Here is a 57,671-nt window from a genome sequence, read left to right as displayed (position 1 = left end):
TCTACAAATCGCCGGTGGCATGGGTCCATGGCATCATGAAATGGTGCGTATCGGCCACGTAGGCGCACTGATGCCCAATCAATTGTTTGAGGGACTCAGCACCCTAGCCCATCTTCTCCCCCGCGGTCTTGACGGGGTGCAGGCAGCTTGGAAAGTATGGCACGACAATCTGGCCATTCAAAAGGAGGCGTACCGATAATGACGAGGCCCCGCATCTTAATTACCGAAACCCTTGGTCAAGAAGGCATTGATCTCCTGCGCGAAGTAGCCGATGTCGATGCCTATGACCTGCTCCCCAAAGAACAGCTTCCCGAAATCATCGGCAACTATGATGCCGTGATTGTGCGCAGTGCACATCGCCTCCCCCGTGAGACCCTAATCGGTCATCCTCGGCTCAAAGTCGTCGCACGGGCAGGTTCGGGTGTCGACAACGTGGATCTAAAGACTTGCACTGAACTGGGCATTGCCGTCATCAATGCCCCAGGCGCTAACGCGGTAGCGGCCGCCGAACAGGCCTTCGCACACATGCTTGCCATCTTGCGCAACGTCCACCTCGGTGATGCTCATGTTCGCAGCGGGGAGTGGAGCCGAAAGAAATTTCTAGGAGGCGAGCTCCATGAAAGGCGTTTAGGCATTATCGGATTTGGAAAGGTTGGCCGTGAAGCCGCTCGCATTGCCAATGGTTTCCGCATGAAGGTGTATGCCTATGACCCCTTTGTCGCCGATGAGATTTTTCAAGCACACAATGTTACCCGTATGGAAACCCTCGAAGAGCTTCTGCCGGTCTCCGATATCCTGACCTTGCATACCCCGAAGTCAGGACCTCAAATCGGCCTTGACTTGTTGTCCACTCTTCCCGCTGGCGCTATTGTCATCAATGTGGCGCGCGGTGGAATGATTGATGAAGAAGCCTTAGCGACCTTAATGGACACCGGTCACCTGCTTGGCGTCGGGTTGGATGTGTTCAGCCAAGAGCCGCCGCCCGCCGATTTTCCTCTATTCCGTCATCCCCGGGCGGTGTTAACGCCCCACCTTGGAGGCAGCACGCATGAAGCCATGACTGGCGTGGCCGTGATGACAGCGCAAGGGGTTATCGCCGCCTTGCAAGGGTTAACCCCCCCCAATATCGTCAATGTGCCTGTGCCTCCCTTAACCCCCGATGAGTTCGGCATGCTTGATGAGGGAGCTCGCATTGTCGGCCGCATTTTTGCCCAAATGCATCGCACCTTGCATGCGCCTATTGTTTTGAGCTTAAAAGGCCCTATTCCCAAGAATGCGTTGCCATGGCTCAAGCAAACGGTTTTGGCCGCAATTTTAAACGAACAGCTAGCCGACCGTGTGAACGCTGTCAACGCACTCGTCAAAGCTGAAGAACAAGGTCTCAAACTGCTCGTCGAAGAACGCGACGCAAACGCATTGCCGACGTTGGCACTCCGGCTCGAGGGCCATCCTGAAACCACGACCGAAGTGTCTTTAGAAAATCACGTACCCCGTCTGCGGCGCATTAATGGGGTGGCTGTTGATCTGCCATGGCCAGACATTGCCCTAATGACGGTGCATGACGATGCGCCCGGCGTAGTCGGCAAAGTAGGCACCCTAGTCGGTCAGTACGGCATCAATATCGGTAATTTGCATTTGGGCCGGCAGGAGAATAATCACCAAGCCCTGATGATTTTATCGCTTGACCAGACGGTCCCCGATGACCTGGTCCGGGATTTAAATCAAATTACCGATATCCACCACGTATTTGTCTTCTAGGCGCGGTTTTTAACCGATAGGCAAGCATGCCCAGCCACCCAAAAGCGCCACGGATAGAGGGCAGCCTCCTCGGCATAATTCACATTGATGCGCGGACCCGTTGCCAGCTGATTGTCTGGCAACGGGTCCTGATCGTGATACAGGCGCAAAGCCGAATGAGCCAGATGCCATCCGTATTGTCTTTTGGTAATTCCCATAGCTTGGGCCAATTTACCAGGTCCGTTGGTGAGCTCACAAAGACCTTTCCGCGGCCAAGCCAATCTGCGGCGCTGCGCCATCAGCTCTAATCCCTCCAATGGCTCCAACGCCCGAATTAAAATCGCCTCAGGCGCGCCATGCGGCCCCGACACGACGTTTAAGCAATAGTGCATGCCATAAATGAAGTAGACATACGCATGCCCCGCGTCTTCGTACATAATGCGAGTGCGCTCGGTCATCCGTCCGCCATAGCTGTGCGCCGCTTTATCCCACGGCCCTTGATACATTTCGACTTCGACAATGCGTCCAGCCGTTAGGCCTTCGGGTGTGTCATGCACCAAAACCGTTCCTAATAACGCCTTCGCTAACACGTTTGTGGGCTGTAAAAAGAATGAGACATCCACTGGTCCTCGCCAAGGAAAGGGCATCATGCGCCTCCAACGTCCATTTCATCTTCAATTCATTGTAATGACTTGCCCAAAACCATGCCAAATATTGCAACGCCAATCACAAAAAATCGTCGTGCTGCCAGCACCGCCTTACCTGTTACAATCAAAATAAGGAGGCGTTTTTTCACATGCCCAAAATGGGAACAGCGATGTCACCGCTACACGGTGGGCATTGTCCCCCTTGGTTATTCCAGAAAATGACCCGGCTTAGTGCCGCGATCATCGAAGCTGTCGCCTACGAATTTGGTACGGCCGAAGCCTTGCGGCGCATGGCAGATCCCGTTTGGTTTCAAGCCTTTGGCAGCGTTATCGGGTTTGACTGGCACTCATCGGGCCTCACGACCGTCGGCCTTGGAGCGCTCAAGGAAGGGCTCGCCGCCAAACAACATGACCTGGGACTGTTTGTTGTTGGGGGAAAAGGTAAAGCGTCGCGCAACACGCCCCAGGAAATTGAGCAGATTGGGGATGCGTTAGGCCTCCCCACTACGATTCATCCATTAACCGATGTAAGCCGCATGGTGGCGAAAGTCGATAATGCGCTTGTGCAAGATGGATATCAACTCTATCATCATGTCATGCTATTTGATAAGACGGGCCAATGGACTGTCATCCAACAAGGCATGAACGCCGACAATCAAACGGCCCGCCGTTACCATTGGCTCAGTCAAACCGTCACGGCCTACACAGTGGAGCCGCATCATGGCATTGTGGGGCGAAGCCTGCCATACGTGCTGGACTTGACTGACCGCCATAACCAGGAGATACAAGGGCATTGCGTCGAATTGACGCAGCATCCCGAAGAGGTGTTATTGGCACTGCGCGAGTTGCGCCGGGAACAAGGACAGGCCGAATTGGTCATGCCTGCCCATCACGACATTCCGTCTGCGTCATACCTCAACAAAATTTTGTACCAAATTTATGACCACGCACCGCACAATTACGAAGATCTTCTCCGTATCCCTGGCGTCGGCGCCAGTACCATGCGCGCATTAGCCATGGTCTCCGAGGTCGTTTTCGGATCGCCCCTCACCTATCACGATCCCGTGCGCTACAGTTTTGCGCATGGCGGGAAAGACGGTATTCCCTTCCCCGTAGATCGCCATGACTATGAGACATCGCTGGCCGTACTCGAACAAGCCATTTCTCGCGCAAAAGTCGAGGATCGAACGAAAATGGACAGCTTGCGCCGTCTCGCCCGGCTAGACATTTTAAATACCCCTGAATCGTAAAATTCGCTGGCTTGTGCTATGATTCGCCGTGTATTATTCCCTAGCATCCGCCCGTCGAATGTGCTAGGCAAGGTTGTTATGTTAAAGGAGCGATAAATTTGCGCATTTTAGTGACTGGTGGCTCAGGTTTTATCGGGCACGCTCTAGTAGCCCGCCTTATGGCGATGGGGATGGACGTGGTCGTTGCGGATTTGGTCCCATCCCGACACCCTAACGTGCAACAAGTCGTAGGGGACCTTCTTGACCGCACTATTCTCGAACAAAGTTTAACCCCAGGGACGGACGCCGTGATCCATTTGGCTGGGTTTACCTCCGTGCTAAAGTCCATCCCCATTCCATATCAAGTCTATGAAACAAACCTAAAGATGACGGCCGACTTGCTAGAGCGTTCCCGTCAACTTGGCGTCAAGAATTTCGTATTTGCCTCGTCCAATGCCGTGGTTGGCAATGTAGGCTCTCGCCTCATCAATGAGGACATGCCTTTGCAGCCCCTAACACCCTATGGGGCCACCAAAGCTGCCTCGGAAATGCTCATCTCGGCTTACACGGCTTCCTACGGTATTTACGGGTGTGCCGTACGTTTGACCAATGTTTATGGGACCGGGATGATGCACAAAGACAGTATGATCCCACGCCTCATGCGCGCAGCGCTGGGACAAACCCCCGTGCATATCTATGGAGATGGTGAGCAAGTACGCGACTATATTTACTTAGGCGACGTGGTTGAGGTCTTTGTCAACGCCCTAACCAAGAATATTACAGGCCCGTTGACGACGGGCTTTGGCCGTTCCGTCAGCGTCAACACCTTGTGTGAACTGGCCTCTGAAGCCGTCGGACGACCTATTGAGGTCGACCACATTGCCGCGATGCCTGGCGAAATGCCCGCGGTAATCGTCAATACTGCTCGTCTCAAAAGCTTAGGCATGGCACCTCAAGTAGACTTACCTGAGGGCCTCAAAGCCGTGTGGGAAGACTTCCAAACCTTTTCGTAATCGAGACTATGCGTCATATCATCGTACGTGACATGTTGCGGCGGCGTGTAGCCCATAGCGTAAGAGCGCCTAGCACGACCACCGCAATGCCCACGCCAGAACCCCATAGCCCTATACGAACACTGCGGGGCCGATACCGAAAGATGACTTGGTATCGGCCTTTTGGTATCGCCACGGCCTGAATCACTCCTTCGGGCTCTACACGCTCTGTTTTATCGAGATGGGGCCCCGTGATGGTCGCCGTCCAACCGGGCTGATACGCTTCACTACGGATTAACGTCGTCGCCCGCGGCGCAGACACTACGACAGTATCTTGAGCTTGAAGCGTTTGGTGAACGATTTCCGCCTTGCCTGGCCCTGTAAGCCACACCATGCCCTGAGTCTTTGTATTGCGGAACACCCCAAACGCCCCAATGGTACCCACAAATCGCCACTTGGGAAATGCTATCATATTCTGTAGAGGCCCCGTAATCCGGTAGGCCTTGCCCTCGGACGTTACAATCATGGCCCCATCAATCGGTCGATGACCAGGACTATGAATCGCCAGTCCGGCCATAGGTGTCGCTTGCCATGACAACGTGACGGTTTGCCCTGAGAACCGTACCTGCGGTGTCAGCCACTTTTCTTTATCAGACCCAGATACCAAAAGTCCCACTCGCCAACGTCCTTTTGACGCTGTTAAGGGCTTTACCATGTCCAAGTGCAGCGCCGTCACGTCAAGCGTTTTCCCAAAAAACCATGGCTTCTCGGCGGTTGCCAAGGGCTTTGCAACGTGTGTACGGGGATGCCATGATAAAGGTACCCTCTGAATAAACGACGACGGAACCGTAAACAACGTACTAACATTCAACTGATTGATAAGGGGCAGATTCAGAACCGTAGGCGAAAACGTCGCTTGCAAATGCGCTCCGGTCGCATTGTTATAACGGCTGGATACGAGTGACCCATAGCCCTGAAAACTGGGCAGCCCCGTTAAAATATTGAGGTCAGGCTGCCCAATAGCATCAACCTGCCGGTAGTCATTCAGGTCCGGATTATACAGAGCATAACGGGTCCTTACCGGAACTTCAGCCCGGGCTTTGGCCACGAGATATCCGGTCCCCGTGGCGACAGACGGTTTGGGTACATTGAGCCAATATTGTCCTGCATCATACAATCCCAAATCCACAGCGGTAAACAGAGCCAAAATCCCAATCCGCCAACGCTCGGGCACGCGCGGCAACCCTATTATCACAGCCACCGCGGCGGCGCCCAGCAATACGCTCACGATCAAATACGGCACCATGAAGGAAAAAAGGCGAGACGTCGCCTCCCACAAGCCCCACGCAAAAACACTGGCGAGTACCACCCCAAAGACTTTGGCCAGGCGTTGGCGGTCCGCCGCAAAAGCGGACATGGACCCGAAAAATTGAAAACTGGCGTGGGACCGCTGCGATAGATGAATAAAAGCCTCCCCAGGCACCCACTGGGCTGCCCCCAGCAATAAAGCAATGGCGGCGGCCACACCATATCCGGCCATCGTCGCTCCCTTGTAAGCCGTGCTGGTAACAAAAAACGCGGCCAAAATGGCAGAAAAAATTGCGCCATAAGCCATGGGTTCGGGGCTGCCCGCCAAAATGACAGCCCCCGCAAACACCCCTAACGCTAACACCCAGGCCCATTTCATCCGAGGCGTCGAGGCGTGGGCTATTTGATATAAGGCCACGGCCACCCAGGTCAACCATCCGACCCCTTGCAAGGTTTCGAGATGCACCATTTGGGCGGCCATAAACCCCCCGAACGCAAAAGCCCATGCCCCTAACAAACTGGCCCACACACTGCGACCGAGTACGCGCAAAAACGTGTAAAAGCCGGTGCTGGCGACCGCGTAACTAATGCCAATGGTCAACGTCCATGCCCAAGGTCCAGACAATAGCGCAAAAAGCCACGTCAAAGGATACGCTGCGCCTGCATTAAACCCCGCTAAAAGCGGCGTGCCACTCCAAATATATGGATCCCACAAAGGCAAATGCCCTTCGCGGAGGATTTTACCCACCAAAGTCCGCAAGGGATAGTTTTGAATGAGGTTGTCCCCATGTAGCGTCAAAAGTCCCGGCTCAAGACCGACGGCCACCAACATAGGAAACCCTACCAAGAACGCCAAAGCCCAAATGTCTTTACGGTCCCACTGCTGGGACCGAATGGGGCTTGATATCATATGGCGCGAAGCCAGCTTTTGAAAATGACACGCGCATAATGGTAAGCATAGGTCAAATTATGACCTTTTTTGGTATGACCCGATGTCCGTGGATACATAGACGCTGGACGCTCAATGACTCGGTAATTTTTACGCATGGATAAAATGAGCAGTTCGGCCGCATGGTACTGATCTTCGCTTAACGACAAATCTTTAAGCACTTGCGCTTTAATGGCCCGAAATCCATTGGACGAGTCCGTAATCTTTTGCTTAATCAATATGCCGATGAGCCAGTTAAACCAATAAACTCCCAACACGCGAATCATATCATCTGTTACATAATTACCCATACGGCGTGAGCCTTGCACGTAATCGGCTTCGTCATTTAACACGGGTTCGACTAAGTCGCGCATTTCTTCGGGATCATACTGCCCGTCGGCATCGAGAGTCACGATATATTGCGCGCCATGTTCAATAGCCAGGTGATAGCCCACCCGCAACGCTGCACCCTGCCCCCGATTGACCCGTACATAAGACGCAAAATCATTTAACTTTGGCATTCCTGTGGATCATACCCACAGCAGGACGCAAGCGCGCTAGCATATAAATGCCGCCTAGACCTGAGACGTAAAGAAGATTTAGCACATGAAACGCTAGCGCTAAAACTATAGACTCTTTCAGCGGCGTTCCCACGAGCGTTAATGCTAACATCCACCACGCTTCGGTGGTGCCAAATCCCGCCACGCCCTGCAAAGGAAAGACCATGAACAAAGAAAAAAACATCATGGCAGCTCCAATATGGAAAAACCCTACAGAATACCCCAAACCATGGGCAATCACTTGATAAAACAACGTGCTCGATATCTTCATGCCGATCGTGATTAAAGACAAGACCACCATGTCAATCCACGATAAGCGCGTCATCACCGCTTGAGCGCGAAACGTCGCGGTGATGACTTTCCCCATCCAGTGCGGCAAATGACGCTGTTCCACTCGTTGGATCATGCGTTCCCCGTTAACCAACCGGATCAAAAGAATCACCGCAAGCATGGCGATGGCCCCTACAATAAGAGAGAACCGAACGGTTGTCCAACCATGTTGGGGCAACAGCCACAGGCTAAAGACGAAGGCGAGAATAACCGACCATCCCACGTCAAATAGCCGTCCACCCACCGCCAGCCCTAGGCTGGCGCTTCCTGGCACTCCATAGGGCTTCAAATAGAGCGGCAACAGAAGTTCCCCCACGCCCCCGGGAAACACGCTACACGTCATGGAATAAGCGGCGGTGGGCCCAAACCACTGGTACGGTCGCGCCGCCACCTCTTGGGCTGTGGCCTGCAAAGACCCTGCCATCCTGGAAAAACGCAACGTACGCAATTCGACAAACACGATCTGGCATCCAAGCGCCCACAGGAGCACCGGCCAGGACAGACGGTCCCATGCTGCCTCAATGGCATGCACAGGAATTTTGTGAAAGAACAGCACCACAGCCATTCCTGTCAACAAGAGCACAATCAGCGCCCCCAACCATTTGGAACGGCTGATCCGCACGCCTTGCTGCTTCCATGCCTGCATGCTGTTCCTCCTTTACCCTAATGTCCAATAAGGCTCAAATCCCTTGCCGATCGCACTATCCCTATCATATCTGATTCCTGCGAAAGCAAGCTGAAGCATAGCTGAACTTTCAATTTCCACAATCCAAAGGACATCGTTTGGAAGCGACAACCGAATTTTTTCTCCCAAAAACCCAAAATCAAGCCATAAATTCCCCGCTCATAGTGTACCCAACCATACATCCCAAGGTCCTCCACCCGCCTTGCTCACGTTGGCATACTGCAATCATGACGTATCCATTTACGCAAACATTTTTTAGGAAACAGGTTATAATACACTCATAGCGGCGGCACGCCCGTTGTATTCTTTCAGTTGGGAGGGATACCCAATGTGGCCATCAATTCCACAAGCATTAAATAGTCATGCCACGGTTCCCATTATAATTGTGGCAGTCGTTGTGGTCACTCTTGTCTTTGCTGTCTTCGGGAAATGGTTTCTGCGAATTACTGGATTAAGCCAGGACGAGCAACAGTAATTGCCGTCCTGGTTTCTCTTTCCCTTGGCATTGCTTCACGAACAGTGTATATTTTTCTGAACACCTCGGTGCAATAATGGGTGTTTCGACGATGTAGCAGTCGTCTTAATACTTGGTACTGCCTATGATAGGCCGTCCGTTACCTGCCTCGTTTTTACTCTATGCTCCTCCACAGTGTGGAGAGGTTATCAATAACAAAGAAGGTGATTTCGCTGCCTCCAAAAACATTATTCGAAAAAATCTGGGAAGATCACGTTGTCATGCAAGAGCCGGGTCAACCTGCATTACTCTATATTGACCTGCACTTAGTTCACGAAGTAACCTCACCACAGGCCTTTGAAGGTCTGCGAATGCATCACCGCACGGTAAGACGGCCTGACAAAACCTTTGCGGTCATGGACCACAATGTTCCCACCACGGACCGTTCCGTGCCGGTGGCTGATCCCATTGCACGTCGGCAGATGGACTTATTGGAACAAAACTGCGTGGAAGCTGGGATTCGACTATTTAATTTACACCACCCCGATCAAGGCATCGTGCATATTATTGGACCCGAGCAAGGGTTAACGCAACCAGGTATGACGATTGTGTGCGGCGACAGCCATACTGCCACGCACGGGGCCTTTGGCGCCTTAGCTTTTGGCATTGGAACGAGCGAAGTCGAGCATGTCTTAGCAACACAATGCTTGGTACAAGCGCGTCCAAAAACCATGGCCGTGCACTTTTCGGGAAAACGCCCCTTTGGGGTGACGCCGAAAGACATGATTATGGCTCTTATCGGGCAAATCGGCACGTCTGGCGCCACTGGCTACGTCATTGAATACACAGGTGACGCGGTCCATGAACTCAGCATGGAAGAGCGCATGACGTTATGCAATATGTCTATTGAAGCAGGCGCACGAGCCGGTATGGTTTCCCCCGATGCCACAACGATCAACTACTTAAAGGGTCGCCCCTATGCACCCCAAGGCGAAGCCTTTGATGCGGCCGCGGCCCGTTGGCTGAGCTACGCTACGGATCCCGGGGCTTCTTATGATCGTACGGTGACCGTGGAACTGGACAACCTCATTCCTTTGGTGACGTGGGGGACAAGTCCCGGCATGGTGCTCCGTATTGACGAAACCATTCCCGATCCCAACACGTTTGTCAATCCGACAGAGCGCGAATCCGCTCAGTATGCACTGGAATATATGGGTCTGACACCCGGCACGCCCATCACAGATGTTGCCATTGACCGCGTCTTTATTGGCTCGTGCACCAATGGCCGATTAGAGGACTTGCAACGGGCTGCCGAAGTGGTCAAAGGCCGACACGTTCATCCCCATGTACGCGCCATGGTCGTGCCTGGTTCAGGACAAGTCAAACGGCAAGCCGAACAGCTTGGACTTGATGTCATTTTCAAGGAAGCGGGATTCGAATGGCGAGAACCCGGTTGCAGTATGTGCCTGGGCATGAATCCAGACATTCTCGAACCCGGCGAACGCTGCGCCTCCACCTCTAACCGCAACTTTGAAGGACGCCAAGGCAAAGGCGGGCGAACTCATTTGGTCAGTCCCGAAATGGCCGCCGCCGCAGCGTTATTTGGCCACTTTGTGGATGTCCGCACGGTATCTAAAGAGGAGGCATCGCTATGACCCCATTACGCCAACATCGCGGTTTGGTCGCCCCCCTGCATCGGGCCAACGTTGATACGGATCAGATTATTCCCAAGCAATTTCTCAAACGGGTCGAACGCACAGGCTTTGGCGAATTTCTGTTTTTCGACTGGCGTTACCTAGAGGGCCAACCCAATCCGGATTTTGTGCTAAATCGTCCTCAATATGCAGGTGCTAGCATTTTGATTTCCGGTAGCAACTTTGGGTGCGGCTCGTCGCGGGAGCATGCTCCGTGGGCTCTAGCGGATTACGGTTTCCGCGTGATTATCGCGTCCTCCTTTGCGGACATTTTCTATAACAACTGTTTCAAAAACGGCATGTTGCCGCTCATTCTGGCCGAAGACGCGGTTACGCACTTAATGGCGCAAGCCGAAAAGGCGGAACCATTTTACCTTACGGTCGATGTCGAAAACCTAGAAATCCGGACGGATCAAGGAGAAACCTATGCATTTTCTCTTGATCCGTATCTCCAGCAAACCTTGGTCGAAGGATTAGATGATATCGGCCGCACGTTACAGCATGAAGACCTCATTGCTCAATACGAAGTACAACATGGCTAATAAAAGCAGGACCTCCCCCTAAAGGAGGTCCTGCTTCTTCCCTCGTAAAAAAGACCTTTACATGGCTTGCTCGTCTAGCGGTGCTGCAGGTATAACGTCCCGTCCCAGATACAACGCAAGCAAAATCGCCGCAGACCCCAAATAAAACGATCCTGTCATAGGCTCAGGCGTAATCCAAGCCGATAGCACCACGCCCAACACCGGCTGTATATAAAGAAATAACGCCATAATCGCCATAGGAATCCGAGATGCGGTCAACATCCATAGAAAATACGCCACTGCGGTGCCCAACACCGCCAAATACAAAGCCGCCCACAAAGGGGGTCCACTCCAGTGATGGGGCACCTGTGCTCCGGTGGCTAACCACAGCGGAACCGTTCCTAAGAATCCACCGGCAAACGTTGCTGCTGTGGCCTGTTGTGGCGAAAGCATACGACTCAGCGATGAAGAATACACGTTATAGATGGCAAAACACCCCAGAGCGGCCACCAGTAATCCATCACCCATCCCGTAGCCTTGAACTCCTGGGCGAGGAAAGCCGGCCACGGCCCACGCCCCCACAGCCGCCAAAGCCAACGCCCATTTGCGTGCCTTGGGTAGCCGTTCTTTCAAAAGCAGACTGGCCATTAATGCCGTCAACAAGGGTTCTAACGCGATCGAAATCGCGGCCATCGCGGGTGTAGACGCCCTTAATCCTTGCGTCTGCAGCACAAGCGGCAAAGAAAACCCAATGACCCCAAGCCCTAAGGTTCGCACAATCTTAGACGCGGTCCACGGGCGTCCTCTGAAAAGAAAAGGCGCAAACACCAAGGCCCCTGCCAAGAGTCGAAACATCGTAAGAAATGTGGCACTCGCCGCAGTTAAGGCCAGTCCTGTCGCTGGGTAGGTTCCCGCCCATATCAGATTCATCGCCAGCAACGATAATAAGTCTGGATACTGCTGCGTACGCAAGAGGTGAGCGCGCATTCCTCTTTCCCCCGGAATTCGACTTTAAGCCACGACGAGTCGAAGACCCGCAAAGGCCAACACTAGCAACACCATAATCTGAAACTTCTTAGCATCAATCCGGAAGTGCAAAATATTGCCCCCCACTAACCCTAAAGCTACGGCCGGCAGAAGCCAAGCGGAGGTCACAACGGTTTGGGCACTCAAGAGTCCTAAAGCAAAGTATAACGAGCCACGCACCACCGTGTCAGTCACTGCGATGAATTGAAAGGTTGCTCGAAATGCTCGCTTATCCATATGCCGCATTTGAAAATAAGCCACAATCGAGGGACCGCCTCCACCGTAGAGACTACCAATTACGCCTCCTAAAAATCCCAAGGGCGCCCCCCACTGCCGCGGGGCTTGCGGTAACCGTTCCGGGCGCGTGAGCGCCGCGTACAGCACATACAAAAGGATAAACACCCCGAGCAACAACGTCACACTCTGAGCCGATTCGGCTTTTAAAATCCACGCCCCTACGACTAGTCCAAGAATGGTAAAAGGCCACAACCAAGGGATTTCCTTCCACCGAATTTCCTTAAAATCGTAGGAACCAAGCGCCAACGACGCGACCCCATCCAATAGAAAAACGACCGGCACCACCTGTTTAATCGGCAGAAAAAAAATCAACAACGATACCGAAATCAGGCCGGAACCGAACCCTAACATGCCTCGAATGCCGAAGGCTGCCAGGACAATCAGAAAGGCCCACAGGTAAGGGTTGGCCGCAAAGTAACCAAAATGCATTAGAACCCTCCCATGTCTTTCAAACACGCTTAGTAAAGATGATGAAATTTTACGCGACCAGCGAATATCTGACAAGTTGACCGAGCACCCTAAAAGCTCTACCATAACCAAAAGTTTACTTTCGCATAGAAAACAGTCATTAGCCAGAATAGCATTGGACCAGTATAGTAAGAACCGAACAAGGGCGCTGTAGAGCACTGCGTCTTGGAAGATTTTTCGAGGCGAGGATATTTTCTGGGGTTCGGGTTATCCTCACAAAGGGTAAGAAGGAGATGGAAATCATGGCGGCTCGCGTGCACCATACATCATGGCAGGACTTTTATGGACCGAATGCTGGCTATATTATTGAGCTGTATGAAAATTATCTACGCAATCCAGAATCTGTTGACCAGGCGACGCGCAATCTTTTTGCGGAATGGGGTCCGCCACCTATGGATTTGGCTGAACCCGATGCCGTGGTGGAAGGGGTAGATGAGGAAACTCTCCACATCATCCGGCAAGGTACGGAATTAGCCCGTAATATTCGCGACCTGGGCCACTTGCAAGCGCACTTAAATCCGTTAGACACCTCCGTGGCCAGCTCTCCTTTGTTGCAGTTGGAAACCTATGGACTCACGGCGGAAAAACTGCAGCGCATTCCGGCACAAAGTCTGTGGCCTACATGTGGACCCGAACTGCGCACAGGATGGGATGTGATTCAATACTTATTTTCTCTTTATACAGGTACATTAGCCTATGAATTCAGCCATGTGCATAATCCAGAAGAACGACAATGGCTGGACAACTACGTGGACTCCAACCAAGTGCGCCCTCACCTTTCGGCCGTTGAAAAGCGCGCATTATTGCGGCGCCTCATCGCGGTAGACCAATTTGAGAAATTCTTACATCATACATTCCCCGGTCAAAAGCGATTTTCTATTGAAGGCACCGATGCGATGGTCCCGATGTTGGATCAACTAATTCACTTGTCCGCATCGACAACCGCCATTCGCAATGTTGTCATCGGCATGGCCCACCGGGGTCGTCTGAACGTTTTAGCCCATATTCTAGGCAAGCCCTATGCTGATATATTTGCAGAGTTTCATAGTGCGCCCAACAAAGACCTCGTCCCCTCCGCGGGATCATCAGGCATCAATTTTGGCTGGACCGGTGATGTGAAATACCATCTGGGTGCACGTAAGGTCATGCAAGAATCGAACATGGTGGAAATGCATCTAACGCTCGCAGACAATCCCAGCCATTTAGAGTTTGTTGACCCTGTGGTAGAAGGCATGGCCCGAGCGGTTCAAGATTCTCGCGAACAGCCAGGACTGCCCGTTCAAAACCCTGACAACGCGTTAGCCGTACTCATTCACGGTGACGCCTCTTTCCCCGGAGAAGGAGTCGTCTCAGAAACCTTAAACTTATCCCGGCTGGCCGCCTACAACACGGGGGGCACAGTGCACATTATCGCGAATAACGTCATGGGATTTACCACAGAACCCGATCAAGGACGCAGTACGTTATATGCCAGCGACCTTGCCAAAGGCTTTGAAATCCCCATTGTCCATGTCAATGCGGATGACGCTGAAGCGTGTCTCGGCGTGACAAAAATGGCGCACCTTTACCGACAGAAGTTTCATAAAGACTTTTTGATTGACCTCGTCGGGTATCGTCGATGGGGTCACAATGAGGGTGATGATCCCAGTGTGACGCAGCCATTGCTCTATGAAGCGGTTCAAGCGCATCCTGTGCCCGCGGAAGTCTATGCGCAACAACTTGAACGCGAAGGCGTTGTCACCCATCAAGCTGTTGAACAAATTATTGAAGCCATCCAAGAGGAATTTCGTTCGACATACCAAGCCCTGACACGGGGAGAAGCCGTGCTCACGAAACGAGGGGTAATGCCCGAAGATCCCATTAACCCAGAGCCAGCCCCGGTGTCTGAGGAATTGCTCAAATCGATCAATCAGGCCTTGTTGCAACGCCCGGCCGGGTTCCATGTCTACCCTAAATTGGACCGTATTTTAGCCAAACGCCAAGAAGCCTTTACCGCTCCACAAGGTGTCGATTGGGCCCTGGCGGAAACTTTGGCGATGGCTACAATCTTGGCCGAGGGGACGCCTATCCGCTTTACCGGGCAAGATTCTGAACGTGGCACCTTCAGTCAACGGCACTTAGTGCTACATGATGTAAAAACCGGGGAAAAGTATTGCCCTCTTGATCATTTGCCCCAAGCACAGGCATCGTTTCTCATTTCGAATAGCCCGTTGTCGGAAACCGCTGTGCTAGGGTTCGAATACGGCTACAGCACGCAAGCCTCTGAAACGATGGTATTTTGGGAAGCCCAGTACGGAGACTTCGCCAATGTCGCTCAAGTGCTCTTTGACCAATTTATCGGACCGGGACGTTCTAAGTGGTTGCAAACCTCGTCGTTGATTATGCTCTTACCCCATGGGTATGAAGGCATGGGGCCTGAACATTCCAGCGCCCGTCTTGAACGCTTTTTGCAACTCTCAGCGGACGAGAATTGGCGGGTAACGATTCCAACATCTGCGGCCCAGTATTTCCACTTGCTGCGCTCTCAAGCCGCTTGGATTGGTAAGCGTCCTCGTCCACTGGTCGTTATGGCACCTAAGAGTTTGCTGCGCAATCCTCAAGCAGCTTCAGCCGCTGCGGAACTGACGCACGGGTCGTTTAAAGCCTTATGGGCCATGCCGGTCGCCAATCCTGCAGAGATCACGCGCCTTGTGCTTAGCTCTGGTAAAATTGGGATTGAAGTACGGCAAGCGGCCCAAGAGGTGGAGGGAGGCACACCATGGTTAGCCATGGCCCGTTTAGAACAACTGTACCCCTTCCCGGCGGCCGAACTCTCGGATTTAGTGGCGTCCTTGCCAAATCTTAAAGAAATCTACTGGGTGCAAGAAGAGCCGCAAAACATGGGGGCATGGACCTATGTGGCCACGACCGCCGCACCGTCTTTGCATGGCCTGTCGTTGACCTATGTCGGTCGGCCAGCTCATTCTGCGCCAGCGGAAGGTTATGCGCAACGCCATGCTGCGGAGCAACACCGTATTATTCAAGAAGCGATAAGCCGTTAGGAGGAAGACTCATGACACAGATTACGGTGCCGGAAGTCGGAGAATCCGTCACAGAAGCCACAGTGGGCGAATGGTTAAAAAAACCGGGGGACATCATCAAAGCCGGTGATGCCGTCGTAGAACTTGAAACGGATAAAGTCAATCTAGAAATCACCGCTAATGAAGATGGTGTGCTCGCCGAAATTCTCAAACCCAGCGGTGATACCGTAGTTGTGGGCGACATCTTGGCTACGGTCGCCCCCGCAGGAAGCCAGCCTGCTGCACCAGCCCCGAAACCTGAGCCGACCCCAGAGGCTCCCGTAGCGTCCGCCCCAGCTCCTGCCTCTACCCCAGTCCGCGCCACGCCCGACGTGCGGCGCCTGGCCGATGAAAAGGGCATCGACATCAACGAGGTACCTACCAGTGGCAATAAGGGACGAGTCACCCATAGTGACGTCGAATCTTACGTTCAAGCCCAAACAATGCGGACAGCCCCCACGCCCGCTACGGAAAAGCCGTTTGTGGCGCCGACTCCGTCGACGGACACGGAATTAGTCGAAGACCGGCGCACCGAGCGCATCAAAATGTCACGGCGCCGCATCACGATTGCCAATCGATTAGTCAGTGCGCAACATACAGCGGCCATGCTGACGACGTTCAACGAAGTTGACATGAGCCGGATTTTGGATATTCGCCAAAGGCATCGCGATGCCTTTGAAAAGCGACATGGCATACGCCTTGGCTTCATGTCCTTTTTCACCAAAGCCTCCATCGGCGCGCTGAAGGCCTTTCCGCGTTTGAACGCGGAAATTGATGGCGAGGACATGCTTATCAAGCATTATTACGATATCGGCGTGGCCGTATCAACGGACAATGGGCTCGTGGTCCCCGTGGTCCGCAATGCTGATGAGCTCAACTTCGCCGCGCTAGAAAAAGAAATCGCCGCACTAGCCACGAAAGCTCGTGAAAACAAATTATCCATCGCCGACCTGCAAGGGGGAACGTTTACCATTACCAACGGCGGAACGTTTGGTTCGTTGTTGTCGACTCCCATTCTGAACGCACCCCAAGTCGCTATCCTCGGTATGCATAAAATTGAAGAGCGGCCGGTCGTCGTCAACAAAGAAATCGTCATTCGCCCCATGATGTACCTCGCCTTGTCCTATGACCACCGTATTGTAGATGGCAGCGAGGCCGTACGCTTCTTAGCCTTAATTAAGGAATTACTCGAGGATCCAGAGTCTTTGTTGCTTGAAGGTTAAATAATCCTTCATTACGAGGCCATCTATCCAGCCCGTGCCATGATTGGCACGGGCTTTTGTATCACTGCCGCATTTATTTGATTACGTCAACTATTTTGGAAGAAAGACAGCAATCGACACAATAGACGCCGCGTTTAGCGTATGATGTCGTGGGAAGATTCATGCCACCTATGTCCATGGAAGGAGATCGGAAAGATCTTGTCGTCGAACCCAGCACCGGTCCAGCACACGCCCTTACCCCGTTCTGTCGTCCGGCTCATTATTGCACAAACTTTTTCGATTTTTGGAGACGATTTTACTGAAGTCGCCATAGCGATTTTTGCTCTCGACGTCTCTCGTCATAATCCGGCGGCCCTTGGTCTGGTGTTATCCATGGTCTTTTGGCCAGGCGTTATCTGGAGCGGCGTCGTAGCCGGGTTTATCGACCGTTTGAACAAAAGGATGGTACTCATCGCTGGGGATCTTCTGCGGGCTATTTTAGTCTTGAGCATCCCTCTCATTCATTCTCTGTCATGGGCTACGGTCGCGATGTTTCTCATGTATTCGCTAGCCACGTTCTATCGTCCGGTCATCCGATCCGTGCAACCGTCCCTCGCCGGGAATCCTGACACCAACGACCGTGCCAATGCCCAAATGGAATTGTGGTCATCGACGGCTCAAGTTGTCTCATACATTGCCGCGGGATTTCTCATTTTAAAATTTGGCGTCACGTTTGGATTTGGAGTCGATGCGCTGACCTTTATGATTTCCGCCGTGGCGATTTACTCCATTCAGACCAGCCCCTCGTTTTGGGCTCCCACGACAAAAAATCAGCGTGGGACCTTTCTCCGGAGTATTGTTGAGGCCATCCAATATTACCGCAGTGCACCCACTTTGATGATTTTAACCGCCATCTCTATTGTCGCCATGATGGCGTTAGGCGGCGCAAATGTGCTCACAGCGCCTGCCATGCGATCCTTATGGCATCAGCCGACCGCCCATTACTCGTGGGCACTTGTCGCTATTGCGTTCGGCGCTATGCTCGGAAGCCGAGGCCTTCAGCGTTGGCTCCGCCCCGAGAATTACCGGCGCCTGATGCTTATCGGTTTTGCGGGAATGGCCCTGACCATGTTCGCCGTCTCTCATGTTCACGAGATTATCCTCGCCTTGTCGATTCTCTTTGTGAGTGGATTGTTGAATGTCTTTTTCAACGGTTCCATTATCACCTGGATTCAGCGCACCACACCTGAGGCCATGCGGCCGCGCGTCTTGACCCTACGGGGTCTCATTTTAGGCGTGGGAGGTGGCATCGGCGCCTTTGGCGCCGGACTAATTGCCAAAACCTTTGGGTTAGTTCCCGCCTTTACGGTCATAGGAGTTCTACTTCTTCTAGGAGTCATAGGCGCTTTACGGTTAAAATCCATTCCCCAGTAAAGGCGCCTGAGTCGTCTGGTTTCAATGCACAATACGTATAAAAGGGCCCGGCCGTTGGCCGGGCCCTTTTACGTCATATGTCAATGACTGCCCTTTGCAGATTATGCCGGTTCGGTCGTGTAATCCGCTTCTTTGGTTTCATCGCGGCCATTTGACACATGCATGGCATTGAAAATCAGTGTCAACACGAATGTGAGTACGATATTGACAATGATAGCCCAGATACCCGCATAGCCCAAGATAACGGAATGGCCAAGATGCAACGGATATAAGGAGGTTTTAAAGGATTCGGCTGCCGCCATGCCTGTGCCCACGACCATACCCGCCAGCCATCCCAGGAATAGCGCCCAGCGATGGAACCAACGCGTATACAATCCAAACATAATCGCTGGCACCGTCTGCAAAATCCAAATGCCTCCAAGAGTCTGAAAGTAAATCGCATACTGCAAGGGAATTACGACAATAAAGAACAACGCCCCAATAATCACGATTAGGCCCACAATCTTCGCAACTTGCGCTTCGCGGTTAGGCCCATTGGCAGCCGCAAAGTATTCCCGGTAAATATTACGGGTAAACAAGTTCGCAGCTGCAATCGCCATGATAGCGGCAGGGACTAGGGCTCCAATCGCAATCGCGCCAAATGCAAAGCCTGCAAACCATGTCGGGAGCGTCTTTAAGAACAACAACGGCACGACCAAACTCGTATCCGTCGTATGAATTCCCGCAGCAATGGCCATATACCCCAAAAGGGCAATGAACGTCAGCGCCAAGGAATAAAGTGGCAATAACGCGGCGTTACGCTGAATGGTACGACCGCTTTTGGCCCCTAATGTGCCTGTCACGGCGTGCGGGTAAAGCAACAGGGCAAAGGCCGAACCCAAAGCCAAGGTCGCAAACGCACTAAATAACTTCGGCGACAAAATCACGCTGCCTTTAGGTGGTAACGCTTGCGCCGCCACGTGGAAAATATGCCCATAACCCCCGAGTTGCATGGGAATGGCAATACAAGCGACAATGACCGTCACGTAAATCAGCAAGTCTTTAAGAATAGCGGTCAATGCTGGAGCCCGCAATCCACTGGTATATGTGTACGCCGCCAAAATAAGAAATGCCACAATCAACGGGAGGTCCTTCATGATGCCGTGCCCGGATAGGCCCATCGCCGCCAAAACAGCTTGAATACCGGTTAACTGCAGCGCAATGTATGGCATCGTGGCTAAAATCCCTGTAATCGCCACCGCCAACGCTAAGAGCGAACTATCAAAGCGTCCGCGTACAAAATCAGCCGCCGTCACGTAGTCGCGCTGTTTTGAAACACGCCACAAACGCGGCATGATAATGTACATAATCGGAAACACCACAATCGTGTAAGGCACAGCAAAAAAACCAAACGCTCCTGCTCCATACACTAAAGCTGGAACAGCAATAAAGGTATACGCCGTGTATAAATCTCCACCCAGTAAAAACCACGTCACGAACGTCCCAAAGCGACGTCCCGCTAATCCCCACTCTTCAATGAGGTCCAAGTCGCCACGGTGCCAGCGGCCCGCATAAAAGCCTAGGACGGTCACTAAAATGAACAAGATAAGAAAAACAATAAATGCCGACCAGTACATGGGACGCTCCTTTCTCTTATGTCTGTGCTATCGATTGTCAATGAAATAGACGATTCCGCTTAACAGCGAAACCAAGAAGATCCAAAGGATAAGATACCAATACATAAAAGGAAACCCCGCCAGTGTTGGCCGATAGGACGCAAAAAATGGCGGCCACAAGGTCGCAATAAACGGAATGACAAACAGCCAATACCACCCGGTTTTCGGACGTACTTGCATACCCTCACCCCCTTTCCTTTTATAACGGTGAGAGAATTGTGCCACTAAAGAGAATAAGCGTCAATGTGTGGAATTGCGACAACCGCAATTTTTTACTAAGGACAAGTTTTAGGCATATACTACAACACGTGAACCAACCAAAACGCCCCCATTCCCGCCACAATACTTAGGGCTAAGGAGCGAAATCTCCATGCGAAAATCACCGTCATCGCCATAGCAATCGGCACAGCCCCCATCAACGACCTCATGGGAAACGCCCATAATGCCGATAACAAAAGCGCCATCACCACCGCTGGAGCAAAAGCTCTGACAAATGCGTCTAACGACCGCAATACGGGAGATTGTTGGGCATGCGCACGAATCGCCCATAGCCACGGCACCACGCGCTCTGCCCATGTTCCCAAAGCCGCCAAGGTTACCACAACGGCCAATGTCATGATTCTTCTCCCTGCTTCCTCTCCCAAGAACCGTAGACGGTCACCACACTAGCCGCACTGCCCGCCGCTAAGGGAACAGCCAGACTGCCCATTTGACTTATGCGCATTCCCCCATAGAAAACACTTGTCAAAACGACGACGGCAATGGCCATACGGTCCCATTGACCAGGCAACGGTGTAATCCAATGCCATAAAATAGCAATAAATAAGGCGGGCAACACAAATGCCAAAGCCTCAGAAGCGGACGGAACCTGACGCAGTATCACTGTCCCAAACAACACGCCCGCCATCGTGCCTGTCAACCATGCACCATACGCCATCGCGGTGACTTGCCCATAATGCGCCAATGATGCCTGCTTATAACGCACCAAAGCGGCGAATACCTCATCGGTCAATCCCCATCCTGTCAACAGCGGAAAAATCTTACGCGCTAACGATTGCCTCATGGTCAATGCCGGACCATAGACCGCGTGGCGCATATTGATAAGCCAGACCGTCCCCACATCAAGCCATAGCGGGGCATGCCCTGCCCATAACCCTGCCAAAGCAAATTGACTCGTTCCTGCGTAAATGAATGCCGACATCGCCAGAATTCCCCACGTGGGTATACCAAAGTGACGAGCCGCCATGCCAAACGCCATGGACGCGGGCAGATACCCTAAAACAATGGCAAGCCCTTCCGGAAGGGCTTGCGATGTGCTTGGCCTTCGATCCAAAGTCTTCAATTAAGCACCTCCCCTGCGCGCAAACACCACAACATAAGATCCCGCTCCCCATTCTGTGTGGCTTATCATACCCTCAACGAGTCGATGCCGAATTAACTGAAATCCCGCATGCGATGCCATTTCTATAAGACGCGGCCCGTCAAGCCGCTTGGGTGTTGTAACCCACTGCTTCATAAACGTGCGAGATGTCAGCACATCGTTCCAACGCCAGGCCTGGACAAAGGCCTCTAACGCCTGCCGCATTAGATCATTATCGACAACTTTCTCCTTATCCCATTGACTGAGGCGCCTTGACGCGGCGTAAAGCACGGATTCGCGAACATAGCCGCGTCGTCCTTGGTAAGGATTAAGAACTGTCACGCGCACAATAAGGCGACCTTTGGGCGCCAACGCCTCTGCCAATACGTGAAAGGCGGCCTCTGTTGGCTCAAAATCCCTCACAAGAATCCACGGTACGTCTCGCACAGTATTCAAATCCGGATCCTGAACCGTGTTGACCCGCAGCCCAGGGCCCAAAATTTCTTGAGTTTCTTCTTCTAATATCGACTCTTTTTGATTGTCCACCCATCGTCCTAAAGGCAGCACATAGTAATGCAGCAGACCGTCTTCATGAGTCGACACCACAAATGTCTGACACCGCTCATTGCTCCGGTTATCGGCCCTTATCGCATCAAGTAGGTCCCCCTCGATATCCCCCTCATAGACGTCAGGAGCATTGTGACATCGGTGTCGCGCTTGTTCCCATTGCAGCCCCAAAGGCGACGCGGGATAGAACACAAACACGACTAAGGCACAGTCCTCGTACAGTGGACGATAAAAGTGCGGAACGTCTGCAGCAAACGATGTGCTTTGCCCTCGCTCTAACAGAAATCGGAAGTCTTCCGAACCCACTTCAGCTCGTCCGCTAAGCACCACCACCGTTTCTCGCACCCCTCGCGGATGCGGCGCAGCATCCCGCGCAATTCCCGATCGCATATCCATGTGGTAGACTTCCGTCAACGGCGGACCGTAAACGGCCAGCAAGGTCGTAATGGTCCCTTCTTCAACGACCGCTCTTATCCCCTTGACCGGCTCATCCTCAATTAACGCACTAAATGGCACTCCAAGGGCGTTCGCTAATGCCCACAAGGTTTCTAACGTGGGATTCGCTAATCGACGTTCTAACTGCGAAACCGTCGCTTTGGCCACTCCCGCTCGTTTGGCTAATTCCGCACTGCTCCATTGCCGCGCGTGTCGCAACCTTTCGAGATTGTTTGCCACACTATCTAAAAAATTTTTTGTCTCCATGCGTTCATTATATCATCCTTGGATTAATTTATTAATCGCTAGTCGATTTCTTTTGCTTATCTCGCTATAGTTATCGCCGACTATTTGCGTTCGTTGCCCTTTACGCGAATGAGAGCAGCGCCAAAAAGCTGACCAGCCCTAACAAAAAATTTACGTCGTTGCGGTCGCGAACCGCAGCTTTTACTTGCGTTCTCACGTTAAATGGTATTTACTGGTATTGTTGGGACAAAATGTAAGGAGGATATGATGGATACCTTAACGATTGCAGAAATTGCTTCTCGGCTAGATCTCCCAGAAAGCACCGTTCGCTATTACCGAGACCGATTTAGTGCGTACGTTCCGGTTGTCGGCAAGGGACGGGGACGGCGTTATCCCGACGAGGCGGTAGAGGTTTTCCGGACGATTGCGGATGGCCTGCGCAACGGACAAACCGCCACCATGGTTGACGAAACACTCTCGCGTCTTTTTCCTCGCAATGTCAGCACCGACACCGAATTGGCACAGCAGTCTCCCTCGGCGGCCCCTCAACAGGTGGCACAAGCGATGGTCCAAGTACTCTATCAACAGTCAGAAGAAATCCAAGCCATGCGGCTGTCCTTAGAGCAGATTAAGGCAGAGCTTGATCAACATCACGCACAAGATGTCCAAGCGCTAACCGAAGCCTTTGAGTCACTCAAGTCACACTTGGATACGCAAGACACGAAAAATATGCGACTCGCGCGGGAGCGCGATCAATTCATCATGTCGCAAATGCGGGATATGATGAAATCAAGACCAGAGCAACCTAAGTCATGGTGGCAAAAATGGTGGAATAAAACCCCGCCGCAAGCCTCTGTCAATAGTTAGTAGGGAGAAACGCCCGGGAAACAAGACCGGGCGTTTCTATGTGGGACCACACATTGACGTGTCACTACACTTTAGCATTATGACATCTTTCACCCTGGGCGCATCCCTTCTCATCTCGACGAGTGGGTCGCTTCGGGAACAAAAAACCCCGCCAAAGCCGCTCCGGCCATCTGGGCCATCGTATCGCCCATAATCATCATCCCCTGATGACTGTGCATCGGATGCAACCACGTAACGGTAATAGCCATGCTTAACAAAGCCCCCATGACTCCCCCAGCTGTCGCACCACTCATGGAGGCCATAGCATCAAGATGTTTCGTTAAAGCAGCCCAAAACCCCAACACAGCACCTGTTGCGCCCATCAATATCACAAACAGCACCATCAAATTGGAGGTAACTTGAGACAGTGCGACTGTCGTCATGACCGCGGTTCCAAACGAGACATAAAGACTTGTTAGGCGCACATTCTTCGACATGTCACAGTTCTCCCCGTTTGCTCCAATACCTGGACTTTTAGTATTCTTACGTACGGATCTTCATGGCTATGCGGAATTGACCCCACAGACTCTATTCTCTATAATTAGGTTGCCTAACAAAATAGTTGTCGGAGGCCAGCAATGCCCATCAGTGATAATCCAATCAGCCAACAACTGTTCGAAGCGTTCATGCGGGTCCGTAAGCTCAACTGGTTAAATTGGCACGGGACTGGTCCACGTCCCAGTGATGCCCGCGCCTTATTTTGCATTAAGAAAGATAGTCCAGGCGACGGCTCTGGGATACCGGTCAGCGCTATCAGTACCCAACTCCGTGTAAGCACCCCAACCGTCACTCAACTCATCAACGAAATGGAGGAACGCGGTCTGGTCGAACGCCACATCGATCAAGAAGACCGGCGGGTAAGTCGCGTTCGTCTGACATCCCATGGCGAAGAGGCTTATATTCAGGCGCGCCAAGCCGTATCCGACGCGTTTGACGGACTGATTGATTATCTTGGTCCCGAACAAAGCACCACCTTGGCGCACTTATTAGGCCAGGTGCTGGCGTATTATCACGAACACCAAAGCTTGCCCACAGGAGGAGCTCACTGATGCGTCGCATCCTTCGTTTTCTCCGTCCGTATCGTCAGTCGGTCATCTGGATACTCGTATTGCTATTTTTGCAATCGTTAACGACCTTATACCTGCCGGAATTAATGTCCAAAATTGTGGATAACGGCGTGGTCAAAGGCAACATCCCCTACATCATCCATGTCGGCGAGTTCATGATGGCCGTGACGGTGTTTAGCGTGGTGTGCTCCGTCGCAGCCGGCCTGTTATCTTCCAAAGCCTCCGCAGGCTTCGGAAAAATTGTGCGCCGCAAAGTCTTTGCTCATGTCGAAACCTTTATGCTGAAAGAGTTTGACACATTGGGCACATCGTCTCTCATCGTTCGCACCACGAATGATATTATGCAAGTTCAGCAATTCGTCAACATGCTCTTGCGCATGATGGTCATGGCCCCATTAATGGCCCTAGGCGGCATCATCATGGCCATTTACACCGATGCGCGTCTGTCCCTAATCTTGTTGGTCATCATGCCCGTGTTAGGTCTTGCCATTTATGCCGTCCTTGGCCGGAGTGTTGGACTCTTTCGTGCCATGCAGGGGAAAGTTGACCAATTAAACCGCGTCTTGCGAGAACACCTGACAGGCGTACGCGTCATCCGCTCATTCCAACGAGTCCGCTACGAGGTCCATCGCTTTAACGAGGCGAATATCGAACTAACCGATATTTCCATCCATGTCTATCAGATCATGGCCGCTTTGATGCCACTGCTCATGCTGATTATCAACTTTTCGACTTTGGCGATTATCTGGTTTGGAGGCAAACTGATTAACGATAACGCCATGCAGGTCGGAAGTTTGATGGCGTTTATCCAATACGTTACACAGATAATGTTCTCGGTCATGATGGTCTCCGCCATGTTCTTCATGGTGCCTCGGGCCCAGGCATCTGCACGGCGAATAAACGAAGTCTTAGATATCGAACCCACGGTTCTCGATCCGGCCGTCCCCACATTGCCTACACAGTCCACGGGCGAAGTGGTGTTTGAGGATGTCAGTTTTCAATATCCTGGGGCCGAATCTATGGTGCTTTCCCATATTTCATTTACGCTTCATCCCGGACAGATTACCGCGGTGATTGGCGGAACGGGCGCAGGCAAAACGACCCTTATCAACTTAATTCCCCGGTTTGACGATGTCACCCACGGACGCGTGCTGGTCGATGGCATCGATGTTCGGGATATGGATCAGCATGTCCTACGCCAAAAAATTGGCTTTGTGCCGCAAAAAGCCGTGTTGTTTTCTGGGACGATTGCCGACAACATTCGCTATGGCGACGAAGACGCATCCGATTGGGCTGTAGAACATGCAGCTGACGTTGCCCAGGCCACAGAATTTATTGCGGAAATGCCCCAAGGGTTTGACACCATCATTTCTCAGGGCGGCGCTGATTTGTCGGGCGGGCAAAAACAACGTTTGTCCATTGCCCGGGCTCTGGTCCGCAAACCAGAAATTTATATCTTTGACGATAGCTTCTCGGCCTTAGATTTTAAAACCGATGCAAAGCTGCGACGGGCCTTGCAAAATGAGCTTGATACCTCAACAGTCCTGATTGTCGCTCAGCGGGTCAGCACCGTCATCGACGCGGACCAAATTATTGTACTCGACGAAGGCCAACTGGTTGGCATTGGAACGCACCGCGAACTCATGGCTACATGCCCTATCTACCAAGACATTGTCCGTTCGCAACATGCTGAGGAGGTCATTGCATGAGCACTGAAGACAAACACCACCCATCCTCCCCTGCGGGGCGCGGACCCGGAATGTTTGGTGGCGGCCCTCAAGGTATGGCCATGATTGTGCAAAAACCCAAGAACTTTAAGAGCACCTTGATGCGCTTGCTGGTCTATTTCCGCCCCTATTGGTTGCGGTTACTCCTTGTTTTGATTGCGACGATTTTGGGGACCGTATTCTCCATTATCAGCCCTAAAATTATGGGAGATGCGACGACTGATCTGTTTGACGGCATCCGCCGCAAATTGCTGGGCATGCCAGGAGGCGGCGTCAACTTTCAGCAAATTGGCCATCTCGTCTGGATTCTCGGAGGACTGTATTTATTCAGCTCACTGTTTAACTATTTTCAACAATACGTGATGGCAGGTGTGGCTCAACGGGCGGTCTATGACTTGCGTAAGCAAGTCAACGAAAAGTTGACCAAATTGCCCATTAGTTATTTCGACAAGCATCCCCACGGGGAAATCATGAGCCGGTTTGTGAACGACTTCGACAACATCAGCAGCACCCTGCAGCAAAGCCTGACGCAGTTAATTCAGGCGGTCATCACTTTTCTTGGGGTGATTGTTATGATGTTGACGATCAGTCCCCTTATGACCTTAACGGTTGTCATTACTCTGCCGCTTAGCATTTATGTCACGAGAACCATTGCCGTAAGGTCCCAAGCATACTTTTTAAGTCGTCAGCGCCGACTCGGTGAGCTCAATGGCCACATTGAAGAGATGTACACCGGACACCTCATCGTCAAGGCTTACGGCCATGAAGACAAAGCGTTAGCCAAATTTGACGAAATCAATGAACGCTTATATGACGCGTCATGGAAAGCCCAGTTCATCACCGGCATTATCATGCCGCTCATGAACTTTATTGGCAATATTGGTTACGTGCTTGTCAGCGTCATTGGGGGCATTCTTGTCATTCGCCGTCGTATTCAGATTGGCGATATCCTGGCGTTCATTCAATATGCGCGCCAATTTACGCAGCCCATTACCCAACTCTCCAGTATCTCCAACGTAATCCAATCGACTATCGCCTCCTCTGAACGCGTGTTTGAAATTCTGGATGAACCTGAACAAGTAGACGATGTTCAGGATACGGAGGTCCTTACGCACCCCCGGGGGCACATTCAATTTGAGCATGTGAGTTTCCGCTATCAACCTGACACCCCATTGATTGAGGATATGAACCTCGAGGTGCGCCCTGGCGAAACGGTGGCCATTGTTGGCCCGACTGGGGCTGGTAAGACCACACTGGTCAATCTGATGATGCGCTTCTATGAACTGACCAGCGGCCGCATTCTCATCGACGGCATCGATATCACACAGATATCACGTGATCAGTTGCATCACTTATTTGGCATGGTCTTGCAAGACACGTGGCTATTCAACGGCACAATTCGCGACAACATTGGTTACGGACGCGAAGGGGCTACGGATGCTGAGATTGTCGAAGCTGCCAAAGCTGCGCAGGCCGACCACTTTATTCGCACGCTCCCCGAAGGGTATGATACGGTGCTTAACGAGGAAGCCTCTAATATTTCACAAGGCCAAAAGCAACTGTTGACGATCGCTCGCGCCATTTTAGCCGATCCAGCCATTCTCATTTTGGACGAAGCGACTAGCAGTGTCGACACGCGGACCGAAATCCTGATTCAACAGGCCATGGATCACCTGATGCAAGGACGGACCAGTTTTGTTATCGCACACCGTCTCTCCACAATCCAAGACGCAGACGTGATCGTAGTGATGAATCATGGCAAAGTCGTGGAACAAGGCACGCACGAGCAGTTGTTGGCCTTAAAGGGATTTTATGCAGAACTCTATAACAGCCAATTCAAACCAAGCAGTTCGGTTGCCGTTTAACACCAATTCCATCGCCACGTTCTGTATCTCAAGAATGTGGCGATGCTTTTGAGGATAGCGGCAGTCAGCATCCCTGTTCTCTTATAGGTACGGTTTACCGTGGAAGATTCGTACAAGACATGCTTAAAGCGCAGGTTCCCACTGGGTCTGTGTTTCAAGGGGGTCAGAAGAGCCATGACGAATGTACGCGTTGTTATTGGGGCGGCAACCGCCCATCCGCTTAATGGCATGTTATCCATTCCTGACCCGACAAATGGGCGATATCCAGCGGTTGTATTGGTTCACGGCTCTGGTCCGAGCAATATGGATGAGAAAGTCGGAAACAATTATCCGTTTCGAGACCTCGCAGAAGGTTTGTCGGCAAAAGGCATTGCGGTCTTACGTTATGACAAAAGAACCTTCGTATACGGAAAACAAATGAAAGCTGACGTTAATATCTCCGTGCGGGAAGAAACCATCGAAGATGCCATCTTGGCGGCTCAATTACTGCGCAACGATACACGGATCGATCCACACAAGGTGTTTATCATTGGTCACAGTTTAGGCGGAATGTTAGCTCCTCGAATCGACGCAGAAGGCGGGCAATTCGCGGGGATCATCATCATGGCCGGTTCGCCACGCAAACTTGAAGAAATCCTGATGGATCAAAATAATGAGGTTCTGCACTCGCTTAATCGTTTCTTGAAAGGGATCGCAAACAAACAGATTGCCGCATTGTCTGCTAAGTTTGGAAAAATCTATAGCCTCAGCGACGACGAGGCGAAATTGATGAAGTTGTTCGGAAAATATACAAGGGCCTTTTACTTTAAAGAAATGGGAGAACATCCATCCTCTGACTACCTTAAAGCATTAGACAAACCTGTGCTGATTTTGCAAGGTAACAAAGATTTTCATCTATCCATTGAAAAGGACTTCGGGGGTTATCAAACACTACTATGCGATAAACCCAATGTCACATTCAAGCTCTACCCAAACCTAAATCATCTGTTCATGCCGACTATTTGTGGAGAGATTCGCAAAGCAAAAAAGGAGTACCGCATTGCACAACATGTCGATGAACAAGTCATACAGGACATTGCAAACTGGATTCATACTGTTTGCCATGACAAGACAACCTTATGGAACCCCTAATGATCAGGCATTTCAAAGGGACAAAGTCGGCTCTACCAATAAAGGAGGACGGCTCCGAAAATATAGAGCAATGAGCCTATTGGTATGACTACCTCTCCTTTAGCTTCCAAGGAACTCGACGCCCTGCTGCATGTGCACAATCCGTAATTCCCTAAATTTAGGAACGCCGCCCCATGGTCGCCAAACCGCTTTCCACTTCACGGGCTCTCCGCAGACGTTCTAGGGCATCCCGTTTAGCCTGAGCAGCTGATTCCTGATTTATGGGTATAAGGTTCTGATGCATAAACTCCTTTGGGCTCGATTGATATCATCGTACTGATTGCGCTCCCCTAACACTGTCGCGCCGAATAGCGGTTGTCCTTTACCTCAAACTGCGATACCATTCTGACATACACTCATCCCGAGGAGATGCTATGGGCCGCTGGTCACTCACATGGGAGCGCATACGCCGGACAGGATTATCTCATTGGCGGTTATTGACAATGCAAGTCCGATGGCGCCAGCGCAATCCCCACAATCTCACATTACCGGTCAATGTCTTTCCGATCGATCGGGTTACCGTTGGACATCATACCTATGGTCCACTGCAAATTCATACGTGGGGCGATCCATCCGAACACCTGACTATTGGCCACTATGTCTCCATTGCTCGTGGAGTGCAGTTTGTGCTGGGTGGTAATCATGATTACCACCGGCTATCCACATATCCGATGGAAACCATGGTGCTTCATCAAAGGCCCTTCGAAGCCTTAACGAAGGGCCCCATTGAAGTGGCCGATGATGTTTGGCTGGGGATGGACGCCATGATCCTCTCCGGGGTCTCCATTGGTCAAGGGGCTGTCGTCGCCGCGCGCAGCGTCGTCACCCACAGTATTCCTCCCTATGCTATTGTCGCCGGCAATCCCGCTCGAATTCTGCGGTACCGATTCCCTGATCACGTTATCGCGACGCTTTTGAGCATTGACTACAGCCAGTTGGATGAGGCCACGGTCCGCGATTACGCAGCTCTTTTTACCACCGCCGTCACGGACGATCTGATTTCAATGCTAGAGCACTTGCCGCGAAAAACACTGCCGTCCCGCTAACGCCGTATCCTAGCTTCCGGAATTCCATAAGAGCTTGTACCCGAATAATCATCACGCAAGTGGCCTCGCCATCCCGTCCTACCAGATACGGACAATACCCTAGGTTAACGACGCTATTCTTTTGTCTAGTAGATTTTCCACCGAAAGGCTTCTATATCGTTAAAAAGCACGACATACCTTCCCCACAAGAAATAATCACCTCAATCCGAAACGTTGAAGGTATCGCGGTCACCTGTCCATGGCTGTTCGGATATTATAAGAGCATCCAGTTCGCCTTAAGGTCTTGTCATTACATGGGGAGGACTACTATTTCATGCATACACGAGCTCAACACATCACCCAAGCACTAGCGTGGGAAATCGCCGCAATCCTATGGATGGTGGTTGAGGCCATCTTATCTCTCGAGGCAGGTTATAGAGCCCATTCGCTGGCGCTCACGGGTTTTGGAGCGGATAGTCTGATTGAACTCGTATCGGCCAGTCTCCTCGTCTGGCGATTACGGATCGAAGCCCGTGGCGCTGACGACTCTGCTGTGGACCATGCGGAAGCCAAAACCGCGCGATGGACCGTTGGGCTCTTAGGGCTGCTCTTGCTCTATTTAATCGGCGGGGCTCTCTGGGCGCTGGTCACGTCAAGCACTGTACGTCCAAGTCCTTTGGGAATTATCGTGATGATCATTTCTGGCCTCCTCATGGTGCTATTTGCCCGCCAAAAACTGAAATTAGGGATCGCGTTAAAGAGCACCGCACTAAAGGCGGATGCCACAGAAAGTTGGACCTGTGCGTATATGGCGTGGGCGGGATTAGGTGGTACACTGGGAGTATGGGCCTTAAGGTGGACATGGATGGATCCTGTGTCCGCTCTCGCCATCGCCTATTGGGTGGCCCGAGACGCCTGGAATGCCTTCGAAGAAGTGCGGGAAACGGCGGACTCAGCACGCCAATAGAGCCGAGATGTTCCCTACCCAATTTCGCCCGTTTTGGCAACAATCCTCCCTATCGATAACATGGTCGCCATCAAGGAAGTAGATTCTCGATGCTCACCGTCTATGGGGCCTATGGGGCGACGATCGTCACGCTTATGATGGTTTTTTACGCCTTGGAGACGCGTTTCCATTAGGATTCGCTATCTCGTGTTGGGGATCGGCACGTTATGGGTTTTTGGCCGGAACATGGCCCTTTAATAATCCGAGCGCGATGGCATGGCGGTTGAAAGCGGGTCAGTGAAAAGCCGCCACTGCATAGGTGCCGCCGGTCCACGCAATAATTACTTGGTCGCCGACAGGAATGAAAGGCTGCGATTCGCACCGTCTCGCAACAAGTCGATCTAGAGCAGGTTATTAGGGGCGAAGAAGAGCCTTGCGCACCCGTTCGGTCAAGAGCAGGTCTCTAATCACCATCGCCACATGCATTGGGCGCGTGCGATGGGTGAGGCCCCGGATGCGGTCTTTGAACTTCTCCACGGCGTCCGATTCCGGGGTCAAGAGCAGACGCCCCTCCGAGCCGGGGACCTATCAGAAGAACGTGAAGTCCAGAAAATCAAACGGTGTTTGGTGGGCATCTACAATGCGGGTAGCCCACCCAAAGATCTAACATCTGTAAAGTTTGTCCAAATGGGCCAAATTATCTGAACCTCGTTGCATAGATTCTCACTCTGCGGTTGCCGAGGATATGATAGGAGCCGTTTGCAATGGCCGTACGGTGAAGAGAGGGATAAAAATTTGTGCCAGCGGGCCGATTGCAAGCGCGTAGAGGAGCGTCCCCCAGCCAACATTTCCTCCTAGTTCCCAACCTACGGCTAACACCGTGACCTCGATCACTGTCCGGACACGCCGAAGTGATAGCCCGCGGTTCGCCAGCCCCACCATAAGCCCGTCTCGCGGACCGGGTCCCAAACCAGCACCAATGTAACAGCCTGTAGCCACACCGTTAATCGCTACGCCGAGGAGGAGTACACCGATACGCGGAAAGAGGCCACTCGGCGGTGTGACGTGGGAAAGGACGAGATCCATTACTCCCCCAATCACGACCACATTTAGGACCGTCCCCAGGCCGGGCCGCTGTCTCAACGGAATCCACAGTAACAACACGGCCATTCCAACAAGGATCGACCAAGTCCCGATGGCGATTCCCGTGTGCAAAGAAAGCCCTTGCTGAAAGACGTCCCACGGATCAATGCCCAAGTGCGCTAGAACCAGGAATGAATCGCTTGCGCCATAGAGCAGAAGTCCGATCAGCAGTTGTGCCACGCGGCGTCGAAGTCGATCTCGTGATGCTGGAGGCACCAATAACACAATGATTGGCGCCAAAATTCGTGCCATAGTAGCCTCCTACTTCATGTTTTGTTTTTTGCTGCCTTGTGCAATCTTTCAAGGAGGTTCGCTTCGCCCCCCCTGTCGAACCTTTCCTGTACCATCACCAGGTTGGTGGACTCTGCCATGTCTTACAGGTCTAGTCGCTCATTACAGGATTCTCGTTAAAGACTGACATCGGGTCGGTGCAGGCAGATGCTATTATAGGAACAATAGGCATCATAAACACCAGCCAATTTAATGCCAATTTACCGGCCATTTTTCGGAAGGATGTGCGTCATGAGTAATCAACCGCGAACAGTACGGGAACTGGTGGAATGGCTTGTGAGCAGCATTCATGAAGGAGTCTGGCTGCCAGCAACGCGGTTGCCGCCGGAACGGAATCTTGCGGAGCAACTTGGGCTTAACCGTAGTACCGTAGCCACCGCTTATCTAGAACTCCAGGCAAGGGGTCTGGTAGAACGCCGACAAGGCAGCGGTACCTATGTGCGTGGCGATCTTTGGGGCATCACACCAGATTGGCCTCGTTATATGGAGCGAGCCGCATTCCGGCCTCTGGCCCCGCTCGCTCGCCAAATTGAAGAGTCCCGTCAGCGAGCTGGTGGATGGGATTTCTCGGAGGGGGATATCGGGTCGGATTTTTGGCCAGTGTCCACCTTGCAACGCCTCTTGGCGGACGTGGAACTGAAGAAGGTGCTTGGCTACGAGAAGCAACTCGGGCTCCCATCTCTCCGTGAGGCAGTAGGCCTTGAAATGAAGCGTCATCTGGATATCGACCTAGATCCCGAATCCGTGCTGATTACCGCTGGTGCCCAGCAGGCACTCTATCTTCTAGCCAGGGGTCTATTGCATCCCGGCGATACGATCGCTATTGAAAAGCCTTCTTTTTATTATTCGCAGGCACTTTTTCAATCGTCCGGGGAGCGCCTCTTACCCATCCCTATGGATGGCGACGGAATTATGCCGGACGCACTGGCGCATATCATCCGCAACCATCGGCCGTCCATGGTCTGGCTGAATCCCACCTATCACAATCCTACCGCATCCACATTAAGTTTGGCGCGACGTCAAGCTGTTATCGCACTTTGCAGCACCTGGAATCTACCCATTGTTGAGGACGATGCCTTCGCACATCTGCGGGTGGCAGGCACTCCTCAAGCACCGCCTCCCCTGTTTCGTTTGGCCGAGCAGGCATCCGTCTTGTACGTAGGCAGCCTTTCAAAGATTGTGGCGCCGGGGATGCGCATCGGTTGGATCGCTGGGCCCAGGGCCATCATTACCTGTCTTGGCGAGATTCGAAGACAAATTGATGCGGGGACCCCCAGTCTCGTCCAAGCCCTTGCTGCGGGACCCCTGACAAGCCCCGCTTGGCCCAGTCACGTCGAAGCCGTGTCACACGCCTTGAGAAATCGTCGGGACGCTTTCCATCGGGCTCTTTCAGGTTTCGCTGACTTGCGAGCGGAATGGACACCGCCCGAGGGAGGGCTCCATTTCTGGCTGAACGTTGGCGGCTCGGTGCCCGACCACGTACGGATTAAATGGGCTGTGGATGTCGGTGTGACTTACGCCCCAGGCCGGCTATATGGTGCTGACGACGGCTTTGTGCGACTCAATTATGCACGGCTATCACCCGGACAGGCGGCGGTGGGTCTCGCTCGGCTCAAAGACGCCATCAACGGGGATCTGGTCCTGTAAGGAGACCGCTGGTCAGTGGGCTGGAGCTGGGCCGGACCGATGGCAGACGATTATTCCGTCCGATTTTACCTTATTGAGCACGCAAAAAGCTGACCAGCATCAACCGGCCCACGCCAGGATCCTGCTCGGGAACTCCTGCCCGTTAAACGCGTGTGTATCCGCCTTCGGCGCGGTCATTCGCGGGAATGGCTGACGTTGTTGTACACCGAGATCAGTCTACCCGACGACGAAGTCCGCCATAGAGTCAGAGTCAGCGTGCTCCTCGATGAGAATGGCTAAGGATTCCGGCCATTTGACTCAACCCGAGCTGTAACCGTCAAATGAATTTCTTCCGTAGGTCATGCCTTTCCCCACCCGTTTTTCTCCGCAATTTTTCCTGATTCATCGATTTTGCGTAAAATGAAGTTGTTCGCTGGCGCGAGCAGAAAGGCAGGGCTTGAGGACGCAGGGAGGACAGATTTGGTCGATAATTTTTGCATTTTTAATCGGGCATGGTCGAGGAATCCTTGTTATATCGGCCTTTTTCGCGTCTGATCCCCCTCAAACTTTTGCTCTGAGTTTCCCCCGCCCATCGCTCTCAGGCATTAAAAAAGACGGGCGAATTCAGGCTTTTGACCCGAATCCACCCGTGCTGCACGGAACAACTTATTTTACTCAGGGAAGACCTTATTTTGCGTTAACATTTGCCGTACACGGTAATACAACTTATTCCACCGTCACGGATTTGGCCAAATTGCGTGGCTGATCCACGTCTTCTCCACGTGCTACCGCCGTATAATAGGCGAGCAGCTGCAAAGGAATGGCTGCCAGAACCGGTGATAATTCGGGCAGATCGACCGCCACATCAATACGGTGATCAATGGGCAACCCCACGGGCAGCGAACTGTCCACTATGCCCCAGACTTCGGCCCCACGCGCCTTGACCTCGAGAATATTAGAGACGGTCTTGTCCGCTACATCCCTTTCCGTCATGATGACGACGACCGGGGTATTCTCTTCAATTAAGGCCAGCGTACCATGTTTCAGTTCTCCTGCGGGATACGCCTCGGCATGGAGATACGAAATCTCCTTAATTTTCAACTGCCCTTCCATAGCCAACGCATAATCCCGTCCACGGCCGATATAAAAGACATCATGGCCACTAGCCAGACGCTCCGCCATATCTTTGACAGGTTCCATGACGTCCAAGACCTGATGTCCTAACAAGGGCAGTTGCAACAAGCCGCGCACTAAGTCCGGTCGCGGATGGCCATGGATATCTGCAAGCGCCAGCGCAATCAGAGTCAATACAAGGATCTGAGTCGTGTAGGCTTTGGTCGACGCGACCGCAATTTCTGGCCCCGCTAACGTATAGGCGACCGCATCAGACTCACGCGCCGCGGTTGATCCTACTGTATTGGTAATACTAAACGTAAAGTGGCCAAGTTCCCGGGCCAGCCGCAAACACGCCAAAGTATCGGCGGTCTCGCCGGATTGCGAAATGGCAATGACCATGGTATCCGGCTCCATAACGGGGTGGGCATAACGAAACTCGGAGGCCACGTCCACATTGACCGGAATTCGGGCTAAGCTCTCGATAAGACTCTTACCAATCAGCCCAGCATGATAGGCAGTGCCGGCCGCAATGATTTGAATGTGCTTCACGCGCTGCAAATACTCCGGAGTAAGACCGATTTGTTCCGGCACTACCCGGTCCCCCTGAATGCGCCCTAACAAACAATCGCTCCAAACATCTGGCTGTTCCATAATCTCTTTTAGCATAAAATGAGGATAGCCCCCGCGCTCCGCTTGGCGGATGTCCCAATCGACCGTCATAATCGGCCGTTCGACCGTTTCCCCAGCCAAATTCATAATTCGCACTGTATGCGGCGTGACAACCGCCATATCCCCATTTTCCAAGACTTGTGCTTGACGGGTGGCCGACAAAAACGCACTGAAGTCCGACGCCAAATAATTTTCTCCATCGCCCAACCCAATAATCAAAGGGCTGGTGCGACGGACCGCGATAATCCGGTCAGGTTGACGAGATGATATCGCTAAAAATGCGTATGCCCCTATAAGTCGCTTTTCGGCGGTCCGCACTGCCCCTTCGAGATCCTGGGCTCCCCCATACTCTTCCAGCAAATGGGGAATGACTTCCGTATCCGTATCGGATAGAAAATGGTGCCCTAATGCGATGAGTTCCGCACGCAGTTCTTGGAAGTTTTCAATGATACCGTTGTGAACGGTGGCAATTTCTCCATGACAATCCGTATGAGGATGGGCATTAATATCCGTGGGACGGCCGTGCGTCGCCCACCTGGTATGTCCGATGCCACAAGGAACCCCCGACGGCATGGCGCCCAACAATTCCCCCAATGCAGCGAGCTTGCCGCGCGCCTTTTGTATCGCAATACCTCCTTGCGCGGCCAAAGCAATCCCCGCCGAATCATATCCGCGATATTCCAACCGTTTAAGCCCAGAAAAAATAAATGGGAGGGCATCATTCTGTTCTCCCACAAACCCAACAATTCCACACATTGATCGATCGCCTCCATATTCAGGAGCCGGTCCCGGCCACACGTGTTTGTGCTATCCTTGCGGATATCCCATGCTGGATAAAACTTTTTCTGCGGTTGCTATAGCAGCCCCATGTGCTAAATCGATGCCAACATGCAAATCCGGCATCATCCCTGCAAACAAAGACTCCAAGTACCGGTGGTAATGCGCCACAGCCGTCTCCTCATAGTGGAAAAGACGTCCGACCTTATGGGCCTGACCTAAGGCAAACTCTTGAGATAGTACCGTGCGCTCTACCTTATCTTCTTGCTGCACGGGCCACTTTCTTCCCATATGGTCTAAAAGCTTAATGCCGTTGTATTGCGGAGGATTATGAGACGCCGAAATCATCACCCCCGCCTGCGCCCCCATTTTCCCAATAAGATACGCTAAAGCGGGCGTCGGCAAGATCCCCACCAGCACTACGTCGACCCCGGACGACAAAAATCCGGCGGTCAACGCCGCTTCCAACATGGGTCCCGAAACCCGCGTATCGCGGCCAATCAAGACCTTTGAGCCAGGAGACAACTGGCTTGCCGCTGCTTGCGCAATCTCCATAGCTAAGCGACCCGTGAGTTCTTCATTGGCAACCCCACGGGCCCCATCTGTTCCAAACAATGACATCGGCTACATTCCCTTCAGGCTTGTGTCCTAAACTCTTGCTTTCTAGTGTATTATCCAGCCCTCGTGATGGTGACGTGGACATTGACGTCTTGCGTCGTCACACCACTCACTCCTGTAGGAAAAGCCAAGGGCACGGCAGACGACACGGACGCGCTATCGTTAGAGACCGAGATTGGCACCGTATAGATCACGGATATTTGAGACAAAGCAGACTTGCTCCCCGTAATGACGACGGATGCGGGATGCACCGCAATGGTCGACACGGCATAGCCGTGAGCGGGATAGCCCGATATTTTAGCAACAACCCCTACGGTTTTTTCGGGAGGCCGCTTTTTGATGGAGGCCTGTGCCGTAACCATGGTTGGCGAGACCTGTACGTTGGACACTAATCGGTCTTCACTATTTAACGGCATCAAAATCACTTGTTCTTGAAAACTGCTTGTACGTCCGCCCACCGGCATATCAGCGACCAACTCTTTAATCTTGTCCAAATCAGACATAGGGCCTGACACCACCGCCGTTTGCGTATTCGTCGCCAGTTGGGTCAATTCGTAACCAGGAGCGGGCGTCCCCACCGCTTTCAACGTCACATTCATATGTCTAGTCCCCATTTGGTCAATCACGACAGTGACGTGATTGGGAACGACATTGACGAAACTCGTGCCCGCGGGCACTGACACACGGACAGGCAATGAATAAGTCCCACTGGCTGTAATATTTTTCATATCGACAAACGCAGAAAATGATTGGGGATTAATTTTAGCCACCGTGGCAATCGGCCCCTTAACCTGAACCGACACCGATTTATAGTTCATGGACATCACCGTCAGATCGGCCTTCGAGGGGGGATTATATTCCACAGGCACCGGGCCAATAGACCGATCGCCCACGACATGAGAATTGGTGGACGTCACTTGAAACCAAAGAAACAGCGCGACCACCACCGATAGGATTTTCAAAATGGTGTTGTTTTCTAGAAGCCGGTCCATCATGAATTCACGCCCCTCCGCCAAATTTTCAAGGACGTATGAGGTTTGGCAATCAGTAATCGTGTCAGCATTTCGCGTAAGGCGCGATCTTCCAACCGGCGGTACAATTGCCCTTCTAGCGCCACAGAAATCCAACCGGTCTCTTCAGAGACAGCCACCACCACGGCATCAGATTGCTCGCTGATGCCAATGGCCGCACGGTGGCGACTTCCCAATTCACTACCAGGTTGCGCACTGTCCGTGAGAGGCAAAAATGCTGCGGCGGCAATCACCCGGTCACCACGGATAATACAAGCCCCATCATGTAGTGGCGTATTCGGCACAAAAATGTTTTCTAAAAGGGGAGCAGACACCAACGCGTCGATCGAGGTCCCGGTCGCCGCATATTCGTTAAGTCCTGTCGTGCGCTCCCAAACAAATAGGGCCCCCGTTCGGTTTCGTGAGAGATGGTCGCACGCCCGGGCTAATTCGTCAATCGCATGAGCGATATCCGCTTCTTCGTGCAAGAGAATGCCTTCAGAAAAAAATCGTCCTTGTCCGATGTGCTCCAATGCCCGGCGCAACTCCGGCTGAAAGATAATCGGGATCGCCACCACCAACATGACCTGAATTTCTTGCAGCAGAAAGTGGGTGGTATAAAGATGGAGCCAACTGGACACAGGAACGGCCACTAAAAGAATAATAATACCCTTAATCAGCTGAACCGCTCGCGTACCCCGAATTAACAAAAAAAATCGATAGAGACCGTAAGCGACGATCGAAATATCCACTACGGACAGGAGCCATGACGACCACGACATATTCTGGACAAATGACAACACCGGTTCCACCCCGCTTACCAGACCCCAAATATCTATCCATCCTATTTAGCGTACCATATTCTTAGCCCAACACCATGCATCTTAGGCTAATACCAATTTTCGGATTCACATCGTAGCAGCCTATGATAGACTAGCCGCGAGGGGGAAAAAATTTGACGCCGAATTCGCCGGGCTACCAACGCGCCTTACCATCTGACGGCTTAAGCGCCGTCACCGTGGCACGCCGCATCTACCGCGTCGTCAGCCTCTTCGTGAGCATCGTGCTCCGGATCAGTTGGGCGGCCGTGTTTCAAAAAAACCGCCCCGACACCGCGGAAAAAGAAGCGTTTTGGAACGACCTCTATACGCGCGAAGCCATTAAATTTCGCCAAACGGCCGAACAGCAAGGAGGGTTGTTAATTAAGGTTGGGCAATTTCTCTCGAGCCGCGTCGATTTGTTGCCCCAGCCGTTCATTGAACAGTTGCAAGCCCTCCAAGACAACGTCAAATCAGCCCCTTGGGCTGAGGTCCGCCCTATTTTAGAACAAGAATTAGGGCCCTTGCATGAATCCTTTCTCATTTTTGACGAAGTCCCCTTGGCCGCAGCATCACTAGGGCAAGTCTACCGCGCCGTACTTCCTGACGGCACCCCGGTTGCCGTCAAGGTCCAACGTCCTTATATTGACGGTACCGTTCAAGCGGACCTCAAAGCCTTGACGATCGTGGTCACATTAGCGACCCGCTTTACCCGCTTTGGGCGTGCCTTTGACCTGTATACAGTGCTCCGCGAATTTCGGCGGATTGTCATCGAAGAACTTAACTATCAACAGGAATTACAAAATACCGAACTGATCCGCGAAGACATTAGACACCTGCCATGGGTCATTGTGCCCAAAACCTATCCTGAGCTCTCGACGACGAGAGTGCTCACCATGGAATATTGTGACGGTATTAAAATCAACCAACGGGATGAGCTTCTCGCCCGAGGGCTGAACCCCACCACGATCGCAGAACATGCTATTCACCTCTATTTACATATGGTCATGGAGTCGGGTATCTTTCACGCGGACCCCCACCCAGGCAATTTGTTGGTAGCCCGCAATGGGGACCTGGTCCTCTTGGATTATGGCATGATTGGGATTTTGGACGTCCCCACCCGCAAGCAACTGCGACGACTGTTTGTTGCCGTATCCAAACGCGATCCGTCGGAACTCGCTGCCAGCATGGAAGCCTTAGGAATGGTCCGTCCCGAAGCCGATAGTGTTCAGCTCCGCAGGCAAATTCAATATCTCCTCGACCGCTATTATGCGGAAACATTAGATGAACTGACATCGTTAGATTTAGTCGCCCTTTTGCGGGACTTTGAAAATCTCCTGCGTACCCAGCCGATTCAAGTGCCAGGACACTTTGCCTTTTTAGGCCGGGCCATTGCCATCTTGGTCGGTTTAGCGGAAGGCTTGGATCCGGATATCAACCTCGTCACATTGTTTGCCCCCTATGCCAAACGCTTCGTCACAGAAGACCAAGGCGGTAGCCTGGGTTTTGTCAAGCGGACTGCCACGCACTTTGTCACTACCTTAGCCGACCTCCCCGATTTATCGCACCGCGTGTTAAAACAAGTCGAGAACGGAGAAGTAGAAGCCCAAGTCGAATGGAAAAAAGGTGCGTACCATTTGCGGCAATTAAACCGCACGTTACAAGGCGTCATTCAAGCCCTGTATGTGGTGGGTTTTACGCTAACAGCCAGTGTCCTTGTGATCTATCACCATCCGCTACTAGGTGACACGTTCTATGGGTTCGCAGGGCTAGCGTTCCTTTATGGATCCGTCCGGCGATGGCGTTAATTCAAATGCCATTGAAATTCAAATTGGCCAAGGCGCTCAAGCGGGAGCAGCGATGGCTACGAATTCCGTCGACAAAGAGATGCAAAAATACTTTGGACTCAAAGACGGCGACCGCGCCGTCGTGGCTGCCCGTCTACGGGGCGTCGAGTCGCCAAAGGATTTTGTGCAATTGGTGCAAAAACTCAAGGGTCGCCACGGAGTGCCTGTTGGCGTGAAACTAGCGCCGTCTGGGTGGTTGGAAGATGATTTGGAAGTGTTATTAGAGGCGTCTGTGGACTTTCTCGTTCTTGACGGAGGAGAAGGGGGAACCCATAGCGGTCCCCCCATTTTACAAGATGATTTTGGCCTGCCAACCATGGCGGCAATCTCTGAGGCCGACGCATATCTCAAATCACAAGGAGTTCGCGATAAGATCTCCCTTATTGCAGCAGGCGGCCTCCGCAGCCCCGGAGACTATCTTAAGGCCATGGCCATCGGCGCTGACGCCGTCTATATAGGCTATGCAGCCTTAATGGCGCTGTCGGCCGCCGAGGCGGTCAAAGTCCTACCGTTTGCGCCACCTGAAGACTTGTTGTACCACAAAGGCCAGCATCAGCACGAGCTCGATGTGGACCGTGCGGCCAACCATCTGGCGCATTTCCTACGCTCTTCTTGCGACGAAATGCGCTATGGGGTTCAGGCCTTAGGTAAAACCGACGTTCACGACGTCAACCGGCACGACCTGGTAGCCCTAGATCCGTGGACCGCCCAAATGGCGAAAGTCCGCAGTATCGTCCGTCCGTGGCTTGGCCAACCAGGCATTTTTCCGGAGCCTCCATCATTTCAGTTCCGCCACGACGTACCACCTGATGTTCAATAAAACGCGTGGCTTATTCTGCCGCGGGGTGTTTGCCCACGCGGCGGAAATGCCACACCCCTTCCGCTACCGTAACCCCCAACACAATAAGCACAGCCCCTACGCCTTCAAGCAACCCTAGTTTTTCTCCTAAAACAATCCACCCCGCGACTGCGGCAATCACTGGTATGACGTACAGGTACAAGCTGGCTTTTCCGCCTCCTACAGCCATCACAGCATTTTGCCACAGTGAGAGTCCCATAATGGTGACAAACACCACCGTATAGGCCAAGGGACCCCAAATGTCCATACCATGAGGCACTACCTGATTCCATCTCATCCACGGTAATATGCCGATAGTGCCAAACACACTCATCCATCCTGTCAAGGCAATTCCCGAGATGGGCAGATGAAAACGGTCAGTCAACAGTGTGAAGAGAGCCCATAACAGGGCGGCAAGCAATGCATAGCCATCCCCTAAGATGGTTCCTCCCGTAGAAGCGCCCACTAATAGTAAGACCCCGATTAATGAAATGCCGGCCCCTAGAAACATTTGCGGGCCCGAAGGACGCAAGCGCATCAGGCGTTGGCCCACCAAGGTCATCAAGGGCGACAAATCGAATAAAAACGCCACATTAGCGGCCAGCGTATCATGCAAGGCGGTCGTAAAGGACAGCTGATATAAAGTGACGCCTGTGACCCCAAGAATTAATAATTTCACAACCGCCACAAGGCTTGTTGGATATTGCCTCATCATCCAAGGAACCGTGAGAACTGCAGTGGCCAAAAAACGCCAAAATACAAAATCGGCTGGTGGATAATGCCCCACGCCGATTTTAGTCACAACATAGTTGAGGCCCCAACTCAGGACCACAAGAGCCATACTGATCACAAAGCCGCGTCGATTCATAATGTATGTTGTTCTCTCTGGCCCACAAAATACGAAAGAGCCTGCAATTCCAAGGTTAAGTCAATCGGCTGCACAAAAACGTCCGGATAGTGTGTACACACAGCAACCGGCGCGAAATTCAAGATCGCACGGACACCACTTTGGGCTAAACGATCCGCGACCGTTACCGCCGCTTCTTTAGGTACCGTTAATACCGCAATGCCAATTCCGAATTCATGCACGAGCTCTTCTAAACGGTCAACAGACTCGACTCGTAATGACCCCACTTGCGATCCAATAATCGCAGGGTTACTGTCTAAAAGCGCCATAATCTGTACATCTTGATGGCCTTGGTCCACATAACGTACCAGTGCCGTGCCTAAATGCCCGGCTCCAACCACCATCGCCCGCACGCCCCGGTCGAGCCGCAGAATATGGTAAATTTCTTCTCGCAACGCCGCAACATCGTATCCCACACCCCGGGTGCCAAACGCGCCAAAATAGGCCAAATCCTTGCGCACTTGTTCCGATGAATAGCCTGTTGCTTGCCCAAGCATCACTGAGGTTACCCGTTCTTGTTGGCATTCGGTCAACCACCGCAGATAAGCCGGCAGACGCCGGATGGCCGCATCAGGAATCCGCTGCAACAACATCGCTCCTTCTCACTCACCGTTAATACTCTCTCGCCAAAACAAATTCCGCCAGCTCTTGCAATGCCTGTTGAGCTGGAACAGGCGGCAATTGCCGACACACATCTAACGCTAAAGCGATATGATGTTCGGCTTGACTCTTGGAATATTCCAGCGCTCCACTACGCACAAGAATTTGCCTTAAGTCTTCCACATAACGAGCCGGATCTGGCGAAGACAAGATCTCTTGCACGTTATCTTTATAGGCGGGCTGCTTCAAGGCATAAATGATAGGCAAGGTGTAAACGCCAGCCCCCACATCCTCCATGACTGCCTTCCCTAATTTTTCGGGATCTGCTAGCCAGTCGAGCAAGTCATCGACCACTTGATAAGCAAGTCCAATATGATGGCCATACTGCCCGAGTAACGTCTCTACGTCTTGGCTAACTCCAGTGGCAATCGCCCCTAAGCGGCAACTCGTCTCTAAAAAGAATCCTGTTTTCGCCTCAATCCGTTTCCAATACGCTTCTTCCGTGGCGATTCGTCCATGATCCATATTCTGGTATATTTCCCCGACGCACATCACATGCACGACTTTCGCTGCTAATTCTACAATAGCCAAATCGCCGGCTTGAGAAAAGAGACGGAATGCCAAGGCAAAGAGAAAATCCCCGGAGAGCACCGCGACAGCGTTGCTAAATTGCGTCCTGACAGCCGGAATACCACGCCGGAGGACCGCATCATCGATAATATCATCGTGAACTAATGTGGCCATGTGGATCATTTCCACAGCCGTTGCTACCTCAAGCAAACGGCGCTGTTGCTGGGAGGCAGTTTCGTTTCCAAACTGCCCCGCCAGAAGGACGAGCGCTGGCCGTAAGCGTTTCCCACTTGCTAAGAGAAGATACTGCGCCACTTCGTGAATGGATTCATTATCTGTCAACAATTGTTCTTCCAGCATCGTATTGACCTGTGCGAGATGCGGCTCCACCAATGAGAAAAACTCCAAAATAATCTCCTCTCTACCTGAGAAGGGTATGAAATGTGCGCCACTTATCTTTTTCAGTGTAGCACATCCCTAGAGGTTCTTAATGAAATTCTCATTTAGTGCAGCCAGAAAAAGTTGGCAGACTGATTCACCCAGTGTACAACCGGTGTCGGATAGACCCCAATGCCAATCGTGCCGACGACCGCGACAACGAGCACAACAATTTGTGCCCAGTTCACATTCCAACCGGCCAACGCTTGATCCTGACCGTCACGCCGAAACATCGCTTGCAAGGGCCGCAGATAAGCGCCCAGTCCTAAAAAGGTTCCGACAACCAGTCCTACCGCTAATCCGGGCTGATGGGCAAACAACGCCGCTTGCAAGAGATAAAACTTGCCGATAAATCCCCCTGTCAAAGGGATCCCGGCGAACGATAGCATGAACACAATAAAAAGTGCCGCAGCCCATGGCTTTTTGTAGGCTAAGGACCGCAAATCATCAATGGTCACATTGTTGTCGCCATTCGAGATCATAGTGATGATGGCAAAGGCCCCAATCACGGCCAGGCCGTATGGCAAGAGATAAAACAACATCGCCCGCGCTCCCACAACACTGTGAACAGCGACGCCTACCAGCAAAAATCCCGCATGGCCAATCCCAGAATACCCGAATAAGCGTTTGAGATCATTTTGGGTCAGCGCCACCAAATTTCCTACTATCATGGTTAACAATGCCAAGTATCCCAGAATCGGTCCCCATGAATCCGGCGATAGATAAAATCCGTACGCTAAAAACCGGAGTAAAATAACTGCCGCTCCAACCTTGGTGCCAAACGCCATAAAACTCGTCACAGAATCTGGAGACCCTTCGTAGACATCCGGCACCCACATATGGAAGGGCACAATCGCCAGTTTGAATAACAGTCCCACCAAGGCTAAGACGAGGCCTGCACCGAGAATAGGGGAATGGCTACTCACCGCGCTGGCAAAGTCCGTGAAGTTCATACTTCCCGACGCCCCATAAATTAACGCCAATCCGAAGAGTAAAATACCGGACGAAAACGCCCCCAGCAACAAGTACTTGAGGCCTGCTTCACCTCCTAAGGAATTACGGTGCGATGCAGCCAAGATATAGAGAGGTAAAGAGAGAATCTCAATTCCTAAAAACAAGGTCACCAAGTTTGCGGACATGCCTAACAGCATCATCCCTAACGCCGATAGCAGGACTAAAACGGGAAATTCGTCATGATGGCGTTCTGCCTGCCATCCTAAGAGAATCGTCGATCCTGCCGCAATGAGTACTAAGACATTCACGAACAAACTATACGTATCAATACTGACACTTTGATTAAAAAGAACTTCGGGTTTGAGATGATGGGTCCATATATCCACGGTCGCCCATAATGCTCCAAGACTGCCTAATAAGCCTAGCCACGACGGCAAGGTCGAATGCGCTCGGCTCACCATAATACCCAGCATCGCGATGAGTAGGGTGGCCAAGATGAGATATTCTGGCATCATCATGGATGTCGCGCTCATGATGCAGCGCCTCCTTTCGTCGCCAACAGATGCACGGCGTGATACAACGTTGGCGCTGCATGGCTGGTGATGCCCGCCGGCCAGACCCCCAACAACACCACTAAGAGTGCCAGTGTGCCAATGTATCCCACTTGGGCCGCACTCAAATCAAAAATCTTGGGACCTTGGCGGACACTTTGCATAACGCCTTGAAAAAGTCGAATCATATACCACGCGGCGACCACCAACACGACGCCCGCAATCACAGCAAAAGCCATGTCGTGGGCCACCAACCCTTGAATAATAAGGTACTCCCCTGTAAATCCAGGCAATCCTGGTAATCCCAAAGCGGCTAAAGCAAAGAATAAAAAGTACACAGCGAGCCTGGGCGCATCGTCATTGAGTCCCCCCATAGCCGCAATATCACGGGTCTTGGTTCGCTCTTCCGTAAAGCCAAGCACCACAAACAGGCCCCCGATAATCAGCCCGTGCGCGACCATTAAAAATGTCGCCCCCAAAATGCCAGCTTCTGTTAACGAAAACACGCCCAGAGCCATCATACCCATATGGGATAATGAGGCATAAGCCGCCGCCATTTTCATATCCTTTTGCCGCAGCGCCATGAACGCTCCATAGATCAATCCAATGGCCGCTAAAATCAAAAGACCCGTTTGGTAATGCCGCATTTGAGGCATAAAGATCGGTAACATGATACGCAAGAACCCGTAAATTCCCGCCTTGGACATAACTCCCGATAATAAGGCGGTAACCGGGGCTGGTGCTTCCGAATACGAATCCGGCATCCAGCCGTGAAAGGGCCATAAGGGCGCCTTAATCGCAAACGCCAGGAAGAAGCTAGCAAAAATCCATGGCGCTACGGCCGCAGACATGGGAACGTGGGTCAACTGATTAATTTCAAATGTCAACGTGCCAAACGGTTGAGCATGCAGGACCGCCACGGCAATGATGCCGATGAGCATAAACAAACTTCCAACCAAATTCATAATCAACCATTTCATTGCTGTGGCCCGCCCATGGCTGCCCGTGTATCCCGTCAAGAGAAAGAAAATCGGAATCAAGATGACTTCCCAAAACACGTAAAACAACATCAGATCCAGAGATTCAAAGACCCCGACCATGCCAAATTCCAGAAATAGAATCCAAAAGAAATAACTCTTTGGATACGCCGGGGATGACGCAAAGAGCGCCATTGTCGTCATAACGGTGGTCAACCCGATCAAAAACATGGATAAGCCATCCGCACCCAAATGGAAGCGCACGCCCCAGTCGGGAATCCATGGCGCATTGAGCGTAACCGGGCCATGGGCCAAGAGCACAATAAACGCCACAATTTCGACGAGACTCAGCCCCACGGCGACGAACTTTGCCCCGCGGTCGCCACTGGCAAGAGCAAGAATACTGCCAACCAGCGGAATCGCCAATAACCACACCAAAACCATCTCACAGCCTCCTCACAGTTTCTGCAATGACCGAGACCGGCTTTTACACCCGGATAAGGTAATACACCAAGATGGCTCCGACACCGACCATCATCGACAGTGCATACCGCCGTACATACCCTGTTTGTAAAGGCCTTAAGTCTTGACTCCAGTCCCAGACTACCGTTCCGATGCCTTTGACCGTAGCCAAAATGCCCGTCTCAGCCTGCATGACTGCGTTGCCGATTTTCTTGAAAGGAACTACGGCTACTGCTGTCCAGACCGCATCCATATACCATGCATGGTAGGCCCATTGGCCAATTCCATGCTCTGAGGCGGCATTGACCGGTGTCTGTTTGCGGATGTAAAGCATGTACGCCACGATAAAGGCAATGACGGCTAACCCTACAGTCACCCCTGTTGTCCACAAGGGTCCCGATTCCAATCCCGCATGCGGCGCTCCCGCGTATAAAGCGAAGACCGGAGCCAACCATTGGTTCAGCCATCCTTTAAGAAACCCGCCAAAGGTCGCCAGCACCGCGAGGATTACGACTGGTACGGTCATCACCCAAGGAGCCTCGTGCGCATGATCATAGAGCTTTTGATTGCGAGGACGCCCGAAGAACGCGAGAAAGAAGAGTCGGAACATATAAAATGTAGTAAGTCCCGCTGTAATGGCTCCGATCGCCCATAAGAACGGGTGTCCTAAGTTAAAAGCCTCTCCCAAAATGGCTTCCTTTGAAAAATACCCTGAAAAGGGAGGAATACCTGAAATCGCCAAGGTGCCGGCCAAGAACGACCATGTCGTCCATGGCATCTTACGCCATAACCCCCCCATATGGTTGAGGTCCTGCTCGCCCGCTAACGCGTGAATCACACTGCCTGCGGCAAGAAACAGTAGGGCTTTAAAGAAGGCATGGGTCATAAAGTGGAAGACCCCGGCAGTGTACGCACCGACCCCTACTCCCAAAAACATGTATCCCAATTGGCTCAACGTCGAATAAGCGAGTACCTTTTTAATATCGCGTTGAAAAATGGCTATACTGGCCGCAAAGATTGCCGTAAACGCGCCAATCGCCGCCACCAAATACGCAATGTCCGGCGCAATGCGCAGTAAAGGGTAAAGACGCGCCATCAAGTAGACCCCTGCTGTCACCATTGTAGCCGCGTGAATTAACGCAGAAACGGGTGTCGGACCTTCCATAGCATCTGCCAACCACATATGGAGAGGAAACTGGGCCGATTTGGCCATCGCGCCGAGATATAACAAGAAAGCCGTCCACTCAAAGAACGCAGTGGGACTCTGGTGGTCAAATATTTGAAAGAGGCCTGGATATGACACGGTGTGATAGTGAATGTACAACAAGGCTAACCCTAAAAGTATTCCCACGTCTCCTACAGTGTTCATCACAAACGCCTTTTTCGCAGCCCGAACTGCCGAGGGCCTTTGATACCAAAATCCAATCAGCAAATATGAGGCAAGCCCCACTAATGCCCATCCGATGAGCAACACTAGAAGATTGCCTGCCAATACTAAAAGCAACATGGAAAACACAAAGAAGTTCAGATAGGAAAAATACCGAGCTTTTTGTGCATCATCATGCATGTACCCAATCGAATAGATATGAATCAACATGCCTACGCCTGTAATGACGAGGAGCCACAATCCCGATAAGGGATCCAAATAGTAGCGCCAGTGAATGGCGGGCCCAAACCCCGTAATCCACGCAAATGCTGTCCCTGTCAAAAACCGATGATGAACCGGTAACCGCGACAGTTTAAGCACCTCTGCAATACTAATAAGGAAGCTAACTCCTACCAACAAACTCGCCCAGACTCCCGGGAGCTTTTTGGGCATAATGCCTTTAAACATGCCAATAGTGATGGCACCAAACAGAGGCAACAGCACAATTTCTGCCACACCTTGCATATCAGCCGCTCCTTACCGGACACCTTTTGTCGTGTCCCTTCGTTAGAGATTGCTATCCTTTCAAGCGGGAAATCTCATCAATATCAAGACGGTGACGTTTGTGGTATACGCTGACGATAATCGCCAAGCCAATCCCCACTTCCGCCGCAGCTGTCGCCATAATGACGAAGGCCATAACTTGACCATTCATGTCATGAAGCTGGCGTGCATAGGCGATAAAGGCCAGCGCGGCCGCATTCCACATCATCTCGGACGCCATAAACATAATTAGCGGGTTGCGGCGAAACATCACCCCGATAGTCCCCACTGTGAATATAATGGCGGCCAATGCGACCACCCAGTTAACGTAAATCATGCGCCCTGCCCCTCCTTGCCGGCCCCTTTCCGAGTTTCTGCGGTAGCATCGTGTTCTTTTTGAGCCGCGAGGCGCCTTTCTAATAGACGTTCACGCTTGGGAGGGTTCAACACCAAGACCCCAAGGGCTGCCGTTAAGAGCATGATGGCGACCCCCACCAGATAAATAAAATCAGGTCCCCACAACAACTTGCCAGTGGAATTCAAGCCGCCAAAGCCAGAGGGCAACGCGACTTTCAGTTGCGTCCCCGGATATTTGATCGCAAGCGCAACCAGCACAATCCCCACAATAATGGACAAAATGCCCGCCGTCGCGCGTTGACCTGGGAGATCTTCGGGAAGTTCGTGCTCTTCTTTTCCCGCTGTCAACAAGGTCACCACGAACAAGAACAACACCATGATGGCTCCAGCGTAGACAATAACTTGCGCAGCGGCCAAAAATTCGGCTTTTAAGTCAAGATACAATAGCGCCAGCGATAACAAGTTGGCTACGAGGTACAATGCACTGTGTACCGGCTGCCGAGCGGTAATCACGCCAATGGCCGCCGCAATCGCCAATACGCCCAATATGCCTATTCCGACCATAATCCATGGTCACCTCATTTCCTAACAGGGGGATGGAGTAATTCTTCTTTATCGGCAATCATGTCCAACCGGTCGCTGGCTGCCAGTTCATTAAAGGGCGTCAACCGCACTGCATTGGTCGGACATGCTTCCTCACACATGCCACAAAAAATGCAGCGAATCAGATCGACTTCATAATCCACCGCGTAACGATTGGTCCATGAGACAGCCTTGCCTTCCTCCGCTTCGGCCGCGACGACGCGGATGGCATGAGCGGGGCACACCGCCTCACATAATCCACAACCGACACACAATTCGTGCCCATCGGCGTCTTTCGCCAACATGTGTTTGCCTCGAAACCGGGGCGAATACTCTCGGCGTTTCTCTGGATATTCAATGGTATCGCGTGGCGCTCCCAATGCCTTGAATGTGGAGCCCAAGCCTTGAGCCATAGCCTTGATGCCTTCAAACATCGAAACCCCTCCTTTCAAATGACACCCGAGACAAAAGCTGCAGTCGCGACAAAATAGATCAACGCAGCCGGCACTAAGTATTTCCACCCAAAGGACATAAGTTTGTCATAACGAAACCGTGGAAATGTTGCCCGCACCCAGACAAACACAAACATCGACACCCCGACCTTCAGCAAAAACCAAACAATCGGCGGTAAGAAACTAGGTCCCAACCAGCCTCCAAAGAAGAGCGTCACAGCAATGCCACTAACCGTAATCATGTTGATATATTCAGCAATGTAGTACATCGCAAAGCGAAACCCGGAATACTCCGTATGATAGCCGGCCACCAATTCAGACTCCGCCTCAGGCAAGTCAAATGGGGTACGGTTGGTTTCGGCAAATGCGGTAATGTAATAGATGAGAAACGGAATAATTTCCGGTACAAAAAACCATCCATGCGCTTTTTGGGCGAGAACAATGTCTTCCATATTGGCCGTGTGCGCTAGCATCAATACGCCCATGACAGAAAGACCCATGGCCAGTTCATAGGAAATCATCTGAGCGGATGCTCGGATTCCTCCCAAAAGCGAATACTTATTCTGTGAAGCCCATCCGCCTAGCACAATGCCGTAAATCCCTAAAGAACTAAAGGCGAAGGCAATTAATAGCCCTATTGAGGGATTCGCAATATCCAGGGTAATCGTCGTTCCAAAGAGATGAATCGGAGCCCCAAAGGGAATCACAGCATCGACACACAGGGCGGCAAAGAGCGAAAACACGGGCGCCAAGCGGAATACCGACTTGTCCGCCAATGCCGGCATTAAATCCTCTTTTAGGGCCATTTTCAATCCATCGGCCAAGGGTTGCATGAGTCCAAAAGGACCTACCCGATTGGGGCCTAGACGTAGCTGGAAGAATCCCAGCAACCGTCGTTCGAATAACGTGGTATAGGCAAACCCTAACATCAACAGCGCAATTAACAAAATGATTTTCACAATTAGAATGACGAGCTGCAAAATCATACGCTTGGCACCTCCTCAGGACGCATCAATGTCAGCACCCCTTCTAGATGTTGGGCCCAGTCATGGCGGCTTCCACGAGGAATCCATAGGGTGTGTTCCATTATCGCGGGATCAGGCCGAACCGCTATTAAAACGCTTCCCTCCGAGGTTTGGGCCTGCACATACCCCCCCTCGGCACCGATTTGCAAACGAGCGGCATCGTCTGGACTGATACGCCCGACAAATTCGGTTTCACGAGGCTCCAAAATTTCGGAAGGCAATCCGTTTTCGACCACCCATGCCCCTTGAATCACGGTCCAAACGCCATCGGCTGGCTTGGTTGCTGGACGTGTCAATGTAATCTCAGATGCAACCGCTGCATCTGCGCGGATTAATACGTCCCCCTCCGCATTATCAAACACATCCCATGCGTCGTCTTGCCATTCTTGGCGGAATAAACGCGCCCAGTTGACCACATAACTCCGAGTAGGACGGGCTTGACCCGGAGGCTGCACCCCCGCCGCTCCGATACTCAGTCGGCCTTCCATATTGACGTACGTGCCTTCGACTTCACCCCACGTCGCCACCGGCAATAAAGCGTCAATATAGGGCATATCTAAAGGCGGCACCACTTGGGCTGACACCACATAGTCCGCCTTCTCTAAGGCTTGCTGGGCCAGCTTCCGGTCCGGAAACTCGCGCAACAAATCAGCCCCCCACAGCACCAACATATGAATGTCGCCGTTGCGTACTTTGATCAGAAGGTCCTCGACAGCCGCATACTGCGGGTCAATCCCCGCCTGTTCATACCCACGCCAATTCACCGGGCCGTAGGTCGGAAGCACGGCGGTCGGATTTTCTCGTACGTCCGCCAAGACGCTTAAGACCGTGGCCATATCGGAATTTTCTCCATCCCATAACAATGTCAGGTGCTGCGCGTCGAGAAGCTTTTGTCCGAAGACCTCTAAGTCCGCATCGCTCACGGGCAACGAGTAGTCTTGAATAGACGCGATTAACGCTTGCACCCTAGAGTCGTTGGGAAGTCTGGAGGCTAAGGCTTTCGCAAAGAAAATAGCCTCGTCTTCGGCGTCTATCAGATAATCCTGTCCTGGCATGGTTTCGCGAGTCAGACGCCGTGGCCCCACGCCCATCACTTGCAGTTGGGGAAAATGGTGCAGGCGATCCCGCAGCTTAAGGTGAACAACGGGTACCGCTTCGTAGGGGTCAACCCCCACAAAGATAACCGCGTCCGCTTGCGCCACATCCTCAAATGTTCCATTAAGGGATAGGGGTAGATAGCCCTTCACATCACGCACCATTGCAATATGATCGGTATGCGCCACATCATGGGCAAAGCGGCGCAACAAATGCGCTTCTTCCGCAGTAAAATGGCCTCCTAAGACAAACCCAATACTTCCAGACCCATACTGCGTCAAAGTACGCTGCATCCATTCCGCCACATCTCGCGTGGCTTGCGCCGCCGACGTGGTCTTTTGTTGAACCCACGAGTCTGTAATGCGCTCGGGATGGTATCCAAAATCATATCCAAAGCGCCCACGATCGCACAGCCAACCCCAATCTCTATCGGGCACGGGACGCCCTTCCATCCGAATAATATGGCTCTCTCTGGTCGTTGCAAGGCTTGAGCACCCGACTGGGCAATGCGGGCAAATGGTGCTATGGCGCTCAATGTTCCATGGTCGCCCTTTGTGATAATAAGGGGCCGACAAGAGCGCGCCCACCGGGCAGAGGTCAATGACGTTACCCGTAAACTGGCTCGTGGCCGGTTGATGCTCTACTGTCGTGACCACAACGGGTCGTACAGCCCGTCACTAACTTGGGCATTTTCTCCACTTGAACCAGACACATGCGGCAAGCTCCCAAAGGACCTAATGCCTGGTGATAGCAGTAGACGGGGACGTCAATGCCCAGTCGAGCTGCTGCATCTACGATCATCGTGCCTTCAGGCACTGTGACTTCCTGACCATCAATGGTTAACCGTATCATATAACTTCGCTCCCATCGGACATGCATGTTCACGCACATGTGCCTCGAACTCATCCCGGAAGAATTTCATTGCGCTCACCAACACGCCAAGCGACGCATCGCCGAGCGGGCAAAAACACTTGCCGCCAATGTTATCGGCAATATCCATCAGCGTATCGAGGTCTTCTTCCGTGCCTAATCCGTGCTCAATCCGCTCGAGCACATCCGTCATCCAATACGTGCCTTCACGGCAGGGCGTGCACTTACCACACGACTCTTCTCGGTAGAACTTCACCAAGCGGGCCGTCGCACCCACAATGCATACAGAATCATCCAATACAATGCAGCCACCAGAGCCCAGCATGGACCCCGCTTGCAATACCGACTCATAATCCAGCGGTGTATCCAGTTTGTCGGGCAAGAGCAAGGGCACCGAACTTCCCCCGGGAATAACGGCCTTGATACGTCGGCCAGGCAATACACCCCCAGCATAGTCATCAATCAGCGTGCGCAAGGGCGTAGCCAAAGGAATTTCGTAATTGTCCGGGCGCACTACCCGTCCACTGACACTGAAAATCTTCAAACCTGGACTTTTCGCCGTCCCCATCGAGGTGTACCAATCCGCACCATACGTCACGATCGCCGGCACATTGGTGATCGTCTCGACATTGTTCACCACGGTGGGACCCCCATACAGACCCGCAACGGCGGGAAAAGGCGGCTTCAACCGAGGATTGCCCCGGCGCCCTTCCAGCGACTCGAGAAGGGCAGACTCTTCGCCACAAATGTAAGCGCCAGCCCCCCGGTACACCTTCAAATCTACCGAGAATCCTGAGCCGAGAATGTTTTCCCCTAAATAGCCTGCGGCATAAGCTTCAGCGACCGCCCGCTGTAACTGCTCCGCACCGAACAAGAATTCCCCGCGGCAATAAATGTAGGCTTCACGCGCTTTGGTGGCATAACTGGAAATAATAATGCCTTCAATGAGTTGATGCGGATTTTTTTCAATGATTTCGCGATCTTTATAAGTGCCGGGCTCTGCTTCGTCGGAATTTACTACAAGATATCGCTTGCGCCCGTCGTTGGGAAGAAATCCCCATTTCATGCCGGTCGGAAACCCGGCGCCACCTCTGCCACGCAAGCCGGACTTTTTAACCAGATCGACCAGTTCCTCCGGCTTATACTCGTTTAACGCTTTTTTCAGCGCTTCATAGCCGCCATGTGCCTGGTAGACCGCCATTTGGTCAATATTCGGTATCTCACGATTGCGTAAGAGGTAATATTTCTGACTCATGGCGTCACCTCTTTTTCAGACGATGTGCCCAGCAGTGTTTCTTCCGGTCGTTCCAAGTCAACCCGCTCGAAATACCGCAAATTGACTTGGGCAACTGGCGCTGCGTTGCACGCCGCAAGGCATTCGGCTTCGAGCAAGGTGTATTCACCGTCTGCTGTTGTCTGTCCTTCTTTAATGCCCAAATGGTGCTCTAATTTCTCCATTAAATGGTCTGATCCAGCCAGTGCGCAAGATAAGCCCACACAAACGTGAACGACATTTTTGCCTACTTTGTGGCGATAGAACAATGAGTAGAATGACGCCACGGATTCCACATAGGACTCTGGTAAATACATACGCATCAGCACCTGTACGTACGGGAACATCAAAGTCAAAATCTTCGTAGGAGGAGTACGGCTCGTCTTTCCGTAAGTCAATGGGCAATCCCGTAGCCCGCAAGTTCGGCCCCGTAACAGACCACGCAAGGGCCTGTTCTTGGGTTATCGTCGCAATCCCTTCCAGCCGTTCATTAATCAGCGGGTTCCCTTCAAACAGATGGCGGTATGATTTCATCCAGCGAGGGAAATCCTTCACAAATTCATGCACTTTTTCGTGAAAACCCGCAGGCAAATCATACGCCAAGCCCCCGATGCGAAAATAACTAGGGTTCATACGCACTCCCGCCGCATCTTCAATCAGGTCCAGAATTACCTCACGTTCTCGCATCGTATAGAAAAAAAGACTCATCGCGCCCAAGTCCATCACATGCGTACCCAACCACACTAGATGGCTAGCCACGCGCGTTAATTCTGCAAATAAGACGCGAATATATTGCGCCCGTTTGGGGACTTCAACCCCTAACAGTTTTTCAACGGCTAATACATACGCCAAGTTGTTGGTCATAGGAGCTAAGTAGTCGAGACGATCGGTAATGGTATTGCACTGCTGATACGTAAGGTTTTCCGCTGTCTTCTCAAATCCCGTGTGAAGATAACCCACCACAGGCTCTGCATGAACCACGCGCTCTCCGTCCAATTCTAAACGCACCCGCAGTACTCCGTGCGTACTTGGATGTTGCGGCCCCAGATTGATGATCATCGTTTGCCCGGGGTCCACTGTCTGTGTCGATTCTAACTTGTCGGCAGCCATTCCCATCACCTCTCAGTCGATACGAGTTCCTGTCAGCGGATAATCCTTACGCAGGGGATGCCCATCCCAGTCTTCTGGCAAATAAATGCGCTTTAAATCTGGATGTCCGGAAAACACGATGCCAAACAAATCAAACGCTTCGCGTTCTGGCCAATTGGCTCCCGGCCACAACGTGGTTACGGTCGGCACGCTTTGATCGATGGCCACCCGCGTCTTTACACGGATTCGGGCACGCTTCCACGGTTGATATAAGTGATAGACCAATTCAAACCGCGGTCGGCTGGGTAGATAGTCCACGGCTAATACATCGAGGCACATCGCATAATTTTCCTGGGTCTTGAGAAAGGTCAAGACGGGAATTAAATCATCTAGCGCCACCATTAAGGTTGGTTGATCCACCGCGTTCACGTCTTCAATCTTGTCGGCAAATTGGTCATGCAGTCGCGCCATAATGTCGGGATCGTTCTGATTCACAGGGTCTCAGCCTCCATTGCCATTCGTTGATACTTTGGGGGAATGCCCTTGATAATCTGTTCTTGCAATTTGAGAATTCCAAACATTAAAGCTTCCGGATTGGGGGGACACCCCGGGACATAGATGTCAACCGGTACAATGTGGTCGACTCCTTGCACAATAGCATAATTATCAAAGACACCTCCTGACGAGGCGCATGCGCCCATGGAAATGACCCATTTTGGCTCAGGCATCTGCTCCCAAATCGTCCGAAGAACTGGCGCCATCTTTTGACTGACTCGCCCCGCAACAATCATCAAGTCAGCTTGTCGCGGCGAGGCCCGAAACACCTCAGCACCAAACCGCGCTAAATCATAACGAGAGTTCGTGACACTCATCATTTCAATCGCACAACACGCCAATCCAAAGGTCGCCGGCCATACGGAAGATTTCTGGGCCCAGCGCCCCATTTTCTCAACCGTTGTCAGCAATAGCGACTTTTCAGCCTCTTTCTGCTCCGAACTTAATCCCATTGGAATCCCCCCCTGTTCCACACATACGCAAACGCAAACGCGATGATAATCAGGAAGAATAGCGCCTTCTCAAACCCTATTTGCCGCAAGGTCGTTAAACTCACCGCCCACGGATATAAAGCCATGACTCCAACATCAAAAATCATAAAAAACATCGCTACCCGATAAAATCGCACGGAGAAATACCCAACCGGCGCTTCAGGAGCGATACCTGATTCATAGGTCGCCTTTTTCAATCCGCCAGGCGCTTGCGGTCCTAA

55 protein-coding genes (2 of these 55 cut by a window edge) are annotated in these 57,671 nt (G+C 52.1%); 20 read left to right on the top strand and 35 right to left on the bottom strand.

What is annotated here, in order from left to right; all coding sequences use genetic code 11:
* Positions 1-199 carry the 3' portion of a pyridoxal-phosphate-dependent aminotransferase family protein gene (locus ORD20_RS03740; RefSeq protein WP_103374154.1) on the top strand. 953 nt of this gene lie to the left of the window's left edge, so only the last 199 of its 1,152 coding nucleotides appear in the window; its start codon lies off the left edge, out of view; it ends in the stop codon at positions 197-199.
* Complete coding sequence (serA, locus tag ORD20_RS03735; protein ID WP_103374155.1) at positions 199-1,758, top strand: phosphoglycerate dehydrogenase; 1,560 nt, start codon at positions 199-201, stop codon at positions 1,756-1,758. Before ORD20_RS03740 ends, serA begins: the two co-directional genes overlap by 1 nt.
* Here the strand turns inward: serA and ORD20_RS03730 are convergent.
* The gene (locus ORD20_RS03730) at positions 1,755-2,387 is read right to left on the bottom strand and encodes a DNA-3-methyladenine glycosylase (RefSeq protein ID WP_369825225.1); all 633 of its coding nucleotides are present in this window, start codon (positions 2,385-2,387) and stop codon (positions 1,755-1,757) included. The genes serA and ORD20_RS03730 overlap by 4 nt on opposite strands.
* 146 nt (positions 2,388-2,533) lie before the next feature.
* On the opposite strand from ORD20_RS03730, the gene ORD20_RS03725 reads away from it, so the two are divergent.
* Entirely contained in the window at positions 2,534-3,634 is a 1,101-nt protein-coding gene (locus ORD20_RS03725) for a DUF763 domain-containing protein (RefSeq protein WP_103374157.1), read from the top strand.
* Positions 3,635-3,732: 98 nt separating this feature from the next.
* Positions 3,733-4,626 carry an NAD-dependent epimerase/dehydratase family protein gene (locus ORD20_RS03720; RefSeq protein ID WP_207654601.1) on the top strand — a complete coding sequence of 298 codons (894 nt, stop codon included), beginning with the start codon at positions 3,733-3,735 and terminating at the stop codon, positions 4,624-4,626.
* 13 nt (positions 4,627-4,639) lie between these two features.
* Here ORD20_RS03720 and ORD20_RS03715 read toward each other — a convergent pair whose 3' ends face one another.
* Genes ORD20_RS03715 through ORD20_RS03705 form a run of 3 tightly spaced genes read right to left on the bottom strand, consistent with a single transcriptional unit; the run spans position 4,640 to position 8,377 of the window.
* Entirely contained in the window at positions 4,640-6,823 is a 2,184-nt protein-coding gene (locus tag ORD20_RS03715) for a hypothetical protein (RefSeq protein ID WP_430626519.1), read from the bottom strand.
* A complete protein-coding gene (locus ORD20_RS03710; protein WP_430626518.1) occupies positions 6,820-7,362 on the bottom strand; it encodes a glycosyltransferase family 2 protein in 543 nt (180 codons plus the stop codon). Before ORD20_RS03710 ends, ORD20_RS03715 begins: the two co-directional genes overlap by 4 nt.
* Positions 7,346-8,377 carry a lysylphosphatidylglycerol synthase transmembrane domain-containing protein gene (locus tag ORD20_RS03705; RefSeq protein WP_103374161.1) on the bottom strand — a complete coding sequence of 344 codons (1,032 nt, stop codon included), beginning with the start codon at positions 8,375-8,377 and terminating at the stop codon, positions 7,346-7,348. The genes ORD20_RS03710 and ORD20_RS03705 overlap by 17 nt, the downstream gene beginning before the upstream one ends.
* A 367-nt stretch (positions 8,378-8,744) precedes the next feature.
* On the opposite strand from ORD20_RS03705, the gene ORD20_RS03700 reads away from it, so the two are divergent.
* From ORD20_RS03700 to leuD, 3 genes are all read left to right on the top strand, one after another.
* Positions 8,745-8,891: a hypothetical protein gene (locus tag ORD20_RS03700; RefSeq protein WP_158246129.1), complete on the top strand. Its 147-nt coding sequence runs from the start codon at positions 8,745-8,747 to the stop codon at positions 8,889-8,891.
* A gap of 161 nt (positions 8,892-9,052) precedes the next feature.
* Positions 9,053-10,525 (top strand): 3-isopropylmalate dehydratase large subunit, encoded by a 1,473-nt coding sequence (gene leuC, locus ORD20_RS03695; protein WP_173677052.1) that lies wholly within the window; start codon positions 9,053-9,055, stop codon positions 10,523-10,525.
* Positions 10,522-11,106, top strand: a complete 585-nt coding sequence (leuD, locus tag ORD20_RS03690; protein ID WP_103374163.1) for a 3-isopropylmalate dehydratase small subunit — start codon at positions 10,522-10,524, stop codon at positions 11,104-11,106. The genes leuC and leuD overlap by 4 nt, the downstream gene beginning before the upstream one ends.
* Positions 11,107-11,163: 57 nt before the next feature.
* On the opposite strand, the gene ORD20_RS03685 is transcribed toward leuD, so the two are convergent.
* Both ORD20_RS03685 and ORD20_RS03680 read right to left on the bottom strand, forming a co-directional pair.
* Positions 11,164-12,072, bottom strand: a complete 909-nt coding sequence (locus ORD20_RS03685; protein ID WP_103374164.1) for a DMT family transporter — start codon at positions 12,070-12,072, stop codon at positions 11,164-11,166.
* A gap of 24 nt (positions 12,073-12,096) precedes the next feature.
* Complete coding sequence (locus ORD20_RS03680) at positions 12,097-12,837, bottom strand: sulfite exporter TauE/SafE family protein (RefSeq protein ID WP_103374165.1); 741 nt, start codon at positions 12,835-12,837, stop codon at positions 12,097-12,099.
* A 281-nt stretch (positions 12,838-13,118) separates the two neighbouring features.
* On the opposite strand from ORD20_RS03680, the gene ORD20_RS03675 reads away from it, so the two are divergent.
* The 3 genes from ORD20_RS03675 (at position 13,119) to ORD20_RS03665 (ending at position 18,571) form a co-directional block, all read left to right on the top strand.
* Positions 13,119-15,917 (top strand): 2-oxoglutarate dehydrogenase E1 component, encoded by a 2,799-nt coding sequence (locus tag ORD20_RS03675; protein WP_242968234.1) that lies wholly within the window; start codon positions 13,119-13,121, stop codon positions 15,915-15,917.
* Between the two features lie 11 nt (positions 15,918-15,928).
* Entirely contained in the window at positions 15,929-17,158 is a 1,230-nt protein-coding gene (gene odhB, locus ORD20_RS03670; protein ID WP_103374166.1) for a 2-oxoglutarate dehydrogenase complex dihydrolipoyllysine-residue succinyltransferase, read from the top strand.
* 198 nt (positions 17,159-17,356) lie between these two features.
* Positions 17,357-18,571, top strand: a complete 1,215-nt coding sequence (locus tag ORD20_RS03665) for an MFS transporter (protein ID WP_158246130.1) — start codon at positions 17,357-17,359, stop codon at positions 18,569-18,571.
* 101 nt (positions 18,572-18,672) lie between these two features.
* Here the strand turns inward: ORD20_RS03665 and mctP are convergent, their stop codons facing one another.
* The 5 genes from mctP to ORD20_RS03640 all read right to left on the bottom strand — a co-directional run bounded on the left by mctP (position 18,673) and on the right by ORD20_RS03640 (position 22,855).
* On the bottom strand, positions 18,673-20,187 hold the full coding sequence (gene mctP, locus ORD20_RS03660) for a monocarboxylate uptake permease MctP (RefSeq protein ID WP_103374168.1): 1,515 nt from the start codon (positions 20,185-20,187) through the stop codon (positions 18,673-18,675).
* 27 nt (positions 20,188-20,214) lie between these two features.
* A complete protein-coding gene (locus tag ORD20_RS03655; protein WP_103374169.1) occupies positions 20,215-20,406 on the bottom strand; it encodes a DUF3311 domain-containing protein in 192 nt (63 codons plus the stop codon).
* Between the two features lie 119 nt (positions 20,407-20,525).
* Positions 20,526-20,843 carry an AzlD domain-containing protein gene (locus ORD20_RS03650; protein ID WP_103374170.1) on the bottom strand — a complete coding sequence of 106 codons (318 nt, stop codon included), beginning with the start codon at positions 20,841-20,843 and terminating at the stop codon, positions 20,526-20,528.
* Complete coding sequence (locus ORD20_RS03645; RefSeq protein WP_103374171.1) at positions 20,840-21,568, bottom strand: AzlC family ABC transporter permease; 729 nt, start codon at positions 21,566-21,568, stop codon at positions 20,840-20,842. Before ORD20_RS03645 ends, ORD20_RS03650 begins: the two co-directional genes overlap by 4 nt.
* Positions 21,569-22,855 (bottom strand): helix-turn-helix domain-containing protein, encoded by a 1,287-nt coding sequence (locus ORD20_RS03640; protein WP_103374172.1) that lies wholly within the window; start codon positions 22,853-22,855, stop codon positions 21,569-21,571.
* A 243-nt stretch (positions 22,856-23,098) separates the two neighbouring features.
* Between ORD20_RS03640 and ORD20_RS03635 the strand changes: the two genes are divergently transcribed.
* A complete protein-coding gene (locus tag ORD20_RS03635; RefSeq protein WP_158246131.1) occupies positions 23,099-23,701 on the top strand; it encodes a MerR family transcriptional regulator in 603 nt (200 codons plus the stop codon).
* A gap of 110 nt (positions 23,702-23,811) precedes the next feature.
* Here the strand turns inward: ORD20_RS03635 and ORD20_RS03630 are convergent, their stop codons facing one another.
* Positions 23,812-24,177 (bottom strand): hypothetical protein, encoded by a 366-nt coding sequence (locus tag ORD20_RS03630; RefSeq protein WP_103374174.1) that lies wholly within the window; start codon positions 24,175-24,177, stop codon positions 23,812-23,814.
* A 141-nt stretch (positions 24,178-24,318) separates the two neighbouring features.
* On the opposite strand from ORD20_RS03630, the gene ORD20_RS03625 reads away from it, so the two are divergent.
* The 6 genes from ORD20_RS03625 to ORD20_RS03600 all read left to right on the top strand — a co-directional run bounded on the left by ORD20_RS03625 (position 24,319) and on the right by ORD20_RS03600 (position 31,561).
* Positions 24,319-24,789 (top strand): MarR family winged helix-turn-helix transcriptional regulator, encoded by a 471-nt coding sequence (locus ORD20_RS03625; RefSeq protein ID WP_103374175.1) that lies wholly within the window; start codon positions 24,319-24,321, stop codon positions 24,787-24,789.
* On the top strand, positions 24,789-26,516 hold the full coding sequence (locus tag ORD20_RS03620) for an ABC transporter ATP-binding protein (RefSeq protein ID WP_103374176.1): 1,728 nt from the start codon (positions 24,789-24,791) through the stop codon (positions 26,514-26,516). The genes ORD20_RS03625 and ORD20_RS03620 overlap by 1 nt, the downstream gene beginning before the upstream one ends.
* A complete protein-coding gene (locus tag ORD20_RS03615; RefSeq protein WP_103374177.1) occupies positions 26,513-28,399 on the top strand; it encodes an ABC transporter ATP-binding protein in 1,887 nt (628 codons plus the stop codon). Before ORD20_RS03620 ends, ORD20_RS03615 begins: the two co-directional genes overlap by 4 nt.
* A 174-nt stretch (positions 28,400-28,573) precedes the next feature.
* Positions 28,574-29,530, top strand: coding sequence for an alpha/beta hydrolase family protein (locus tag ORD20_RS03610; protein ID WP_103374178.1), 957 nt, complete (start codon positions 28,574-28,576; stop codon positions 29,528-29,530).
* A 413-nt stretch (positions 29,531-29,943) separates the two neighbouring features.
* Positions 29,944-30,615 carry a CatB-related O-acetyltransferase gene (locus ORD20_RS03605; protein ID WP_103374179.1) on the top strand — a complete coding sequence of 224 codons (672 nt, stop codon included), beginning with the start codon at positions 29,944-29,946 and terminating at the stop codon, positions 30,613-30,615.
* Positions 30,616-30,928: 313 nt separating this feature from the next.
* Positions 30,929-31,561: a cation transporter gene (locus tag ORD20_RS03600; RefSeq protein WP_103374180.1), complete on the top strand. Its 633-nt coding sequence runs from the start codon at positions 30,929-30,931 to the stop codon at positions 31,559-31,561.
* 702 nt (positions 31,562-32,263) lie between these two features.
* On the opposite strand, the gene ORD20_RS03595 is transcribed toward ORD20_RS03600, so the two are convergent.
* Positions 32,264-32,935, bottom strand: coding sequence for a YczE/YyaS/YitT family protein (locus ORD20_RS03595; protein WP_207654602.1), 672 nt, complete (start codon positions 32,933-32,935; stop codon positions 32,264-32,266).
* A 270-nt stretch (positions 32,936-33,205) separates the two neighbouring features.
* Between ORD20_RS03595 and ORD20_RS03590 the strand changes: the two genes are divergently transcribed.
* Positions 33,206-34,621 carry a PLP-dependent aminotransferase family protein gene (locus ORD20_RS03590; RefSeq protein WP_158246133.1) on the top strand — a complete coding sequence of 472 codons (1,416 nt, stop codon included), beginning with the start codon at positions 33,206-33,208 and terminating at the stop codon, positions 34,619-34,621.
* A 705-nt stretch (positions 34,622-35,326) separates the two neighbouring features.
* On the opposite strand, the gene glmS is transcribed toward ORD20_RS03590, so the two are convergent.
* Genes glmS through cdaA form a run of 4 tightly spaced genes read right to left on the bottom strand, consistent with a single transcriptional unit; the run spans position 35,327 to position 39,593 of the window.
* Positions 35,327-37,141 carry a glutamine--fructose-6-phosphate transaminase (isomerizing) gene (gene glmS, locus ORD20_RS03585; protein WP_103374183.1) on the bottom strand — a complete coding sequence of 605 codons (1,815 nt, stop codon included), beginning with the start codon at positions 37,139-37,141 and terminating at the stop codon, positions 35,327-35,329.
* A 51-nt stretch (positions 37,142-37,192) separates the two neighbouring features.
* Positions 37,193-37,783 (bottom strand): hypothetical protein, encoded by a 591-nt coding sequence (locus tag ORD20_RS03580; protein ID WP_430626517.1) that lies wholly within the window; start codon positions 37,781-37,783, stop codon positions 37,193-37,195.
* Positions 37,784-37,833: 50 nt separating this feature from the next.
* Positions 37,834-38,775: a CdaR family protein gene (locus ORD20_RS03575; protein WP_103374185.1), complete on the bottom strand. Its 942-nt coding sequence runs from the start codon at positions 38,773-38,775 to the stop codon at positions 37,834-37,836.
* Positions 38,772-39,593: a diadenylate cyclase CdaA gene (cdaA, locus tag ORD20_RS03570; protein ID WP_103374228.1), complete on the bottom strand. Its 822-nt coding sequence runs from the start codon at positions 39,591-39,593 to the stop codon at positions 38,772-38,774. Before cdaA ends, ORD20_RS03575 begins: the two co-directional genes overlap by 4 nt.
* Positions 39,594-39,745: 152 nt before the next feature.
* Between cdaA and ORD20_RS03565 the strand changes: the two genes are divergently transcribed.
* On the top strand, positions 39,746-41,416 hold the full coding sequence (locus tag ORD20_RS03565) for an ABC1 kinase family protein (protein ID WP_103374186.1): 1,671 nt from the start codon (positions 39,746-39,748) through the stop codon (positions 41,414-41,416).
* Positions 41,391-42,275 (top strand): glutamate synthase-related protein, encoded by an 885-nt coding sequence (locus ORD20_RS03560; protein ID WP_430626516.1) that lies wholly within the window; start codon positions 41,391-41,393, stop codon positions 42,273-42,275. The genes ORD20_RS03565 and ORD20_RS03560 overlap by 26 nt, the downstream gene beginning before the upstream one ends.
* A 10-nt stretch (positions 42,276-42,285) precedes the next feature.
* On the opposite strand, the gene ORD20_RS03555 is transcribed toward ORD20_RS03560, so the two are convergent.
* The 18 genes from ORD20_RS03555 to ORD20_RS03470 form a co-directional block, all read right to left on the bottom strand.
* Positions 42,286-43,134 carry a DMT family transporter gene (locus ORD20_RS03555; protein ID WP_430626515.1) on the bottom strand — a complete coding sequence of 283 codons (849 nt, stop codon included), beginning with the start codon at positions 43,132-43,134 and terminating at the stop codon, positions 42,286-42,288.
* A gap of 23 nt (positions 43,135-43,157) precedes the next feature.
* Positions 43,158-43,793 (bottom strand): redox-sensing transcriptional repressor Rex, encoded by a 636-nt coding sequence (locus tag ORD20_RS03550; protein ID WP_430626514.1) that lies wholly within the window; start codon positions 43,791-43,793, stop codon positions 43,158-43,160.
* 19 nt (positions 43,794-43,812) lie between these two features.
* Entirely contained in the window at positions 43,813-44,778 is a 966-nt protein-coding gene (locus tag ORD20_RS03545) for a polyprenyl synthetase family protein (protein ID WP_103374189.1), read from the bottom strand.
* Positions 44,779-44,873: 95 nt separating this feature from the next.
* A complete protein-coding gene (locus ORD20_RS03540; protein ID WP_103374190.1) occupies positions 44,874-46,295 on the bottom strand; it encodes an NADH-quinone oxidoreductase subunit N in 1,422 nt (473 codons plus the stop codon).
* On the bottom strand, positions 46,292-47,734 hold the full coding sequence (locus ORD20_RS03535; RefSeq protein WP_103374191.1) for a complex I subunit 4 family protein: 1,443 nt from the start codon (positions 47,732-47,734) through the stop codon (positions 46,292-46,294). The genes ORD20_RS03540 and ORD20_RS03535 overlap by 4 nt, the downstream gene beginning before the upstream one ends.
* Positions 47,735-47,777: 43 nt before the next feature.
* The gene (gene nuoL / locus ORD20_RS03530; RefSeq protein ID WP_103374192.1) at positions 47,778-49,643 is read right to left on the bottom strand and encodes an NADH-quinone oxidoreductase subunit L; all 1,866 of its coding nucleotides are present in this window, start codon (positions 49,641-49,643) and stop codon (positions 47,778-47,780) included.
* A gap of 52 nt (positions 49,644-49,695) precedes the next feature.
* The gene (gene nuoK, locus ORD20_RS03525; RefSeq protein ID WP_173677054.1) at positions 49,696-49,998 is read right to left on the bottom strand and encodes an NADH-quinone oxidoreductase subunit NuoK; all 303 of its coding nucleotides are present in this window, start codon (positions 49,996-49,998) and stop codon (positions 49,696-49,698) included.
* Positions 49,995-50,582, bottom strand: a complete 588-nt coding sequence (locus tag ORD20_RS03520) for an NADH-quinone oxidoreductase subunit J family protein (protein ID WP_103374193.1) — start codon at positions 50,580-50,582, stop codon at positions 49,995-49,997. Before ORD20_RS03520 ends, nuoK begins: the two co-directional genes overlap by 4 nt.
* A 14-nt stretch (positions 50,583-50,596) precedes the next feature.
* Positions 50,597-51,034 carry a NuoI/complex I 23 kDa subunit family protein gene (locus tag ORD20_RS03515; protein WP_103374194.1) on the bottom strand — a complete coding sequence of 146 codons (438 nt, stop codon included), beginning with the start codon at positions 51,032-51,034 and terminating at the stop codon, positions 50,597-50,599.
* Between the two features lie 14 nt (positions 51,035-51,048).
* The gene (gene nuoH / locus ORD20_RS03510; RefSeq protein WP_103374195.1) at positions 51,049-52,038 is read right to left on the bottom strand and encodes an NADH-quinone oxidoreductase subunit NuoH; all 990 of its coding nucleotides are present in this window, start codon (positions 52,036-52,038) and stop codon (positions 51,049-51,051) included.
* Positions 52,035-53,759, bottom strand: coding sequence for a molybdopterin oxidoreductase family protein (locus ORD20_RS03505; RefSeq protein WP_430626675.1), 1,725 nt, complete (start codon positions 53,757-53,759; stop codon positions 52,035-52,037). Before ORD20_RS03505 ends, nuoH begins: the two co-directional genes overlap by 4 nt.
* 19 nt (positions 53,760-53,778) lie before the next feature.
* Complete coding sequence (locus tag ORD20_RS03500; RefSeq protein ID WP_430626513.1) at positions 53,779-54,024, bottom strand: 2Fe-2S iron-sulfur cluster-binding protein; 246 nt, start codon at positions 54,022-54,024, stop codon at positions 53,779-53,781.
* Complete coding sequence (gene nuoF / locus ORD20_RS03495) at positions 54,005-55,297, bottom strand: NADH-quinone oxidoreductase subunit NuoF (protein ID WP_103374197.1); 1,293 nt, start codon at positions 55,295-55,297, stop codon at positions 54,005-54,007. Before nuoF ends, ORD20_RS03500 begins: the two co-directional genes overlap by 20 nt.
* Positions 55,294-55,584, bottom strand: coding sequence for an NAD(P)H-dependent oxidoreductase subunit E (locus ORD20_RS03490; RefSeq protein WP_430626512.1), 291 nt, complete (start codon positions 55,582-55,584; stop codon positions 55,294-55,296). Before ORD20_RS03490 ends, nuoF begins: the two co-directional genes overlap by 4 nt.
* A complete protein-coding gene (locus ORD20_RS03485) occupies positions 55,469-56,425 on the bottom strand; it encodes an NADH-quinone oxidoreductase subunit D (protein ID WP_430626511.1) in 957 nt (318 codons plus the stop codon). The genes ORD20_RS03490 and ORD20_RS03485 overlap by 116 nt, the downstream gene beginning before the upstream one ends.
* Before the next feature lie 12 nt (positions 56,426-56,437).
* Positions 56,438-56,899: an NADH-quinone oxidoreductase subunit C gene (locus tag ORD20_RS03480; protein ID WP_103374200.1), complete on the bottom strand. Its 462-nt coding sequence runs from the start codon at positions 56,897-56,899 to the stop codon at positions 56,438-56,440.
* Positions 56,896-57,411, bottom strand: coding sequence for an NADH-quinone oxidoreductase subunit B (locus tag ORD20_RS03475; RefSeq protein WP_103374201.1), 516 nt, complete (start codon positions 57,409-57,411; stop codon positions 56,896-56,898). The genes ORD20_RS03480 and ORD20_RS03475 overlap by 4 nt, the downstream gene beginning before the upstream one ends.
* Positions 57,402-57,671: the 3' portion of an NADH-quinone oxidoreductase subunit A gene (locus tag ORD20_RS03470; protein WP_103374202.1), read on the bottom strand. Its footprint extends 84 nt past the window's final position; only the last 270 of its 354 coding nucleotides appear in the window; the start codon falls outside the window, past its right edge; the stop codon is at positions 57,402-57,404. The genes ORD20_RS03475 and ORD20_RS03470 overlap by 10 nt, the downstream gene beginning before the upstream one ends.

This window comes from Sulfobacillus thermotolerans, assembly GCF_039623705.1.
Classification (GTDB): Bacteria; Bacillota; Sulfobacillia; order Sulfobacillales; family Sulfobacillaceae; genus Sulfobacillus; species Sulfobacillus thermotolerans.
This window is presented reverse-complemented; position numbering and strand designations above follow the sequence as displayed.

Excerpts from the sequence above, each read along its gene's own strand:
- serA (WP_103374155.1), top strand. The coding sequence starts at position 199 with ATGACGAGGCCCCGCATCTTAATTACCGAAACCCTTGGTCAAGAAGGC.
- ORD20_RS03730 (WP_369825225.1), bottom strand. The coding sequence starts at position 2,387 with ATGATGCCCTTTCCTTGGCGAGGACCAGTGGATGTCTCATTCTTTTTA.
- ORD20_RS03725 (WP_103374157.1), top strand. The coding sequence starts at position 2,534 with ATGCCCAAAATGGGAACAGCGATGTCACCGCTACACGGTGGGCATTGT.
- ORD20_RS03715 (WP_430626519.1), bottom strand. The coding sequence starts at position 6,823 with ATGATATCAAGCCCCATTCGGTCCCAGCAGTGGGACCGTAAAGACATT.
- ORD20_RS03710 (WP_430626518.1), bottom strand. The coding sequence starts at position 7,362 with ATGCCAAAGTTAAATGATTTTGCGTCTTATGTACGGGTCAATCGGGGG.
- ORD20_RS03705 (WP_103374161.1), bottom strand. The coding sequence starts at position 8,377 with ATGCAGGCATGGAAGCAGCAAGGCGTGCGGATCAGCCGTTCCAAATGG.
- ORD20_RS03700 (WP_158246129.1), top strand. The coding sequence starts at position 8,745 with ATGTGGCCATCAATTCCACAAGCATTAAATAGTCATGCCACGGTTCCC.
- leuC (WP_173677052.1), top strand. The coding sequence starts at position 9,053 with ATGCTCCTCCACAGTGTGGAGAGGTTATCAATAACAAAGAAGGTGATT.
- leuD (WP_103374163.1), top strand. The coding sequence starts at position 10,522 with ATGACCCCATTACGCCAACATCGCGGTTTGGTCGCCCCCCTGCATCGG.
- ORD20_RS03685 (WP_103374164.1), bottom strand. The coding sequence starts at position 12,072 with ATGCGCGCTCACCTCTTGCGTACGCAGCAGTATCCAGACTTATTATCG.
- ORD20_RS03680 (WP_103374165.1), bottom strand. The coding sequence starts at position 12,837 with ATGCATTTTGGTTACTTTGCGGCCAACCCTTACCTGTGGGCCTTTCTG.
- ORD20_RS03675 (WP_242968234.1), top strand. The coding sequence starts at position 13,119 with ATGGCGGCTCGCGTGCACCATACATCATGGCAGGACTTTTATGGACCG.
- odhB (WP_103374166.1), top strand. The coding sequence starts at position 15,929 with ATGACACAGATTACGGTGCCGGAAGTCGGAGAATCCGTCACAGAAGCC.
- mctP (WP_103374168.1), bottom strand. The coding sequence starts at position 20,187 with ATGTACTGGTCGGCATTTATTGTTTTTCTTATCTTGTTCATTTTAGTG.
- ORD20_RS03655 (WP_103374169.1), bottom strand. The coding sequence starts at position 20,406 with ATGCAAGTACGTCCGAAAACCGGGTGGTATTGGCTGTTTGTCATTCCG.
- ORD20_RS03650 (WP_103374170.1), bottom strand. The coding sequence starts at position 20,843 with ATGACATTGGCCGTTGTGGTAACCTTGGCGGCTTTGGGAACATGGGCA.
- ORD20_RS03640 (WP_103374172.1), bottom strand. The coding sequence starts at position 22,855 with ATGGAGACAAAAAATTTTTTAGATAGTGTGGCAAACAATCTCGAAAGG.
- ORD20_RS03635 (WP_158246131.1), top strand. The coding sequence starts at position 23,099 with ATGATGGATACCTTAACGATTGCAGAAATTGCTTCTCGGCTAGATCTC.
- ORD20_RS03630 (WP_103374174.1), bottom strand. The coding sequence starts at position 24,177 with ATGTCGAAGAATGTGCGCCTAACAAGTCTTTATGTCTCGTTTGGAACC.
- ORD20_RS03625 (WP_103374175.1), top strand. The coding sequence starts at position 24,319 with ATGCCCATCAGTGATAATCCAATCAGCCAACAACTGTTCGAAGCGTTC.
- ORD20_RS03620 (WP_103374176.1), top strand. The coding sequence starts at position 24,789 with ATGCGTCGCATCCTTCGTTTTCTCCGTCCGTATCGTCAGTCGGTCATC.
- ORD20_RS03615 (WP_103374177.1), top strand. The coding sequence starts at position 26,513 with ATGAGCACTGAAGACAAACACCACCCATCCTCCCCTGCGGGGCGCGGA.
- ORD20_RS03610 (WP_103374178.1), top strand. The coding sequence starts at position 28,574 with ATGACGAATGTACGCGTTGTTATTGGGGCGGCAACCGCCCATCCGCTT.
- ORD20_RS03605 (WP_103374179.1), top strand. The coding sequence starts at position 29,944 with ATGGGCCGCTGGTCACTCACATGGGAGCGCATACGCCGGACAGGATTA.
- ORD20_RS03600 (WP_103374180.1), top strand. The coding sequence starts at position 30,929 with ATGCATACACGAGCTCAACACATCACCCAAGCACTAGCGTGGGAAATC.
- ORD20_RS03595 (WP_207654602.1), bottom strand. The coding sequence starts at position 32,935 with ATGGCACGAATTTTGGCGCCAATCATTGTGTTATTGGTGCCTCCAGCA.
- ORD20_RS03590 (WP_158246133.1), top strand. The coding sequence starts at position 33,206 with ATGAGTAATCAACCGCGAACAGTACGGGAACTGGTGGAATGGCTTGTG.
- glmS (WP_103374183.1), bottom strand. The coding sequence starts at position 37,141 with ATGTGTGGAATTGTTGGGTTTGTGGGAGAACAGAATGATGCCCTCCCA.
- ORD20_RS03580 (WP_430626517.1), bottom strand. The coding sequence starts at position 37,783 with ATGTCATTGTTTGGAACAGATGGGGCCCGTGGGGTTGCCAATGAAGAA.
- ORD20_RS03575 (WP_103374185.1), bottom strand. The coding sequence starts at position 38,775 with ATGATGGACCGGCTTCTAGAAAACAACACCATTTTGAAAATCCTATCG.
- ORD20_RS03560 (WP_430626516.1), top strand. The coding sequence starts at position 41,391 with ATGGATCCGTCCGGCGATGGCGTTAATTCAAATGCCATTGAAATTCAA.
- ORD20_RS03555 (WP_430626515.1), bottom strand. The coding sequence starts at position 43,134 with ATGGCTCTTGTGGTCCTGAGTTGGGGCCTCAACTATGTTGTGACTAAA.
- ORD20_RS03550 (WP_430626514.1), bottom strand. The coding sequence starts at position 43,793 with ATGTTGTTGCAGCGGATTCCTGATGCGGCCATCCGGCGTCTGCCGGCT.
- ORD20_RS03540 (WP_103374190.1), bottom strand. The coding sequence starts at position 46,295 with ATGAGCGCGACATCCATGATGATGCCAGAATATCTCATCTTGGCCACC.
- ORD20_RS03535 (WP_103374191.1), bottom strand. The coding sequence starts at position 47,734 with ATGGTTTTGGTGTGGTTATTGGCGATTCCGCTGGTTGGCAGTATTCTT.
- nuoL (WP_103374192.1), bottom strand. The coding sequence starts at position 49,643 with ATGCAAGGTGTGGCAGAAATTGTGCTGTTGCCTCTGTTTGGTGCCATC.
- nuoK (WP_173677054.1), bottom strand. The coding sequence starts at position 49,998 with ATGATTTACGTTAACTGGGTGGTCGCATTGGCCGCCATTATATTCACA.
- ORD20_RS03520 (WP_103374193.1), bottom strand. The coding sequence starts at position 50,582 with ATGGTCGGAATAGGCATATTGGGCGTATTGGCGATTGCGGCGGCCATT.
- ORD20_RS03515 (WP_103374194.1), bottom strand. The coding sequence starts at position 51,034 with ATGTTTGAAGGCATCAAGGCTATGGCTCAAGGCTTGGGCTCCACATTC.
- nuoH (WP_103374195.1), bottom strand. The coding sequence starts at position 52,038 with ATGATTTTGCAGCTCGTCATTCTAATTGTGAAAATCATTTTGTTAATT.
- ORD20_RS03500 (WP_430626513.1), bottom strand. The coding sequence starts at position 54,024 with ATGATACGGTTAACCATTGATGGTCAGGAAGTCACAGTGCCTGAAGGC.
- nuoF (WP_103374197.1), bottom strand. The coding sequence starts at position 55,297 with ATGAGTCAGAAATATTACCTCTTACGCAATCGTGAGATACCGAATATT.
- ORD20_RS03485 (WP_430626511.1), bottom strand. The coding sequence starts at position 56,425 with ATGGCTGCCGACAAGTTAGAATCGACACAGACAGTGGACCCCGGGCAA.
- ORD20_RS03475 (WP_103374201.1), bottom strand. The coding sequence starts at position 57,411 with ATGGGATTAAGTTCGGAGCAGAAAGAGGCTGAAAAGTCGCTATTGCTG.